Origin of the sequence: Sedimentitalea todarodis, from assembly GCF_032595355.1 — a bacterium.
Classification (GTDB): Bacteria; Pseudomonadota; Alphaproteobacteria; order Rhodobacterales; family Rhodobacteraceae; genus Sedimentitalea; species Sedimentitalea todarodis.
The window spans coordinates 57,672-115,342 of the sequence record NZ_JASMWN010000015.1; the positions used below are offsets into that span (position 1 = coordinate 57,672).

Genomic DNA, 57,671 nt, shown 5'->3' on the forward strand with positions numbered 1-57,671 from the left:
CAGGGCCGCGAATGTTCCGACTTTCAGGCATTCTCTCTGCGCGCGCTCGACAATGGGCTGGAGCGGGAAATAGATCCGACCACGACGCGTTCGCTGATGGGGTCGCTCTATCCGCAGCCGGGACTCTTCAGCAAGTATTTCTCCTCTGATCAGGAGCCTCTGGTCGAGATCGTACAGGATACGGTCGGGCGTCATGACACCTTTGGGCTGGCCTGTACCGCGCGCTACTACGAAGACCTTGGGTATCCCGGTCACGTGAACTGTTCCGACAACATCAACCGCGAACTGGGTGCGTTTGGTGTCCGGCCGCGCGGCGGTTGGCCAGCAATCAACTTCTTTTTCAATACGTTGCTGGACGATACTAATGCGATCGGCATGGACGATCCCTATTCCCGGCCCGGCGATTACGTGATGCTGCGCGCGTTGACCGATCTGGTCTGCGTCTCGACCGCCTGTCCCTGTGATGTGGATCCGGCGAATGGATGGAACCCGTCCGACATCCAGGTCCGGGTGTACGGCGAAACAGAAGATTTCAAGCGCTCGATAGGTTGGCGCAAGACCCCGGAGGCTGACGTGGAAGAAACCAAGAAGACCGGATTTTACGAGTGTTTTGCACGCCACACTCGCGAATTCGTCGAATACGCGGGCTACTGGCTGCCCAACCAGATGACCAATTACGGCGCGATCGCCGAGTATTGGGCGGCGCGCGAGAAAGCCGTGGTGATGGACCTGTCGCCCTTGCGCAAATACGAGGTCACCGGCCCGGACGCCGAAGAATTGATGCAGGTCTGCGTGACTCGCAACATCAAGAAGCTGGCCGTCGGCGGCATTGTCTATACGGCGATGTGTTACGACCACGGCGGCATGATCGACGATGGCACCGTCTATCGTCTTGGCGAAACCAACTTCCGCTGGATCGGTGGCAACGACCAATCCGGCCTTTGGCTGCGCAAGCAGGCGCAGGAACGCGGGTTGAATGCCTGGGTGCGGTCCTCGACCGATCATCACTGCAACATCGCCGTGCAGGGGCCGCTGTCGCGCGATATCCTGAAGCAGGTAATCTGGACACCGCCACAACAGGCCACGGTCGAGGAACTGCCATGGTTCCGCCTGTCCATTGCCCGGATCGGTGATTTCCACGGGCCTTCGGTCGTGGTCAGCCGCACCGGCTATTCAGGTGAGTTGGGTTATGAGGTGTTCTGCCATCCCAAGGACGCCGAAAAGGTGTTCGATGCGATCTGGGAGGTCGGCGCGCCGGTGGGGATGATCCCGCTCGGGCTTGCCGCGCTCGACATGTTGCGCATCGAGGCCGGGCTGATCTTTGCCGGCTCGGAGTTCGACGATCAGACCGACCCGATGGAGGCAGGGATCGGCTTTGCCGTGCCGCTGAAGTCCAAAGAGGATGACTTTATCGGTCGCAAGGCGTTGGAACAGCGCAAGGCAAACCCACAGAAGAAACTGGTGGGGCTCGACCTGGACGGCGGCATTGTCCCGACACCGGGAGATTGCGTGCATTTCGGCAAGCCGCAGGTGGGCATTGTGACATCTGCCGTGAAATCCCCGATTCTGGGCAAGGTCATTGCCTTGGCTCGGGTCGATGTGACCCATTCCGAGATTGGCACAGCACTCGAGATCGGTCGGCTCGACGGCGATCAGAAACGTCTCAAAGCGACGGTTGTCCGTTTCCCGCATTTTGATCCGACAAAGGAACGGGTGAAGGGCAACTACTGAACACCGGCGCGATCAACGAGGAACCTGAGCTTTGGGACGACGGCATATGTTGCCCTCCCGAGGCCGTGCGCCTGATTTCTGCGCCAGATAGAACCGGACCAAGAGCTTTCGCAATGGCACCGGGGTTTCTCATGCTTGTCGTAAAATTCAATCGGTCCTCAAAACCATATCTCCAAAACCTGAACGAAAACACGATACGCCCGGTCGAAAGTTGACGTAGGGTACGCCGTAGGCCACGATCAACCGGGTATCCTCGGCGACCGAGTATCGGACTTGATCGGCCGGATGATCGTATTGGAGGACAGGCCATGGCACTAGGCACGACGACCAAGGGTACGAAGGGTCGATTGGCTGACATGACCTCTGGTCAGATCGAGTTTCTCGAAAAGTTCATTCTCGGTGGCAAGAAAGTCGAAGACCTGACTGCCAAGACCGTCAAAAAAATCGACAAGGCCGAAAAGCAGAAAATCAAGGATTACGATGAGTACGCCAAAAAAGCCAAGAGCCTGAAGGACGACATCGAAGGCACAATCGACATTGATCAGGGCCGGCCGGACGTCCTTGTTGGCCTGAATGACGCGAGGGAACTTGCGGAGAAAGGCAATCTTGTCGAGGCGCTTGAACTTCTGAACGCTCTTGGTGAGTTTGCCAAGAGCGCCAAAGCCGCAAAAGCCAAGCGCGAGAAGGCGAGAAAGGAACTTGAACAAAAGCAGAAGAAGGCCCGCGAAACGAAGGCCAAGAACGAACAAAAGGTCTTCAAGGAACTCGGCAAGGAGGTCGCAAAGGAACATGACGACCAGATGTCCGAGCACGCCGAAGCGCTGAAAAAGCTGGAAAACAGCGAGGCCAAGAAACGCGTATACGAAACCATTGGAAAACTTGCCGACTCCAGATTCAAGGCCGTCTCGGACTTTAGGAGTTTGACGGAAAAGGCATTGATCAAGTTTGCCGACCTGCCGCCAAAGGCGGTGCAAGTGCCCGAGCAGGGACAATACGAGCGCGAATTCGATATCCTGAGCAAGCGTGCCCTGGGGCAAGTCAAGCCGGCAGAGGCAGTGGACTCTCTCGATGAAACCGACCCCGACTATGCCACGGGGCTGCAGGACATCAGAGACGAAATGAAAAAGATCGATGACGAGGCCGAAAACCTGTCACGACAGGCCGGCATCTTTTTCAAGGACCACAAGGACAAGATTGACGACATTGTAGAGAGCGTGCGTCAGGCGTTGATTGCCCAGCAAGACGAAGCCCAGGCCCAATTGGTTGCTGATGAAGTTGCAAACGCGAAGGCGCTGATCCAGTCGTTGATCAGCTGGGGCAATCCTGGCGCGAATGATCTGAAGGATGACCTGGCCGCAATCGAAAGTGAGGGCGATCCGAGAAAACGGCTCGTCCTGCTCATGGATTTCAAGGTCCTGCTCAATGCCGAATCCGCGAAACGCTATGGCGACTACGAAAAAGACTATCAGGTTGTGACCCGGCGCTACGCCAAGCTGAAACAGAGGTTCCAGGAGTCCTATCTCGATATGGCGTTGATGTCGGGTTTGGCCGAATTTGCGCAGCCTGCAATCGACCAGTTGCTCTTGGCCAGTAATGTTATGCAAAGTCGGCAGCCGAACAAGAAAAACATCGACATGGCCAACAAGGTCCTCGACGGGGCCCAGAAAATGATCGAGGAACTCGAAGACTTCTTTGCCTACGAGCAACGCATCCAGGCGCTCCGTTCCGAGATCAAGAAGGGGTTGGGGGTCAAGGATCACCGCAAGGCTTGTCCGGCCCTGCATGCCGAGTTGAAAGACGCTTTTTCCGAGTTGGACAAGCAATGGCCAAAGATCGGCATGTCGGCCGCCGAAAAGGCCTACAAGGCGCTCAGGGACAAGATTCTGACCGGACCAGACAGTTTTGCCCAGATTGCGGCCAAGATCGTCGCATGGCGGGCCGCGAAAAAGACTCAGTGTGCCGAGATCGAGAAGCTCCGCAAAAGCCTCGACAAGAAAGTTCAGGACCTGTCCTCGAACAAGAAAAAGAAGACCAGGTTCGCAGGCGATGCGCTTAGCACGTTTGAAACGATCAAACGCTCCATGGAAGACGAGAAATGCGATCGCGATCAGGTCGATAAGGACATCGAGAAGCTGCTGACCAAGCTGAAACTATGGACGGCCGTCGATACCAGCGAGACCAAGAAGTCCGGGGTGGTTTATGACGACAAGGGCGAACTCAGCGCCCAGAGTTCGGAGAGTTCCAAGGTGAAAATGGCCGATCAGGTCGTGATCCGCGAATTGATGGCCGATCAGGCCAAGGGCTTGTCGAAAGATGCGGCGCTGAAGGAACGCAGGGAGAAGGTCAAGGCGTTGATCAAGCAATGCCAAGAAGACCTCTCGGTTGCCAAGGGGATCGTCAAATCAAAGAAGGGGAAGTCTGATCTCAAGGATGTCCAAAAGCAGATCAGCCAGGCCAAGAAGCTCTACAAATCCGAAGTCATGGATGATGCACAGGCGATGCTCATGATTTGTCAGGAGGACATCTTGCGGGCCATGCAGGGGCTTGACCTGCGGTCGTTCAAGAAAATCCCGGAGACATGGGACAAGCAGTTTGGCGTGCTCAAGAAAGCGGTGGGCGACCTCGAAAACGCCATCGTGGGTGCGACCAAGAAAGAGGACGAAAAGAAACTGGCCGAAGATGTGACGAAGGCATTGGCCGAGGCCATGAAGAAGATCGATGGCGAAGTGTTCAGATCGGCACTGAAAACCTTTGACAAGGGCGACCATTTGCGGGCGCGTGAAGAGATGCTGCGCGGTGCCCGTCTGATCCGGGTAATTCTGGACAAGGATCCCCGGTTGCAAAACGCCGATGGGGCTACGCCGTTTGGCCCGGGGCTCAGTCTGGATGCCGCGCGTTCCATGCTTGATGACATCGAGCGCAAAGCAGTCGTGCAGACCTGATCAGACAGAAAGAGACCAAAGCCATGCCAAACGATGCCTTCAACATCAGTGAACGGAAATGGGTTGCAGATTTCGGTCTGGCCATCAGTGCGGCGAAAACAGCCGAGGTCAGCATTGAGAAACGCAAGACCGGACAAGACCTCGCGGCCAGTCTGATTGCGGGGAAGGGCGACACGATCCGCGAGGGCCTGACCTTCGAGATCGAGATGATTCCGGACGGCGTCGTCGGAAAGTTCAAGGCCGCCTTTGGCAAGGTCGACACGATGAAGTCGATCGACAAGAACAAAGGCCCGCTGGGAGAGATCGACACCTGGCATGATGTTCCGGGCTCCAAAGCCTTGAGCAAGGAGGAACTGGACGGAATCGGCGAAGCCTATGATCAGATCATCGATGTTCAGAACGAGATGAAGGAATTGACCGACGGTGATGGTTACCCGATCTACAAGGCCCTGAGCAAAGACGAGATTGAAGCGAAATTTGTCGCCGACAAGAAGAAACTGGAAGAAGACCTCGCCGGTGACGAAGAGGCGCTGAAAGAGGCCCTTGACGACCTCGAAGCCCGCAAGATCGACAAGCTGTTCGGCTATGACGAAGAAGCGGAAAAGCTCGAGGCGGAACGTCGCCTGTCAGAAGATCTCTGGGAGCCGATGAAGCGCGAGGGTATCGTTCCCGAGAACATGATCCCCACCGCCTATTCCGAAGCCGCGCGGATTGGGGCAGGGGCGATGGAGGCCTACAAGAAGCGTCTCGAAGAATACACCAGCAACCAGACAAAGATGGGCCAGCTTCTTGCCGATCTCGGTCCGGGTTTCCAGATCGGGCAGGATCTCCTGGGCGCGACGGCCAGTGCCGCGGGAGGGTTGGTCGGCATTGACGGTATCGGGGATACGCCAAAGCAAGTGGCGCAATTCGCCACAATGCTCAAGATCACCACCGCGTCGGTGCAGACCGGAGCCGAAAAGATCGTCAAGCACCAGGACATTCTGGGGGCCGCCGAAGCTGCAATTCCGGCCCTGACCTCGATCGTGTCGGCCGCCGCCGGCAAGGAAATGGGCGCGATGGTGACCGCCATAGTCTCCACATCGGTCAAGGGTGCGAAAGTCGGCGAAAAGCTGGCCAAGAAGGATTATGCCGGTGCCGCCGAAGCGCTCGGATCGGCAATCGGCTCCGGTATGGGTGCATCCGGAGATCCCGGGCTGACCGCTATCGGCGGGTACTTGTCCAAGGGTGTCTCTGGCATCGGTTCCTCCAAGCGGGTCATGGATGCCGTCAGAAAGGAACCGTTCGACCCGAAAAATGTCATCGGCGCATTCCAGGTCGAATTGACCGCCCAGTTCAATTCGGTCGAAAAGATCGTTGCGGCAGAGATCGAAAAGGGCATCGGAGAGGCCATTGACAAGAATGTCTCGGACCCCGGGGAACGGAAAAAGCTGCATGAGCTTCTGAACAAGAAGGGCGCAAAGATGGCTGGCGACGAGGCGGTCATCGCAAGCATGGGTGATATGGGTCGGATCATCGACAGTATCGTCAATGATCCGATCCGCAAGGCCGCCACCGAACAGATCAAGAAGAACGCCGAGGAAGAACGCAAGCGGCTCGAAGAGATGGCCGAACAGGATCCGGAAGGCTTTGCGGAACTGCTTCCGGTCGACGAGGAAAGCTACGAGCGCGCCCAAAAGCTCAAACAGGGATCGGTCAACAATATCGACAAGTTGATGGCCATGGTTCGTCGCGACCAGATGATTTTTGACATGGCCAAGAAGATCGCCACCGGAACAACCGGGATGATTGCGGCCTTTGTCCCGGCGGCGGGCATTGCACCGGTGGCCACGCAATTGATGTTCTCGATCACCGAAGCGGTGCAGCGGGCCCGGCATGTCGACAAATGGCGCCGCAATCTGCGTGATGCGAAAAACGCCCAGTCAATCTTGGCCGATGCTGCCTATTCCGAGTTCTATCAGCAGGTCAGCCAACAGGTGGAACTGGATATCAAGGTTGGTCTGCTGGCCGTTCAGTTGTTGGCAAAGGCGGTGGAAACGGCGGCACTTGCCTCGGGTATGGGGGCACCGGCCGCCGCCGCAGGAGCCGCCGTCGCGGGGGCTGCGGCGGCAGGTCAGGGGTTGCTGTCCGTTGCCGTCACGGTCAAGACGACAGCGGAGATGGCCCAGGCGTGGAGCCTTTACAAGAAGGCCAAACCAGAGGACCGCAAGTCTGTCAGAGAAGCAATCCGTGCCAATCCGACGCTGGCGAAATATGCGATGGCTTATGGTGCGGTGACCGACAAGAACAAGGTGGCGGTGATTTGCCTGAAACGGTGCGGGTTGAATGAGAAAACACTCGCCAACCCAACGACCAATGTCAGCAAAGTCGTAGAATATCTCGAAACGGTGTATCGTGACGATCCCACCATTCTGCGGGCAATCGCAACGCCGAAGAAATGGCACCCCGGCGAGGTCGAACTGACAGCGATCAGTTACTCCAAATTCTGTATGACCGCGTTCACCAAGGCCGATCCGCCGGTGCGCAGAGACGAAGACAATACGGTCATCAACGCAAAATTGATGGTGATCGATGCCTTGCCTGATGGCTTGATCAACGTATTTGGCGAGAATTACATGATCAAGGATACCGACAAAAAAGAGGATGTAGAAAAGGCACAGGATGCTGCCGGTGCCGTTGTCGAGGCAATCAAGAAATACCATCCGAAAGACCCTGACGGTGCCGACCACAAGGAAATGCTCGATTACCTCGAAGCCCTTTCTGCAAAGGCGGAACTCGCGGAGAAAGCGGCCAAATCCGTCGTGGAAGCAATTGGTGCAGATTAGGGGCCAGAGTTCATGACCAGAACATGACGACTGCAGCCAGAGCACATGCTGATACACACGGCATCGTCACCACGGCACCTCCAGGCCTGCCCAATCAAAGAACCCGCCGGTATGCTCAGGTCCGATACTGTCAATCACGCGTAACAGGTTCTCGGCGGCGACCTCTGGCCCGACCTTCTTGTGGGCGGGATAGTTGCCGGTAAAGGGAGTTGCGACCGTTCCGGGATGCAGGGCGACAACTGCCGCGTCCCGGTGGCTGCGGCCAATCTCGATCGCGGCGGTGCGCACGATCTGATTGGTTGCCGCCTTGGAGGCGCGATATGAGTACCAGCCGCCCAGCCTGTTGTCGCCGATCGATCCGACACGCGCTGTCAAAACCGCCACAATCGAGCGACCCTTTCGAGGCAGCAGCCGGGGAACATGCCGCAGGATGAGCGCCGGTCCGATGCTGTTCACGGCCAGCACCTCGGCCATCCGCGCGGCGTCGATCCGGTCAAGTGACTTCTCCGGGCCGGATCCCCGCGGCGCCAGAATGCCTGTCGCGATAAGGATCAGGTCAAACGGGCCGCTCACTGCACCAATAACACGATCAACCGAGGCCGGATCGGTCACATCCAGCCCATCTCCTCTTCGGGACAATCCCGTGACCTCGACACTGCGAACGCCCAGTATGCGGGCGATTGCGCCGCCGACCCCGCCCGACGCACCGATGACAAGCGCTCTTTGCATGAGATCGACCTCCCTGTGCCCGAGACGGAGATAGCGCGTGTCGCGCGAAAGGAAATGCCCGATGATCCGTGCGATTGGTTCAGACGGAGCACCTGTCCCTGACGCATCTGAACGCGCGAGGACGATACAACGCGAGTTGCGACCCAGGCACCAATCCATCTTTCCTCACATCCGTGAATTGGAGCACAGACCTCTGATCAGTCGTCCTATCTGCGTTCAGCATATCCTTGAGTGCGCGCCGTTCACGCAAATTCAGTTCCGTGTGGCCCAGGTTCGTTATCTCTACTACTCAGCAAGATAGGGGATTTGTCGCAACCCACAATAGAATGTGCCCGGCTACATCCTAAGATCCTGTAAGCAAAATTATGTTAAATAATGTTGAGACTCGGCTTGCATGGACCCAGATGCTCAAGCATTGATCAGAGCGCTCATACCGCGGCGGGTTTTCTTTGTTTTTTGGTATCCAGCCTGCCGAGTGCCACCCATGCATCGTGTTGGGATAGAAACACCTTACCGTTCAGATCATTGACCAGGTGGGCTCTTTTCAGGCGATCCATAACCGGACCTTTCACCTCGGACAGGTGCAGGCCGACACCCATATCTGTCAGGCGCTGATTGATAGCCTCGAGACTCTCCAGGGCGGAGAAATCGACATCATTGACGGCGGAGAACATGAGCACGACATTGCGGATATCACGACCCTCTGCAACGCGTCTCTGAATCAGGTCCTCAAGGAAACGGGCGTTCACAAAATACAGGCTTTCGTCGATCCGGAGTGTCACCAACGACGGATCGGTTTCGACCTCGTGACGGCGGATGTTGCGAAAATGCTCTGTCCCCGGCACGCGCCCGACCTCGGCCACATGAGGGCGTGACGTCTTGTGAAGATGCAAGAGTACGGAGACGACGACGCCGCTCGCCACGCCAACCTCGACCCCAAGCGCCAGCGTCAGCAGGATTGTGGCAACAACAGCAATGAAATCCGCGCGCGCATAGCCCCAAGTCTTCTTGAGGATGGACAAATCAATCAGGCTCAGGACGGCGACGATGATCGTCGCTGCAAGCGTCGCTTTTGGCAGGTAAAACACCAAGGGCGTCAACGCCACGGCTGCGATGGCCAGACCCACGGCGGTGTAGGCCCCTGCCGCTGGTGTCTCTGCACCTGCATCATAGTTCACGACAGATCGCGAGAAACCGCCGGTGACGGGATAACCGCCGGTGAAGGCCGCACCGACGTTGGCCGCGCCCAGCCCGATAAGCTCTTGATTTGGGTCGATGCGCTGGCGCTTCTTGGCCGCAAGCGTTTGTGCAACGGAGACCGATTCCACAAAGCCAATCACGGAGATCAGGATCGCCGGCACGAGCAGGGCCTGGACCAGCTCGCCCGAGAGACCGGGTACCGTCAGGGGGGGCAGGCTCTGAGGCACCGTGCCGACGATCTTGACCCCGAATGCGTTCAGCCCGAGCCCCCAGACCGCGAGTGTCGTTCCAACAACTGCCGCGACGGGGCCGGCCTTGGTGGCGATATCGGCCACCTTCGGCGACGCGCCCAACCGTTTCAAAAGGGGTTTCAATCCCTTGCGGACCCAGAAGAGAAAAGCCACGGTCAACGCTCCGATCGCCATCGTGATGATGTTGACCTCGTCCAGATGTGCAAGGATCGACACGATCATCTCGGGCAGCGTGTGGCCATCGGCGCCGACGCCCAGAACATGCTTGAGCTGGCTGGTCGCAATCAGGATGCCGGAGGCGGTGATGAATCCCGCGATGACCGAATGGCTCAGAAAGTTTGCCAGAAAGCCGAGGCGCAAGACACCCAAGAGCATGAGAAACCCACCTGACAGAAAAGCCAGAGTCAGGGCGGCTGCGGCATAGCCTGCTGTCCCCTGCTCTGCGATTTGACCAATGGCGGATGCCGTCAGCAGCGACACCACCGCAACCGGTCCGACCGCCAGCGCGCGGCTGGTGCCAAAGATCGCATAGAGCATGATCGGCGCGATCGAGGCGTAGATGCCCGCCTCCGGCGGCAAGCCCGCCAACAGCGCATAGGCAAGCGACTGTGGGATCAGCATGATCGTCACGATCACCGCCGCGATCAGATCGTTCGACAGGGCGGTTCTGTCGTAAGTGCGACCCCATTCAAGAACAGGCAGGTAGCGGCGAATGTCAGGCATGATCGGTCATTTCAATTGCGCGGAGAGACCAGTGCGGTTCCGTGCCGGAGTGGAATTAGTGGATTTGCAAGAAAGGCGGCGGCGCCTACTCGGCCGCAACCTTCAGTCTTTCGGGCTTGGCCATCCATTCCTTGCCGCGCAGCATCGCCAGCCAATAAATCGGCGGAAGCATCTTTTCCTTCAGGAACCATGCGGTGCGCGAAGGTTTGGTGCCGTCCAGCAAAAGAGGTGGGAAGCTTGGCTTCAGGACGCCTCCATAGCCGAATTCGGCCAATACGATCTTGCCGCGCTCGACCGTCAACGGGCAAGAGCCATAGCCATCATAGGCCGCTGTCGGGGACAGGCCCGCGATATCGGCCACGATGTTTTCGGCAACCGTCGGAGCCTGTTTGCGTGCAGCCGCTGCGGTCTTGGCGTTTGGCGCGTTCATCACGTCACCCAGAGACCAGATGTTGTCATGGCACTTGTGACGCAGGGTCGCCTGATCCACATCGACCCAGCCTGCGGCGTCTGCAAGCGGCGAAACCCGGATGAAATCCGGAGCGGACTGAGGCGGGCAGACATGCAACATGTCAAACTCGACCGTCACGTTTTCGGGCGTCGTGTCAGGCTGTGCGACCTTGAAGGTTGCCGTTCTGGACGGTCCATCGACAGCGATCAAGTTGTGAAAGAAATTCAGCGTAGCGTCGTATTTCTCGACATATTGCATCAGCGCCGGAACGTAATCCTTGACCCCGAAAAGGACACCGCCGGCATTCATGAACTGAATGTCGATATCCTCGAGAACAGCGCGCCGGAACCATGCATCGCCTGACAGGTACATCGCCTTTTGCGGAGCCCCTGCACATTTGATCGGCATCGGCGGCTGTGTGAACAGCGCACGGCCCGATTTCATGCCCTGAACCAACTGCCAGGTATAGGGCGCGAGATCATAGCGGTAGTTCGAGGTCACACCGTTGTGCCCCAGCGTCTCTTCGAGCCCTTCAACCGCCGCCCAGTCGAGCTTCAGGCCCGGTGTCACGACGAGGCGATCATATTTAACAACGCGGCACCCATCGAGGATGACGGCGTTGTTTCCCGGTTCAAAAGCGGCGACGGCGGCCTTGATCCACTTTACACCACGCGGAATGAGCGACCCCATGGTCTTTGCGGTATCACTGGCCTGGAAAATGCCGCCTCCGACCATGGTCCAACCCGGCTGGTAATAGTGAATGTCGGCCGGATCGATGATGGCAATGGAAAGGTCTGATGCGCGTGCTACCAGACTGGCCGCAACGGAAACCCCGCCCGCCCCCGCACCGACTATGACCACATCGTATTTGGCATCACCCGTGTCGGTCGGTGTCTTGCCCCCGTTTGCGATGCGTCGCGCAACACCGTTCATGTCATAGCCTACCGCCTTGGTGGCGGCGAGAATGTCGGCCATTGGCCGCTTTTTTGACTCGTGAAACGACCAAAGCGTCGCCGACCGTGTTCCGGTGCGGCAATAGGCCAGAACAGGCCGCGGCAGATCCTCCAGAGCAGTGCCGAATGCCTCGACATCCGTGTCCGCGACCATACCGCTTTGCACCGGCACATAGCGCGCTTCGATCCCTGCGGCCCTGGCGGCGGCTTCGATCTCGTCAAAAGTCGGCTGATCCGCCCCCTCGCCATCGGGTCGGTTGCAGATAATCGCGCTAATGCCCTCGGCCTTGATGGCGTTGATGTCATCCGGTTTAATCTGCGGGCTGACCGCGATCTTGGGTGAAATTCTCTTGAGGTCCATGTCTCTCTCCTTGGCGGCGATCAAAGTCCGTTGACCGGTACTTTGAGCATCGGATTGCCGTCCTCGTCGGTCGGCACCGTACCGGCCCGCATGTTGACCTGCAGCGACGGAATGATGAGCCTTGGCATGGCAAGCTGCGCGTCGCGTTCGGTGCGGAACTTGACGAACTCCTCCTTCGTCTTGCCGCCACCCACGTGGATATTGTGCGCCTTTTCATCGCCGACTGTGGTTTCCCACTGAATATCGCGTCCGTTGGGTCCGTAGTCATGGCACATGAACAGCCGCATTTCGTCCGGCAGGGTCAGGACCTTCTGGATGCTGTCATAGAGAACGCCCGCATCGCCTCCGGGAAAGTCCGCACGGGCAGAGCCGCCATCCGGCATAAACAGGGTGTCGCCGGCAAAGGCGGCATTGCCCATCACATGCACCATGCAGGCCGGCGTATGGCCGGGCGTATACATCGCAAAGGCCTGCATGTCGCCGACCTGATAGATATCGCCGTCCTCGAACAGCGCGTCAAACTGGCTGCCGTCACGCTGGAATTCGGTGCCTTCGTTGAATACCTTTCCGAAGGTGTCCTGCACCACCATGATCTTGGATCCGATGCCGATCTTGCCGCCCAATCTTTGCTGGATATAGGGCGCCGCACTCAGATGGTCGGCATGCACATGGGTTTCGATGATCCATTCCAGTTTGAGGCCCTGCGCCTCGATCTGACGGATTAACTCGTCTGCATGATCATAGGTGATACGCCCGGCGGCATAGTCGATATCCATGACGCTATCGACCACGGCACAGGCGTCAGAGGTCGGGTCCTTCACGATATAGCTGATCGTGTTGGTGGCCTCGTCAAAGAACGCCTGTACCTCCGGTTCGATGTCAATGTTCACGGGATAATCGGTCATGTTTTCCTCCAATAGAATGTCCAGTCGCGTCAGGTTGCGGCGTCTGCGCGTTTTGTCGGGGTCAAGAGGCGACGCAAGAAAAACCCGCCGACAACAGCTACAAGAAACAAGGCCACTTCCCAGCGTCCGGTTCCCAACGCCGGCAATGCGGCACCCGGGCAAAAGCCCGCGATGCCCCAGCCAATGCCGAAGAGTGCCGAGCCTCCAATGAGTTTGGAGTCAACCTCCGTGGACCCAGGCAATTGAAATCGCCTGCCGAATAAGGGCGCACTTCTGCGCCAGACAAGGCGGTATCCGATGAAGGTGACGATCACGGCACCGCCCATCACGAAGGCAAGGCTTGGGTCCCAGGTGCCCGCGACATCGAAGAAATTCAGCACCTTTGCGGGGTTCATCATGCCAGAGACAGCAATGCCGATGCCAAAGATCAGCCCGGTGAAGAGCGCGTAAACAAGTCTCATGAACTAGCCTCCGAAAACGTGGCGGATGAGGTAGACGGTAACTGCTGCGGTCGCCATGAACGTGGGCACAGCGACAATCGACCTGACCGACAGGCGCGACAATCCGCAGACGCCGTGACCGGAGGTGCAGCCCGATCCAAGGCTGGCACCCAATCCGACGATCAAACCGCCAATGACGATCATGGTCGGGCTTATCGGCACATCGACAGCGGGCATGGTGCCGGTAACCGCAAAGATCAGGCCGGGTGCCAGAATCATGCCAACGATCATCGCGCCGCGCCAAAGGGCCTCGTCCTTGTTTTCGGCAAACACGAGCCCCGACATGATGCCGGTGGCACCAAGGATACGGCCAAGGCCGAGCATCAACAGCACGGCACCCAGACCGATGGCCAGACCACCACCAAACGAGGTGAGGGGTGTGAAATCCGTTTCCATGGATCAGACCCGACAGGTCTTGAGGCCGAAGATCGAATAGATCGGACAGACGCGGGTGACAGCGACGACCAGCATCACGATACCGACGATGGCCGCACCGTATTTCAGGATCGCACCGTCGAACGCGGGCAGGCCACTGAGAAATGCGAGGTACAAGAGGCCCGCTCCGAGGGCCGCTCGCAGGACACGGTCAAGGGTTCCAACATTGATCGACATGATAACCTCCAGTCAATTAAGCTAGAGGTTAGATACAAGCTTGGCGCAGACCTTTCAGTGACATTGTCACCCAAGTCGCAGAAACCGGCAAAGTTTCTCAGTCGCTGCTGGCGAGGGCCGCCAGTGCGGGTTTGTCCAGCAACGCGATGCGACCGCGCGACTGCGCAATCATCTCGCGCTTCTGGAAATCCTGAAGAACCCGCGAGATGACTTCGCGCGCCGTCCCGAGTTCGCTGGCCAATTGCTGATGGGTCGCGGAGATTTCCTTGTGATCTCCGCCAAGACTCAACAGCCGCTCGGCAAGCCGCACATCAATCCGGCCAAACGCAACGTCGTCTACAACGCGAAGCAAGTCGATCAGACGCCGTGAATAGGCGGCAAAGACAAAATTGCGGAACTCGTCTTCTTCTGCGGCGAGCCGATCAAAGGCCGGTTTGGGCAGGACGACGGCCGTTACATCGGTCTCTGCGATGCCTTCTGCGTTGTAGGCCTCCTCGGCTAGCATACAGGCCGTGGTCAGCACACAGCTTTCACCGGCATCGACGCGGTACAGTACGATTTCGCGCCCATTTTCCGATGTCTGCGATACGCGAATCCGACCGTCGTATAGAAAGAGCAGGCTGTCAGGAATGTTATCTGGACCAAAGACTTGCTGGCCCTTCTTCAACTGGATCACGTGGGCGACCTGAATCAGCTGGTCCCGTACCCGGCGTGGCAACGCACGGGTGCCCTGAAACCGATCTGTCCAATCTCCGATCACGATCTCACCGTACAGTCTGAACTGGATATCAGCATCATTTGCCACCTCACGGTGAAGCATCTACCCGGACCAGGCCGATTTGCAATCGAAAATCCGGATGGTCGAACCGTATCTCGACCCGTCCCGGACCGTGTTCCCCATCTAGGTCGGCCCGATGTCGCTTCGTCGACTTCATACCACTTCATCCTCGACGGTGTTGCGTAGCCTGCCGATGCCGTTCACTTCGATTTCGACCACATCACCGGGTTGCAGATAGCGGGGCGGGTCGAACCGTGCCCCTGCCCCGGTCGGCGTGCCGGTCACGATGATATCGCCGGGTTGCAGTGTCATGAAGGTTGAGATGTACTCGATCTCCCGCCGGATCGGAAACATCATCCGGGACAACGCCTCGTCCTGACGGACCTCGCCGTTGACGCGGGTCATGATCCGGGCGTCGTCCAACTGGTTGGCATCCGTGAACGGCACAAGCCATGGCCCGATGGCACCTGACCGATCCCAGTTCTTGCCCTGCGTGACGTTGAATTTCGCATGGCGGACCCAATCACGGATGGTGCCTTCGTTACACAGCGTCAGGGCCGCGATGTGGTCATAGGCGTCGTCCTGTGCGATGCGCCGCCCCGCCTTGCCGATGACAATGGCGACCTCTCCCTCATAGTCGAGAGTGTGGTTTTCCGGCGGGCGGATCAACGGGCGGTCGTGACCGGTGAAGCCGCTGGCAAAACGCGGGAACAGCGACATGTATTTCGGTTGCGCGCTACCATCCTTGTATTCGGCATTGCGATCCGGGAAATTCACCCCCACGCAAAGGATACGGGGCGCGTTGGGCAGCACCATTTCATATTGAAAATCAGTATGGCTGAGCCCTTTGCCGATAGCGGCCTGAGCAAGCGCCGCCAGCCCATTGGCGCGCACAGCGTCAAGCAGTGTGGGCCACGCCGGAAAGTCGTCATTCAGCGCAATCATCCCGTCGTCAGTGACCGCGCCGTAGTGCGTTTTCCCATCGGCGGAATACGTTGCAAATTTCATTGTGCCTGCTCCTACAGCTTCTGGTCGCTCTCTGCCCGACACCGATCAGGGCGCGATAATCGGACTGGCAGCCAGATCCGAGTCTCGTGTTTCTGCGCCGACGAATCTGGTCCCATGTTCAAACCAGCTGCGCGGTGCCGGAGCGCCCCAGAGTGTCTGGCGTTGCGGATCTTTCAGATCCCACTTGATCGGTTCCAGATCGGGATCGACAGTTTGATAGTCAGAGCAGTAAATCTCGATCCGGTGACCGTCGGGGTCAAGGATATAGAGGAAAAAGGCGTTGGAAATGCCGTGCCTTCCGGGACCGCGTTCAATGCTTCCGACATGGCCGGTGGTGGCCATCAGGTCGAGCAAGTCAATAATGTTCAGCGGAGTCGGCACCCAGAAGGCCACATGATGCATCCGTGGACCGGTACCGTTGGTGAACGCCATGTCATGAACACCGCCCTTCCGGTGCATCCACGCGGCCCACAGCTTCTTGCTTTCTTCGTCCTCGGTGTATTCCGTCACGCGAAAGCCAAAGTCGCTATAGAACGCGACCGACGCATCCACATCTGGCGAAAAGCAGTTGAAATGGTCGATCCGCAGCGGTTTCACACCGCGATACAGCGCGTATTTCTGGTGGATGGGCTCCAACCTGTCCATCTTGTGATAGAATTCGAGCGGGATACCGATGTTGTCAGAGGTCAGCAAGGTGCGCCCCTGATAGGGACGGTCCACCCATTCCGTCGGGCGACCCCTGGCCTTGAAATAGCTTTCAGCCTTGTCCAGATCGGCCTCGTCAAAGGTCTTGAACCCCATCGCTTCGACCGTGCCGGGGATGTCGGATTCCTGCAGGATCACACAATGATGCCCGCGTTCTTCCATCGCACGCAGATAGACGTGGCTGTCGGCTTCGTCTGTCACCTGCAGGCCAAGGATATCGGTGTAAAACGCCTTGGACGCGGCAAGGTCCTTTACGTTCAGATACACATGAGACAGTCGGATGGTGTTGAAATCGGGGTAGAGATTGGGTGCGGGTACGGGCATTATTTTTCTCCTTACTGCGCGCCAAGGCGTGTGATCTTGTGTTGGCCGGTTGCAAAGCCGATGTGCTTTTGCTCCATGTAGAATTCAAACGACCAATCCCCGCCGTCGCGCCCGATGCCCGACGCCTTGACGCCGCCAAACGGGGTCGGCAGATGCCGCACGTTTTCGGAATTGACCCAGATCATCCCGGCTTCCAGCTTGTCTGTGAACCGCAGCGCGCGGGTCAGATCATTGGTCCAGACATAGCCGGTGAGGCCATAGTCGATGTCGTTGGCGATTTGCAGCGCTTCATCCTCGGTCGAGAACGGAATCGACGTCAGGACCGGGCCAAAAATCTCCTCTTGGGCGATGCGCATCTGGTTGTTGGCATTGGTGAAGAGCGTGGGGCGCACGAAATAGCCCTCATCGCCAACCTTTTCGCCAACCTTTTCACCACCCGCCGCCACTGTGGCGCCGTCTTCTATTGCGATGTCAAAGTAGCTGGTGACCTTGTTGTAGTGTTCCTCGGTCACTAGAGGACCGATCTCGGTTGCAGGGTCGAGCGGATGGCCAACCTTGATGTTGTTCACGCGCGCGACCAGCTTGGCCTCGAACTCCTCGCGAATTGTGTCCTGGACCAGCAATCGCGACGATGAGGTGCAGCGTTCGCCGTTGATTGAGTAGATCATGAAGATCACCGCATCGAGCGCCCGGTCCAGATCGGCATCGTCAAAGACGATCACAGGGTTTTTGCCGCCCAGTTCAAGGTGGTTGCGTTTGAGCGTATCCGCGCCTTGCCTGGTGATCAGCGATCCGGTGCGGCTCTCGCCGACAAAGGCGATAGCCTTTATCATGGGGTGTTCGCACAGCGCCTTGCCCGCGCCTTCTCCAAAGCCGTTGACGGTGTTGAGAACACCGGGCGGCAGCCCGGCCTCTTCGGCGATCTCGACAAGCAGTCGCGCTGTCAATGGCGAGGCTTCGGCAGGTTTGTGAACCACCGTGCAACCCGCAGCAAGCGCCGGCGCGATCTTCCATGTGGACAACATGAACGGTGTATTCCACGGCGTGATGACACCAACAGGGCCGATGGGTTTGCGGGTCGTGATGTTCAACAACGTCGGCGATTGCAGGTGCTGACCGTCACGCGCCTGCACCACTTGATCGGCGAAATAGCGAAAGTTCTCAGCCCCGCGCAGCGCTGCTTTAGACATGAATCTATAGGCCTGCCCGGTGTCCCAGCACTCGCACAACGCGATTTCTTCGGCGCGCGCTTCGATACCTTCGGCCACATTTATCAGGATTTTCCTCCGCTCGAGCGCAGGCATATCGCGCCAAGCTGCAAATGCTGCATGGGCGGCGTTGGCCGCCGTGTCGATATCTTCTGCCGTGCCATGCGCCACATCGCAGATGACGCTCTTGTCGACCGGTGATGTTGATTGAAACACTCCGGCGCTCCCGGCTTTGTCCTGTCCTGCGATGCGGTTGGGAATCCCGGTCTCACGAAAGCGAGCAAGGTAGCCATCAAGTTTGCTGATGTTGTCGTCAAGCGCGGTCATGCGATATCCTCTAGATGTTTTCGGACGGTTCCATATCGTCGGGAAAGCCTGTCGCCTATTTTATTAATATGTTAATTATTGCTAAGTTAAATAATAACTGACTTGCATTGTCAAGGCTCGCTTGGCAGCAGATACCCAATCAGCCCGCCGAAATTGAGCACCAGAATGAACAAAAAACTCCCATCGACTTCTCGATCCCTGCCGATCGCCCTGATTCGTGCGCGCGAAGGAGCGATGGCACCGATCCGGGACATGCTTGCAAACACGGGTATCACCGAACAGCAATGGCGGATTCTGCGCGTGCTGTCGGAACATGGTTCGCTGGACTCTACGACGCTGGCCGATCGCGCAAGCCTGCTGTTTCCCAGCCTGACCCGCATCGCCGCCAAGATGCGGGAAAAGGGGTTGATCACTCAGACCCGCGACGAAGCTGATCGGCGGCGGCAGTTGATCGAAATCACCGCCAAGGGTCAGAAATTCATCGACGATCACGCAGAGCGGGCGGCGCTAGTTGTCGTCGGCTTTCGCACGCGGTTGGGTGACGACAACTACGAGAAACTGCTGGATTTGCTCGCGCTTCTTGATCCGGGGCCCCGCGACTAGCCGGCAACCAGGCCATCCGCCCGCCAGGCATCGAAGATCTCAAGCGCCGTCTCGGCAAAAATCGCATCGTTGATATGACCGTCGATCCGATGCACGTCGACAGTACCGGGAAGTGCCTCGCCCAATGTTTGCAGGAATTGCCTCAGTCCCGCCTTGTCGTGCAGTTCGGCACCTTTCCTGTCCCACTCTCCCAACCCGTGTTGTGGCAAGAGCACGGCGGTCGGGCCTGTTGCAAACGCGAGTTGCTCGGCATGGGCCAATGCAACCATTTTTCGCTCTTCAGCGTTCAGGGTGATGCTGGTGAGAAGGCGATTATGCGCGCGCGGCTGGTGATCTTTCCATTTTTCCGGCACTGGTAGCCAGCCCACGATATCAACAAGATCATAACACCCCGGCGCAACCAGTTGTGGTGTTCCAACGCGCCCTGCGTTGGTCAGGCGGTCGGGACCTGCCGAGATGTTGGAACCGTGGACGTGGTTCCCCAGTTCTTGCGTGCAGAAATCAAAGACGCATGCAAAGGCCCCCTGCCCTGCAAGGCTCTCGAATGCCCGCCCTCCCATGCCGGTCGCGTGGAACACGGCGACCTCATAGCCGCGCGCTTCCAATGCCGGTTTCATCGGAATCACATACTTCAGGGCAGACGTGCCAAGAGACATCATCCCGATCAACGGTCTATCCGCATCGGGCTTTTGCGCCGCCCGCGCAGCTCCAAGCACCGCACCGGCAGCTTGGCTCAGCGATGCCTTGCAGACAGAGTTCAGGCCATAAAGACCGCCGGCCCAGAGGATCATCTGCACATCCGCGGCGACGCGGGCGGCGGGAATGAGTGGAGAGAACGCCACGGTCGACACAATGTATTTCGGCACGCCCAACGGCAGGCTTGCACAGACATCCAGCGCCAGATCAGTGCCCATCGTACCGCCCAGCACGATCATGCCGTCAAACGTGCCCTCCAGATACAGCCGCGAGGCCAGAAGCGAGGCCCCCTTGGCCATGATCTGCATCGCTTCGTTCTCTTCGCCCGAAGCGATCGCGGCGGCGATGCTGCTGCCGCCTTCCGCCGCGACATCGTGTTTGGAATAGTCGGTCGGCTCGCCAGGGTCGCCCAGGACAGAGACATCCATCGTGACGACCCGCCCGCCCTGGGCGCGGATCACACTGGCCAGAAAATCCAGTTCGTCATTTTTGGTATCGTATGTACCGATTACCAGAATGGTCTTGTCCGTCATGGTCACTCCTCCCGCTCCGCTCGCCTACAGCTTGATCCACGCTGTCTTGAGGTTGATGTATTTCTCCAATGCGTGCAGCGACTTGTCATGCCCGTTGCCCGATTGACCGACACCGCCAAGCGGTACGGTTCCGTCCGCGCCGCCATAGGTGTTCACATGCATCACCCCGGTTCGAACGCCCCGCACCATCCGGTGCGCCCGCGACAGGTTCGACGTCCAGACCGCCCCCGCCAACCCGTAGACCGTGGAATTGGCGATGCGGATGGCATCGTCGTCGGTGTCGAAAGCCGACACCCCCAAGACCGGGCCGAATACCTCTTTCTGGGCAATCGTGGCCTCCGGTGTGACCCCGGTGATAATTGTTGGCTCCATGAAATAGCCGCCGGTTTCCTGCAATATCCGGCTGCCACCCATCCTCACTTGCCCGCCTTCGTTGGTCGCAGTGTCCACAAAGCCAAGGTTCTGACGCAGCTGTGTTTCCGAATTTACCGCGCCAATGGCGGTTTTCAGGCTGAGCGGATCGCCCACACGCATCCCCTGGGCAACTTTGGCGACCTGCGCCACAAAATCATCGTGGATGCTGGCCTCGACCAGCAATCGTGATCCGGCAACACAGACTTGCCCGGCATTGCGGAAAATGCCGTGTGCAGCCACTTTGGCGGCTTCGTCCAAATCGGGCGCATCTGCAAAGATGATGTTCGGAGACTTGCCGCCGAGTTCGAGGTAAACCCGCTTCATGTTGGATCGTGCCGCATACTCCATCAATCGCCGACCGGTGCCGCCCGACCCGGTAAAGACCAGAACATCCACATCCATCGACAGGCCCATCGCCTCGCCCACGACCGCGCCTTCGCCGGTGACCGCGTTTAGCGCCCCGGGCGGCAACCCGGCCTCCTGCGCGAGCTCCACCATGCGCATTAGCGACAAAGAGGCTGTTTCCGCCGGTTTCAGGACCACCGAATTGCCCATCGCAAGCGCGGGTCCGAGCTTCCATGCGCCGATCATCAGCGGGAAATTCCAGGGAATGATCGCACCGACCACGCCGACCGGCTCCTTGTGGATCAGTCCGAGTACGTCACCCTGTGTCGGGGCAATCTCGCCGTAAACCTTGTCCAGCGCTTCGGCATAGTAGCGGATCGTGCCAGCGGCAGACCCCGGTTCGGCCTTGATGGCCATCCCGATCTCGGTCCCGTTGTCACGCACACCCAGAACGGCGAGCTCAAGAGCATTGGCTTCGATCAGGTCGGCCCATTTCATCAGGATTTTCTTGCGCGCCGCAGGGGGCTGGCCCGCCCAACGCCTGTCGTCAAAGGCAGCGCGGGCCGAGGCGATGGCGGCCTCCATGTCTGCCACCGTCCCCTTGGCAACGGTCGTCAGCATGCGCCCGTCAAGCGGCGACAAAACGTCCATCGCGGCGCCGTCCGATGCAGGCACATGCTTGCCATCGATCAGGTGGGATTGGGGGAAAACGGACTGGTCCCGGAGCGCGTCAATCTTGCTTTGATCCATTGATCCAGCCCTCTTCTCAAATTGCCGGAAACCTGTCGCATCCCGCACCTGGTGCCCGATTTCGCAGTAACAGGCGCATCGCCCCTACATCACGATCCCGCATTGGTTCATATTGTGAACCGATAGTATAATAAAACACTTGCCTTATTAAATTAAACATGTCAAATTCTTTTTGAGAATCTCTAGGAGCCAAAAAGCCTCGTGTCGTCCGCCGTCAAAACCATCGCACTGCTGTCGCATTTTTCACCCGCGCGACCCGAGATTGGATTGTCAGAGCTGTGCCGACTTGCCGGCCGCGACAAGGCGTCGACACACCGATATCTGCAGGCGCTCGAAGTGACCGGGTTTGTCGAGCAAAATCCGCTGACGAAATGCTATCGGCTCGGCCCTGTTGTGCTGCAACTGGCGCAAACCCGTGAATTGACCGTCCCGCGCAAGGCCGCCGCTGATGCCGTCATATCGCGGCTTGCCGAAGTGACGGGTGAGACGACTCATGTCTCGGTGTTGTCAGGCGCAACTGTCTATCCGCTCGCGTCGTGCGAATCCTACAAACACAGCACGCGGGTCATCATCGACGTGCAGACATTTCCCCTGCACGCCACCGCGTCGGGGATATGCGCGCTGGCCTTTGGTCCGAAGGAGTTGCTGGCATCGGCCAGTGAAAACATGCAGGCATTCACGGCAGACACTCCAACCACAATCATGGCGCTCGAACGCGCAGTGCAATCTGCGCGCGAAACGGGTTTCGGTCGCTCCGATCGCTGGTACGAGGACGATGTGTGCAGCCTTTCGGCGCCGATTTTCGATCAGACGGGACAATTTGCCGGAGCCGTTTCCGTCGCCAGTGTCGCCACCCGATTCACCGCCGAACTGGATCGCAGCATCCAGTGGCATCTGGCAGAGGCAAGTCGAGAAATCTCTCGCAATTGGGGAGGTGAAATTCCCGAAACCGTAAATTACTTGTGGGATAAATCCACTCAAAAACAAAATATTATGGAACATTCTTCATGAAAGACTCGAACTTTTTGAAAGAAAACAATGCGCGCATGATGTGGCATCCGATGACTTCGCCACAGGACAGCATTGATAATCCGCCAAAGATCATCACCGGCTCCAGCGGTGTTCGAGTCACCGACATCGACGGGCATACCGTTGTCGATGCCGTGGGTGGCCTCTGGAACGTGAACCTCGGCTATTCCTGTCAGCCCGTCAAAGACGCCATTGCGGATCAGCTTGCCAGGCTGCCGTATTACTCGACGTTCCGGGGCACATCCAACGATGCCGCGATCGAACTGTCCTATGAGTTGAACGATTTCTTTGCCCCCGACGGCATGCAGCGTGCGTTCTTTACCTCGGGTGGATCAGATTCTGTTGAATCCGCACTGCGCCTTGCGCGGCAGTATCACAAACTTCGCGGAGAGGCCGGGCGCACCAAGTTTCTGAGCCTCAAGAAAGGCTATCACGGCACCCATATCGGCGCGGCGAGTGTCAACGGCAATGCCAATTTCCGCAATGCCTATGAACCGCTGTTGTCCGGCTGTTTTCACATTCCGGCCCCTTACACCTATCGCAATCCGTTCAATGAAACCGATCCCGAGAAGCTGGCGCATCTATGTGCGGCTGCGCTTGAAGACGAGATCGCATTTCAGGGTGCCAACACCATTGCCGCGATGATCATGGAGCCCATTCTGGGCGCCGGCGGCGTCATCCCACCGCATAAATCCTTCGCGCCGATGGTTCAGGAGATCTGCAACCGAAACGGTATCCTGCTGATCACGGACGAGGTCATTACCGCCTATGGCCGCACCGGTGCATGGTCGGGTGCGCGGCTCTGGGGCATCCAGCCCGACATGATGTGCACGGCCAAAGCCATCACCAACGGATTCTTCCCGTTTGGTGCAGTCATGATCGGTGAGCGTCTTGTCGACGTGTTCGAAGGCAACTCCGAGGCCAAGATCGCACATGGCTATACCTATTCGGGCCATCCGGTCGGGGCTGCGGCTGCACTCGCCTGTCTGGCCGAAACCAAGCGGCTGAACGTGGTCGACAACGCGGCAGCGCGCGGCACGCAATTGTTTGAGGGCTGCACGGCGCTGCAAGAGAAATTCGACATCATCGGCGATGTCCGGGGTGGCCATGGCCTGATGACGGCCATCGAAATGGTCAGCGACCGTGCCACCAAAAAGCCCATCGACGGAGCGAGCGCGGCAACCGTACAGGAGGTCGCCTATCAATCGGGTGCCATGATCCGCGTCTCGGGGCCCAATATCATCCTGTCGCCGTCACTGGTCCTGACAGAGCAGGACGCCGCCGCCATTCTGTCGGCGCTAGACGCTGGTTTTGCCGCGCTGTGAGGAACGCGATGTCTGTAAACCACATCGCCCGGCTGCGCACCAAGAGTCGGCCCGAAATTCGTCCGGTATCATCCATGCCGACATCGAACCTCGATGTTCCGAACGGCCAACAGATCGTCGTGGATTGAGGATCGACCTGCGAAAAAAATACGGAAAAGCGCGCCTGACGCCAACTATCGCCGCGTTTCACCAACGACCGGGGAATACGAGGCAAGAAAGAAGATAGAACACCGTTCCAAACCAATCCAACACCACAGGGAGAACTGAACCAATGAAAAAAACACTTCTTTCAGCTGTTTGCGCAGCAGTTGCATTTGCCAGTGCGGCGATTGCCGAATACCCGGAGAAACCGGTCTCGTTTATCGTGCCATGGCCACCGGGTGATCTTGAGGACGTCCTTACACGGATCATCGCCAGCGAGTTTCAGGAAATGTACGGGGTTCCGACCGCTGTCGTGAACAAACCCGGCGGTGGCGGTGGCCCCTTCCCCGGCGCGGTCGAAGTTGCAACCGCACCTGCCGATGGCTATACCATCGGATCGTTCGTGACCGATGTTCCGATCGGCGGACCGACAATCGGCATTCCCGAACTCACACCGAACCCGTTTGAACCTGTCGGAATCTTCCTGACCTATCCGTTCGTGATCGCAGCGAGCAAGGATGCCCCGTTTGCAAATTGGGAAGAGCTGACTGCATATGCAGCGGAAAATGACGTGGCTTTGGGCCATTTCGGCTCGTTCCTTCCCCCGACACAGGTGACATTTGCCGCCGCCGTGGAGTCGGGCTTTGACTTTGCCTCCGAAGCCGCGTTCGATGCGCTGGATTGCAACACGCTGGCATCGGGTGACGTTGATGTCATCAATACGACACTGCAACTCATTCTACCGTGTCTCGATGACGTGAATGTCCTTCTGAGCATTGGCAGCCAACGCATATCCCTGACCCCGGACTCGCCGACCGTCAGCGAAGTTCACCCTGATTTGGGCCTGTCCCTCTGGAACGGCCTGTTTGTCCACAAGGATGTGCCGGCAGAGGCTCGCGAAAAGATCGCCGCAGCCGCGCAAAAGGCACTTCAGTCGGACAAGGCACAGGCCATGATCGAAGAGACCGGCGCATTGATCTACTGGCTGAACGCCGAAGAGTCGCTTGCCCAGATCGAAACCGACTCGGCGACCATTGCCCGGATTGAAAGCCTGCTGGGCGAATAGACACCCTCGGCCGCGCCAGGGATGTATCTGGCGCGGCCGTCTCAACAGGTGGCGAGACCAATGATTACACGCACGCTTCAAGACATGTTCAAGCGGTACCGGCAGCCCGGTGATGTCGTATTTGCCGTTCTTTTCCTTGCGCTCTCAATCTTTCTGATCTCGCAACTCGGCGAACAAACAGAAGTCACCAAACGCACCAAATGGTATGCGCAGCCGGCTCTTTGGCCAAAGATATCCCTCTATGCGATGTGCGCCTTTGCCTTCCTGCACTGGCTGAGTTCTGCCATGTCTCCACGCATTCCGGGCCGCTGGATAGAGGTCGCATTTTGGGTTCGGGGGTTTGAGTACATCGCGTATTTTCTGATCTATGTGCTTATCGTGCCAAAGTTCGGATACCTGCCCTCGACCATTCTGTTCTGCGTCTTCCTCGCGTTTCGCACCGGCTTTCGGGATGCGCGCACCCTCCTGATCGCAGCGGCCTTTGGCGTTGGTGTCGTTGTCGTCTTTCGCGGGTTGCTGGCGGTCAAGATTCCGGCAGGCGCCGCATATGACTATCTTCCCGATGCGATCCGTTCTTTTGCACTCATCTATCTGTGAGGGGTCATGGCTGATCTGATTTCCGGTCTCGGAATCCTGCTTCAGTGGCAGGTCGTCATCGCGCTTCTCGTCGGCTCCATCGGCGGAGTGATCATCGGTGCGCTTCCCGGCGTGGGGGCCGCTGTTGCAATCGCGATCCTGCTGCCCGCGACGTTTTCGTTCCCGCCCATCGTCGGTTTGACGCTCCTGCTCGGCATTTATGGATCGTCGATGTACGGCGGCGCAATTCCGGCCATTCTGATCAACACGCCGGGCACGGCGGTCAACGCCCTGACCACCTATGACGGCTATCCCATGACCAAACGCGGTCAGGGCCACCGGGCGTTGTCCCTGGCTTATTCCGCGTCGTTCTTTGGCGGCATCTTTTCGATCATCTGCCTGATCATATTGTCGCCGGTCCTGGCGTGGGTCGCGCCGCAGTTCGGCAGCCGCGAGATTTTCCTCGCAGCGCTTCTTGGCATCGTACTGGTTGTGCTGGCCCACAGGGGTCAGGTTTTTGCCGCCGGCATGTTGGCCGCATTCGGCATATTTCTGAACACCATCGGGCTTGAGCCCGCAAAATACACCAACCGTTTCACCTTTGAACAAAGCTGGCTGACATCCGGCATAGACCTGATCGTCGTTGTCCTGGGCCTCTTCGCCATCGCGCAGGCGTTTCTCCTGTTGCTCGAAAAGAACCACGTCCCGCAAAGCGCCCGCGTCGAGGGTAATATCTTTACGGGCCTGAAAGAGCTCTTCGGAATCAAGCGCGTTGCCACCGTGTCGTCGGGTATCGGCGTCATCATGGGCATGCTGCCGGGAACGGGCGAATTCACGTCCCAGTTCATGTCCTACACCTATGCGCAAAAGACATCCAAAGAGCCTGACACATTCGGCGATGGCTCACCCGAAGGTCTGGTCGCCTCCGAGGCTGCCAATAACGCGGTGCCGGGTGCGGCGATGATCCCGTTGCTGGCGCTCGGCATCCCGGGCGAGGCGCTGACGGCGATGATGTTGTCGGTGTTCTATGTCCACAACGTGATCCCCGGTCCGCAGTTGTTTCAGAACCAGATGGATTTCGTGATGGCGATCTACATGTCGCTTTTGCTCCTGAACGTGATCGTTCTGGTTTTCCTGCTGTTCTCGACCAACCTGCTGCTGAAGATCGTCCAGGTTCCGACCAGGTTCATTGGCATCGTCATTCTGACCCTTGCCTTTGTCGGAGTTTACAGCCTGCGCAACTCGATCACCGATTGCGCCATTGCGGCCGGGTTCGGGGTGTTCGGATTGGTCTTGAAGAGGCTGGATCTGCCGATTGTCCCGATCATCCTGGGAATGGTTCTCGGAGGCATCATGGAGGTCAAGTTGCGCAGCGCGATGGCGCGGGTCAAGGAGCCACTTGATTTCATCGACAGGCCTATTGCAGCAATCCTGTTCGCGCTGATCGTTCTGGTCGTGCTCCTGCATTTCAGAACGCTGTACTTCGAGTTCCGCCACAAGCTGAGACCGGAACCGAACGCGAACAAATTGGATGCCGAGCACCCGAACCAGCAAAGCTAGAACACGCTCGTTGGCATCAATCCCGCCAATACCGATACTACAGATGGCAGTCTGCGCTTCAAACGCCGGGTCGGCGCGCCCAGCGAAGCTTTGCGAAATTGGTTCGATCATGATCCAGACAGGTGGAAAGAGCATCGCCACCGCTACCTGCACGAATTGTCACGGAATGACGCTCGCGTCGGGGAGAGCCTCGCGTGGTGCCGAAAGAGGGCTGTGATCCTGCTTTTCGCTGCCAAGGACCGCGACAGGAATGAGGCAGATGTCTTGCAGGCGTATCCGACTTGCCGCCAGAAGGAGGAAACCGAATGCTCCGGCCCGCTGACCCCCGTGTGTTGCGATTGTTGCACGGCACGACCAATGCATCCGGCGGTCCACGCGTCGATTTCAGCGCAAAGGTACCCCGGTGCAAGTCAGCTGTCTGGCGTGATCTGGATCCCTTGTTCGGTCAGGATCACGTCAAGAGCGATATCATGGGGTTGCGGATAGATCGTGGCAAGCTTGGCCGCGTGAAACCCGATACCCACGGCAAAGGGTTTGTTCGGCAGCGACGCCAAGGTGCGGTCGAAATATCCACCACCATAGCCGAGTCGATATCCCTCGCTATCCCAACCGACCAGCGGGGCCAGAACCAGTTCAGGTATCACGATCTGTGCATCGCCCGGCGGTACAGGAATGTTCCAGTGCCCGCGCACCATCCTCGTGTCCGGCGTCCAGCGCCGAAACACCAGCGGGGCTGCCTTGGTCTCGACCAGTGGCAGGGCAATATCGACGCCGGTTGTAGAGAGTTCGGTCATCAGGGGCCGCAGGTCCGGCTCGTTCTGTATCGGCCAATAAAACGAAACCGTCCGGAGATTTGATCCTTGCAGACGGTCATCCAGAACCGGGCGCAGCCCAGTTATCAACGCATCCGCGATCTCTCTGCGCTCGCCCGATCTGAGCGCCTTTCGAATATCTCGCAACCGGGCGCGTTCCGATTTTCGCCATCGTGCCACGTCCCGCGCCTGACCGGGGTCCACGCCAAGCGGATCAAAGTAGTCCGGAGCAATCTCCGCAGCCAGACAGGGTGGTGAGGAAAATCCGCTGCGGCGCCCAAAGCTGTCCGGATCGTTCGCCATCCAAATTCCCCCAACGGAAATACCGACAAAGCCGAAGGCGTGGAGGATCCAATGGCATTCGAACTTCAAAACCATGTCTAGGCCTGCTAATCAGTACTGTAAATACGAGTTTATGGAAATGGCATATGCGACTAACCTCCTTCACCGACTATGGACTGCGGATGCTGATGCGGCTTGGAAGTGATCCGGAACGGGTCTTTTCAACTGCGGAACTGGCCGAGGAATTTGGTCTGTCGCGCCATCACCTGACCAAGATCATACAGAAACTGGCCAAGGTCGGGATCGTCGAAACCCGTCGTGGCGGCGGCGGCGGGGCTATCTTGAAACGGCCACCCGAGGACATCAAGCTGGGCGAAATCGTTCGCATCCTTGAAGAAGGCAAAGTGCTTGTGGAGTGTTTCCAGTCAGGAGGAGACTGTAGTCTTGATGGCCATTGCGGGCTGAAAGGCCGGTTGCGCATTGCCGAAACCGCCTTCCTAGCGTCGCTCGACCGATCGACTCTGGCAGATGTGGTCCTGGCGCCGTCGCGCGGCGTACCCGCCGGTTTGCGCTAGCCTTCAGGGCACTGCGCAACATGACGCGTCCACGGCCACACGGGGCATTGTCCACTCTGTCTGGCGTATCTACTGGCCTCGAACGACCGTGACCGAGCAAGTGGCGTGGCGCACGATGCGGGCCGCGTTGGTGCCAAGCAGAAAATCGGTGGATCTCGGTCGGTGCGCACCAAGGACGATCTGATCGACATCCAGGTCCTTTGCAACCTCCAGCACTTCTTCATAGACGCTGCCATGCCGCGCAAGGGTTTTGAAGGTGACACCATCCGGGATCTGTTCCGCCGCCACGTCGTTCAACCGCGCCACGGTCGCCTTCAGCGCTTTTTTCACATCCCACTCTTCGGAACCACCGGTTTCGCCCCGGATCGCATAGCGCCAGTCCAGACCCGCGACCATTTCGGGCACCACGGTCATCAGGATGAGTTCGGGGTCTTTCATGGTGTTCCACTGCTTGACCGCACCGGCAAGCACTGCAGCGGTATTCTCCGGGTCTCTCAGGTCGATCGGGACCAGAATCCTGTTTGGCATGTTTGCTTCTCCTCAGCGATATTCCGGCCGGACCAGCAGCCAGCCCAACCAGATGAAGAACACGACGAGAACCAGACTCAGGATCGACGTGCCGGGGGACGGGTTGAGCGCAGCCGGCGGTTGCGGCAATTCCGGCGCAAGCGAGGCCGCAAGCGGCAAGGCCGGGTCGACCGCGAGATTGCCGGGAATCGACGCGTTCAGCAATTTCACCGCAGAGGCCGTGATCGGTTTCAGTTCAACCGCCACCGCTGCCGGTCCTTGATCGCCAACCACATCGCCTTTTTCGGGCGCGGGTCCGGCAAGCACCAATTGGGTGCGCAGCGTCTCGACCGGCGTCAATTGCCCGGTATAGGTGTTCGCAGCGATCCGTGCTTCGCGCAGGAACGGATAGCGCACGAGGTTGGCGCCGTCGCTCCAGCCATCAAGCGAGAACAAGCGCTTGCTACGATCGGCCATCGCCTCGGCCACTGCCGGATCGCCGTCGACGGTCATGACCAAAGCGGCGTCTGCCGTACCGTTCGTGACCGCCGCAAGCACTTCGGCGGTGCCACCCTCGACCGGAACTGCTTGCGCAGTCATTCCGAGGCCACCAATCACCAACTCGGCAATCCGCGACGACGAGCTGCCTTCGCCACCGACGGCAATGGTCTTGATCTCTGCCAGAGAAGACACCGCGTCGCGCTGGCCAATCAGATGTACGACGCTCTGCCCCACGGCGGCCACGGCCTCATAACCCGACGACCGCTTTGGAGCGGGACTTGACAGATCATAAAAGGCCTCCGCCCCCACCAGCGCCAGACGCGCATCGCCGGCACCAACCGTCGCCAGCGGGTTGTCGTCGTCCTGATATTGCGCATCACGCCCGGTAAAGGCTTTTTGCACCGCGCGCAAAACCAGCGCCCCCTGTGGGCTGTCGGCAAAGTTTGCCTCGGTCGCGATCACCAGCGGATCCTGCGTCTGCACTGCCCCCGCATCAATCAAATCCATCCGCGCCAGCGCATCTCGGGCCACCGCACGAGGTGAACGCCCTTCCAGATCGACGCGCCCGTTCAGCGATTGCATCAGGTCAGGCGTGATCTTTCCGGCCAATACCGATATTGCCGGGCCGAGTTGCGGATAGCGTGACAGGACCTCTGCCCGTGCAAACGGCAATGCGTCGTAGATCGGGAAGAAATTCAGATCGTCCTCGAGCAGCACCAGCCCGTATTCCGAAATCTGGCCATCGGTGGTATAGACCTCTGCTATGTCCACATCGCCATTCAAGAGCTTGTCATAGACCAGTTCGCGATCATCCAGTGGGACAATATCGACATTCCCAAAGTTCATGCCATAGCGTTGGGTCAAGGGTTCCAACCCGTCCAATGGGCGCACGGTGAAATCATCCTCGACCGCAATCGCGAGGCTGCCTGCGGAAGGAACCAGATCGGATATCGACTTTAGCCCACGTTCAGCAGCGAGATCGGCGCGCATCGCAATACCGTAATTGTTGGCGAACCCGAAACCGTCCAGCCAGGTCAGCCCAAGCGGGCCGTAGAGCTCTTTGACCCGCGCGGTTGCCTCGGACCCGTTACTGATGGGGTTCTGACCCAGCATTACGAGTCCGGTGCCATTGTATTCCGGATAGATATCGACCGAGCCCTCCTTGATCGCCGCCATGATCGCCGGCGTTGTGGGATAGTCCACGATCCCGGAGGTGGGCACGCCCTGTTCTTCGGCGAGAGCCAGGATCATCTCGGCCAGAATACGGCTTTCCGAGAAGTTCTTGGCCCCGATCCGAAGATCGGGAGTTCCGTCGTCGCACGCTGCCAGGAAGAACGTCAGGGAAAAGATCATCGCAAGAAAACGTCTCATGGTTGTCCCTCCCTCATTCAGCCGGCGGCGCAGCGCGGCCACGTCCGACCCCTTCGCCCCGGGCTTCAATTGGTTTCGGCGGTTTGACCTCGTGCTTGATCTCTCGAAAGAAGCCGACGAGTTGCAGCAATACGATCGCCGTGAACGGGATCGCACCGGTCACCGCCATCGCCTTGGCCACGGCAACCGATTCCGAAATCAATGTGCCTACGGTCAGCGCCGCGATCAGCGTGCCCCAGACCATCTTTTGGAGGACCGGCGGGTTGAGGTTGCCGTCGGTGGTCATCATCGACAGCACGAAAGTGCCTGAATCAGCCGAGGTGACGAGGAAGATGAACATCAGCGCCACTGCCAGCGTTTGCAGGATTTGCGCCGCAGGGAAGTATTCGAGGAAGGCGAACAGCGCCTTGGTTGCATCCTCGAAGATGATTTCCTTCAGCCCGCCGCCACCGAACATCTCGACATAGAACCCGGCACCGCCGAACACGGCGAACCAGAGCATCGAGAACACGGTTGGCACAAAGATGACGCCCATGCAGAATTCACGGATCGTGCGGCCCCGAGAGATCCGGGCCACGAAAATGCCGATGAACGGCCCCCACGCAATCCACCAGATCAGGTAGGTCAGCGTCCATCCCGCCGACCAGCCGCCGAGGTCCTCGAACGGGAACAATCGGAAACTCATGGTGATCAGGCCGGAAAAATAGTTGCCGACTGAGTCGATGAACACCTCGAAAAGGAACCGGGTCGGCCCGGCGAAGAGCACCATCAGCATGATCGCGATGGCGATGACCATGTTGATGTTGGACAGGATCTTGATGCCCTTGTCGACACCGGTCGTAGCCGACAGCATGTAACAGACAAAGAGCACCCCTAGGATGATCATCGAGGTGGTTACGGTTTCGTCAAAGCCGAATGCATAAAAGGTGCCCGAGCGCACCGCGAGTGTCCCCATCGCCAGTGATCCGGCCAATCCGAAAACCACTGACAGCACCGCCAGAATGTCAGCGGTCTTGCCCATGCCGTCTCCAAATGCGCCGCCGAAAACAGCCTTGATCGGCGTCGAGATCATTGAGGGTTGGCCTTTGCGAAAGGTGAAATAGGCAATCACCAGCGCGCAGACTGCGTAAATCGACCAGGCGTGAAAGCCCCAGTGCAGGTTGGTAATGACCAGCGCCTGTCGCGCCGCCTCCATCGTCTCGCCTTCCATGCCGGGAGGTGACACGAAGTGATACATGGGCTCCGCCGGACCCCAGAGCAATAGCCCGGAGCCCATGCCGCCCGCGAACAGCATGGCAATCCAGGACACGGTCGAGAATTCTGGTTCTTCGTCATCCGCACCAAGACGGATATGGCCATAGGGGCCAAAGGCGAGATAGAGCGACAGGAACAGGAACATCGAGCAGATAGCGAGCCAGGCCCAACTGACCCCGGTCAGCATGTAGTTCACGAAACCCAGCATCGATCCGGTCATGCTGTCGGGGTCAACGATACCCCAGATGCCAATCCCGGCACAGATGGCCATCGAAACGATAAACACGAAGTTAACATTCAAACCCCGCTGGTTCGGATCATCTGACATCGCGCCCTCCACGGCTTACCCTGTTGACCCAGAGTAAAGCCGAAATGAAAGTGTTAATCTACCCCGGCGAGATCGGATCATTCCGAAATACAGCAATAAGAGGCATCCGGGATCCGGTCCGCAGTGGTTTGATTTCGCTGCCTGATCGCCACATCCGGTAGGTTTTGAAGGTGTTTCCGTCCATTCTATGACGTCGTCGGATGCCGCCTAACCGGGCATCTTGGCGACAGCTAAGGGAATGCGATGGCACAGCATTTTCTCGACGCGCTCCCGATGCAACGGCGTCGAATCGTGATGGTAAAACCGACAAATCCTTCACACCGACACGCCTTTCACATTGCAAGGTCACCGGCGCCAAGATCAGCGGGCGCGATCAGAAACTGGCGTCTGCCGCAGGCCGGTTTCCCGACGGGCAAGGGCTTCTGTGAGAAGCATCGCGATCGCAGCGGTTCGGATCGTTTTGGTTGTGGACGGCATCGACGGCGTCCACCGGTTTCGAGCCGAATTGGTCGCGCAGTTTCTGGGCGGCCCGGACAATACCGCCGGGGGCCGTTTTCGATGCCAGGATCGAACCGATTGGCTGCCATTCTGGGATTGACGCGCGAACAACCGCATTGACATCAGTCTATTCGATGACGGTCCGCAAGGCTTTCGAAGGTTTCGATCAACTCGTTGCATTCGCTGCTCAATTGGGCGCCAATCGCCTTGATGATGGAATATTCAAACCGCTCCCCCGACAGGAACGGGCGCGAAATGCCTCCCATCTGTTCATGCGTTTCTGCGGTGAACGGATCCACCAGAGCGATCCCTAGACCGCGCAACACCATGACTGACACAATATGCGACAGGTAACTGCGAAAACGCACCAGCGGCGGATTTGCCATTCCGGCAAAGAGCCGGTCCAGATTGCGCCCCGTCTGGGTGGAATCCTCGAACCCGACAAGGTCTTGTCCTTCGAGATCCGCGACCCGTATCGACGGTTTTTCCGCCAAGGGATGATCGGACGGCGCGATGAACCGATAGGGCAATGCGCCGGCGCAGACCAAATCCGTCTCGAACTTGTGGTGGGTTCGCATGCCAAACCCGACCTGGCATTGACCGAGCGCAACCTGACGCACCACGGGCAAGGTTGTCATCGACAAGGAGCTGGTCGTCATCCGCGGTTGCTGGCGATGCAGGACCGCAACCGCTTCTGGCAGGGCAGTCAAGGCGAACACCGGTGCGGCCGCCACAGTTATTGTCGAGCGCTGGCCGCGCTTGATCTGCTCGGCCGCGCGTTCGATCTGTTTCAACCCGACCAGATTTCGTTCGACTTCCGTCCAGAATTCATGCGCCTCGGGCGTTGCCGTGACTCGTCCGCCATGACGGGTGAACAGGCACAGGCCCAGCCGGTCCTCGAGGTCACGGATTTGCCGGCTGATGGCGGGCTGCGAAACCCGCATTTCTTCTGCGGCACCCGAAATCGTGCCACAGCGCATGACTTCTCGAAAGGCCTCCAGGGCGCGTTGGCTGAGCATTTTCACCATAAGGTTTTGTTATAGCGGTCAAACGAACATCTAATTGACTTATATGGGTTCTGTTTCGTCAATGTAAGCGTGACATTGCAGGAGCGGTCTTTGTGACCTTGGCATCATCCGGAACCGGCAGCGCGAACCCCTTGCCAAAGACCGCCGACGTGGTTGTGATCGGCGGCGGCGTGGCAGGTGTGTCCACTGCGTTGTTCCTGGCCTTGCGCGGCGTATCCGTGGTGTTGTGCGAAAAGGGACGGATCGCAGGCGAGCAATCGTCGCGCAACTGGGGATGGATCCGCAAGATGGGGCGCGACCATCGTGAATTGCCCTTGATGATCGAAAGTGCGCGCCTGTGGGCGAAACTCGCCAGTGAGATGGCCGAGGACATAGGCTATCGCAAATGCGGAGCGACCTATCTTGCCCGTTCGCCCGCCGAGTTGCAGAGGCACTCCGACTGGCTCGAACGCAACGCACATTTCGGGCTGGATTCGATGCTTCTGACCGAGAATGAAACCGACAGGTTCCTAGGCCGAAATGATCAACAGTTCCTCGGAGCGTTACACACGGCGTCGGATGCGGTGGCCGAACCTGCCCTTGCGGTCCCTGCCCTCGCCCGCCATGCCGGGGCGCAGGGCGTTCGCATTTTTGAAGACTGCGCAGTGCGCACGATCGAACACAGCGCCGGGCGGGTCAGTGGCGTTGCTACCGAGCATGGCCTCATTGCCAGCACGAATGTTGTGTTGGCCGGTGGGGTCTGGTCGCGTGGATTCTTGGAGAATATCGGCGTCTCCTTTCCCCAACTCGCCATCAAGTCCTCGGTCTTGCGAACTGCCCCGGCGACGGTGCCCTGCACCGGGGCCATTGGATCAGAACGCGTATCGATCCGGCCTCGCAACGACGGGGGCTTTACCGTCGCCCGCAGCGGTGCGGCGGAATTTCAGCTGATCCCGGCCGCGTTTCACTATCTGCCGCAGTATCTGCCAATGCTGCGGGATCGGTGGCAGATCATGAAAATTCGCGCAGGACGACAGTTTTTCGGCCCCTTGGGCACGGCACGGTGGGAGGCGGATGCCATCAGCCCGTTTGAACGTGTCCGGGTGCTTGACCCGTCTCCCGACAAGGCCCTGCTGGCCGACGTCATGAAGAGCGCGCGATCCCTGTTTCCGCAATTCTCGGGGGTGGCACCCGTCGAAAGCTGGGCGGGCATGATCGACGTGGTGCCGGATGAAATTCCGGCCATTGGTCCGGTCGCGGGCCATGACGGGCTAACGGTCGTGACAGGTCTGTCCGGCCACGGCTTCGGCATTGGCCCAGGAGCCGGCCTGCTGGCGGCGCAGATGGTCACTGGCGAGAGCCCCATCGTCGATCCGGACGCTTTTTCGCCCATGCGATTCAGCCGAAAGGCCGCAGCATGAGCAACCCGGACGTCCTTGTCATCGGCGCGGGTATTACCGGGGCAACTGCTGCGCTTGCCTTGGCCGAGGCCGGTGTGTCGGTAGAGGTGGTTGACCGCTATGGTCCGGCGGCGATGGCCTCGGGCTGGACGCTGGCAGGCGTGCGCCAATCCGGGCGCGATCCCGCGGAGCTGCCATTGGCGCAGGCCGCCGTCGCGCTGTGGCGCGACCTGGACGCGCGGCTTGGGGCACCGACCGGATACCGTCAGACCGGCAACCTGCGGCTGGCGCGCACCCCTGCGGAAGTGGAGACCATTCGCGCGCTTGTGGCGGATCAGACGGCTGCGGGCCTGCCGCTGGAGTTGCTGTCCGATATTGGAGATATCAGAGCGATCGCCCCCGGCCTTTCCGACATGGTCAAAGCGGCGTCCTGGTGCGCCACGGATGGGCAGGCCGATCCGGTTGCGACGGTGAATGCCTATCTGAACAAGGCGCAGAAGCTGGGCGCCAAGATCTCCATCGGCGAGGCCGTTCAGGAGCTGACGATAGACAACAGACGCGTTTCGCGCGTGGTAACCAACAGGCGCAGCATCTCTCCCGGTGTGGTCATCCTGGCGGCCGGGACCCAAGTCAATTCATTGCTTGAACCCCTTGGACAGACGATACCATTGCGCCTCCCTGTCGTGACCGTTTTACGCTCGGCGCGATGTGAGGCAACACTGGCCCCGGTGCTGGGCGTAGCGAATGCCAACATGGCGGCACGGCAGGAGCCGTCGGGGCATTTCCGCGTAACAAGCGGCGCAGAAGACGCGTCCACCCAACTGTGCGAGCGCGATGGCAAACCCGCCATTCGGCCCGTAGCACAGCGCGTGATGGAAACGATTGCAACTGTAAGTGCTGTCTTGCCCGCCTTCGCAGACGCCGAAATCGACAGTATCTGGGCGGGGGCGTTGGACCTGACACCGGACGGGTTGCCGGTCATCGACCGCGTTCCGGGGGCGCAAAATCTGATTGTCGCGGCAGGCTTCTCCGGACACGGTTTTGGCATCGGACCCGTCACCGGGCCTTTGGCCGCCGATCTGGCGCAGGACCAGACACCGCAGTTCTCCCTGGATGCCTTCGGGTTTGAGCGGTTCGCGAAATCCAGCGGGTCAGCGCCACTGACATTGCATGGATAAAGAGGAAAACAACATGATCGAACCAACCGACCGCGTCGTCATGGTTTCCGGTGGCAGCCGCGGCATCGGGCTGGCAATTGCGCAGCTTCTCCATGCCAAAGGCTATTCGGTCAGCGTCGGAGCCCGCAATGTCGCTGCATTGGAACACGCCTTGCGCGATCAGCCTGGTGCGCGGCTGCTGTGCGCAAGGTACGAGGCCGATGACCGTACAAGCCACGACATCTGGCTTGCAGCGACTCTTGAAAAATTCGGGCGACTGGATGCGTTGGTCAACAACGCAGGCACCAGCAATACCTTTTCAATTGAAGCCGGTGACGAGGCCGATCTGGATGCGTTGTGGACGATCAACGTCAAGGGGCCGCTGTTTCTCACACGGATCTGCCTGCCACATCTGAAGGCGGCAGGATCCGGGCGCATCGTCAACGTGGCATCGCTGTCCGGGAAACGCGTGCGCAACGACAACATTGCCTATAACATGACCAAACACGCGGTTCTGGCGCTGACGCACGGCACACGGCGCATCGGCTGGGATCACGGCGTCCGCGCCACTGCCATATGCCCCAGCTTTGTGGCAACGGATCTGACGGTGAACGTCACCGAGGTCAGCCAGGCCGAAATGATCGATCCTCGCGATCTGGCCGAACTCGCGGCAACCGCGATTGCTTTGCCGAATACCGCCGCGATGGCTGAAATGCTGGTAAACTGCCGCCTGGAGGATACGCTCTAAACTCTACGAACAAGAAACAAGAAACGACCCCCAACAGAAAGGACACACTAATGAATAGACTGATAGGACTGGCCTGTGCCGGAATGGTTTCGGCCAGCGGCGCCTTTGCCGCCGGGACCACGCTGAACGTTGGCATGGGGAGCGCCGATGCCGGAAAACTGGACCCGCACGTGGCGACATCAACGCCCGACAAGGGCCTGCTGCACTGGATGTTCAACGGGCTGGTGCGGATCAAGCCGGGTGAATCCAGCCCGGAATTCATCGAACCCGACATTGCCGAAAGCTGGACCGCGTCCGAGGACGGTCTGACCTGGGTCTTCACCCTGCGCCAGGACGTTGAGTGCCACGGCGATTATGGCGGGATCGACGCGGCCGATGTGGTGTATTCGCTGAGCCGCTCGGCCAACCCCGAACAATCGTCCTTTGCCAAGGATTTTGCCGCCTTTGACAGTGTCGAGGCCACCGGCGACTACGAGGTGACGATCAAGCTGAAGAACCCGGTACCCAGCCTTCTGGGGATGTTGGTGCCCTATCACGGCGGCAATATCGTCTGTCAGGATGCGGTCGAGGCCCTGGGCGAAGATTATCAACGCACGCCGATCGGCACCGGCCCGTTCATGTTCGATGAATACCAGCCGCAGCAATATGTGAAACTGGTGGCCAATCCCGAGTATTTCCGGGGCGAGCCGAAGATCAAGGAAATCTTCTATCGCTATATCCCGTCGGATGCCTCGCGCGATCTGGCGTTCCAGTCTGGCGAAATCGACATGATCTATGGAAAGCAGGACCAGACCTGGTCCGAGCGGATCAGCAAGCTGCCGGGCACCAAGGTTTCGGTGATGAAACCGGGCGAAATGTCAGTCCTGCACCTGAACATGACCATGCCGCCGCTGGATGACGTGCGGGTGCGCAAGGCCTTTGCCCATGCGATCAACCGTGACGCGATGGTTCAGTTCAAAGGCCCTGACGTGACGCTGGCGGCGATCTCGCCGGTGCCCGAGGGCAACATGGGCTACACCGATCAGGTGCCGACCTACAAGTACTCGATCGACAAGGCCAAGGCGTTATTGACCGAGGCCGGATTTCCGGACGGGGTGACGATCAAGGCGATTCACACGACCTTGCCGGGTATGCTGTCGACGATGGAGGCGGTGCAGTCGATGCTGCGCGATGCGGGCATCAACATGGAGATCGAAACCGTCGAACACGCCACGTTCCACGAACAGATCCGCAAGGACATGAGCCAGGTCGTGCACTACGCCGCCGCCCGCTTCCCCGTCGCGGATGTGTATCTGTCGCAGTTCTTCCATTCCGATGCCACGGTGAACACCCCGACCGCGGTTGCGAACTTCTCGCATTGCGCGGTGGCAGACGATGATATCGCAGGCGCGCGGGTGGCCACGGATCCGGCCAAGCAGACCGAGTTGTGGGCCAGCGCACAGGCCAAAATCATGGAAGAGGTCTGTGCCGTTCCGGTGGTGCAGAGTTTGCAGCTCTGGGCCTGGAACGACAATCTGGACCTGGGAACCGAGGTCAACGGGTCGCTGAATCTCAGCCCACCGGTGACCGAAGCAGCGGCCTTCAAAGACTGACGGAAACCGTAACAGGCATCGGGCCGCATGGCCCGGTGCCACAAAGGCGGATGACATGACTGCATTTGTTCTGAAACGGCTTGGCTTTGCCGTGATCACGCTGTTTGCGGTGCTGACCATCGTGTTCTTCATCGTGCGCATACTGCCCGGCGATCCGGCGATGGCGATCCTGGGTGATCAGGCCAGCCAGGAGGCGCTGATCGCGCTGCGTCAGCGTCTGGGGCTGGACCAGCCGCTGATCCTGCAATATTTTGACTTCCTGCGTGGAGTCATGGTCGGGGATTGGGGCGTTTCGCTGGTCTCGGGGCGCCCGGTGATCCAGGAGATTGCCAAGGTGCTGCCCGCGACACTGGAATTGACTCTCGCCTCGCTCGTGCTGGGTGCGGTGGTCGGGATCCCCCTGGGGGTCTGGTCGGCGGTCAAACGTAACAAGCTGCCCGATTACATCACGCGGATGGCCTCGTTGCTGGGGCTGTCTTTTCCGGCCTTCGTCTCGGCCGTTTTGCTGCTGTTGGTCTTCGCAATTCACCTTCGCTGGTTCCCGGTGATCAGTTCGGGTCAGGGCGGCAGCCTCGGTGAGCGACTGCAAAACCTGGCGCTGCCGGCGATCAACTTGGGCCTGATCATGGCTGCGTATATCACGCGGGTCACCCGCTCGGCGATGCTGGAGGTTCTCAATCAGGATTATGTCCGCACCGCCCATGCCAAGGGGCTGGCCTTTGCCGTCATCATCCGCCGCCATTGCATGCGAAACGCGATGATCCCGGTGGTCACGGTGGTGGGGCTGTATCTGGGCATCTTGATCGGCAACTCGGTGCTGACCGAGATCGTGTTCAACCGCCCCGGATTGGGCAAGCTGATCATCGGGGCGCTGAATCAGCGCGACTATACCATGCTGCAAGGCATGATGGTGATCTACACGCTGATCGTGGTTCTGGTGAACCTGCTGACCGATCTCACCTATGGGCTGATTGACCCGAGGATCAAATACTGATGGCACATCCAAATTCTCCTCCGACCCTGTCGCGCGGTGCCTACATGCGCCGGTCACTTGCTGTTGCGACTGACGGGATGCTGCGCGCATTCAACACCAACAAGACCTCGTGGGTGGGGTTGGGTCTCTTCCTGCTGATCGCATTGATCGCGCTGCTGGCACCGTGGATCGCACCCTATGACCCGCTGGATCAGAATGTGCTGAACCGGCTGAAACCACCATCGGCGGAACATTGGTTCGGAACTGATTACTATGGCCGTGATACCCTGTCGCGGATAATGTGGGGCGCGCGGATTTCGCTGACCATCGGCATCATGGCCATCGGCGCCGCTCTGGTCATCGGATCGGTGATCGGGCTGGTGGCCGGATATGTCGGCGGGCGCACCGATATCATCATCATGCAGACGATGGATGTGCTGTTGGCCTTTCCCTCGCTGATCCTCGGTCTGATCGTGGTGGCCATGCTGGGGCCGTCGGTGGCGAATCTGGTGATCGCCATCGCGCTGACCTCGATCCCACCCTTTGCCCGCATCGCCCGTGCCCCCACCATCGCGGTCAAGAACCGCGAGTTCATCGAGGCGGGGCGCGCATTAGGATATTCCGATACCAGATTGATGTTTGGTCATATTCTTCCAAATATCGCTCCGGAGATTCTTGTCATGGGATCCTTGTGGCTGGCCACCGCTATCCGGGTCGAGGCCTCGCTGGCCTTTGTCGGGCTGGGCGTCAGCCCGCCCACCGCCACATGGGGCGGCATGATCCGCGAAGGGTTCGAGAACATTCTCGACAGCTTCTGGCTGGCGCTGTTCCCGTCGATCGTGATCCTGGTCGTGGTTTTTGCTCTGAACCTGCTGGGTGACGGGCTGCGCGATGCGCTCGATCCCAGACTGCGGGGTGAAGGATGAGTGCCCCGCTTCTGTCCGTTGACGGGCTGACCACATCGTTCCGGGTTGATCGTACGTGGGTGCCGGTGATCCGAGATATCAGTTTCGACATTGATCGTCGCGAGACAGTTGCCGTGGTCGGTGAATCCGGGTCCGGGAAATCCGTCACCGCCCTGTCAATCATGCAGTTGATTCAGAAAGACATGGGCCGGATTACGGGCGCGATCCGGCTGGACGGGGCCGACCTGCTGCAGCTGGACGACACGGCCATGCGCAAGGTGCGCGGAAATGACATCGGTATGATCTTTCAGGAACCGATGACCAGCCTGAACCCGGTGCTGAAGGTGGGGTTTCAGATCGCCGAAGTGCTGCGAGAACATCGCGACATGAGCATGGCAGAAGCCAATGCCGAAACCCTGCGCCTGTTCGATCTGGTGCGCATTCCTGATGCCAAACGTCGCGCCAACGAACATCCGCACAGCTATTCGGGCGGAATGCGACAGCGCGCGATGATCGCGATGGCACTCGCCTGTCAGCCCAAGCTGTTGATCGCGGACGAGCCGACGACAGCGCTGGACGTCACGATCCAGGCGCAGATTCTGGAATTGATCCGCGATTTGCAGGCCGAGACCGGCACTGCGGTGATGTTCATCACCCATGACATGGGTGTGGTGGCCGAAATCGCGGACCGTGTGGTCGTGATGCTCAAGGGTGACAAGGTCGAAGAGGCCCCGGTCGCCGAACTCTTCGCGGCGCCAAAACAGGGCTATTCCAAGATGTTGCTGGGCGCGGTGCCACGTTTGGGAAGCCTTGGAGATAGCGCCACGCCACGGCGGTTCCCCAAGATGGACCTTACCGGAGCGGGCGCGGAACCTGCAAACGAACCGGACGCCCGGGGCGACGTGATCCTTGACGTCAAGGGTCTGACAACGCGGTTCCCGATGCGCGGCGGACTGTTGGGTCGGATCAACGGCAACGTCCACGCGGTCGAGGATGTGTCATTCAACGTGCGCGCCGGAGAGACGCTGGCACTGGTCGGAGAATCCGGATGTGGCAAGTCGACCACCGGGCGCTCGATCCTGAGGCTGGTCGAGCCAGCGGCGGGCGAAATCCATTTCGAGGGACAGTCGCTGATGCAGGCCAACCCCGAGGCCATGCGCCAGGTCCGGCAACGGATGCAGATGATCTTTCAGGATCCCTACGGCTCGCTCAACCCGCGCAAGTCGATCGGGGCCGCCATCGCCGAGCCGCTGCGCGTGCACGGGATCGCGCAGGGGGCAGAGATCGACGTTCGGATAGCCGAGTTGCTCGACCTTGTCGGACTACCGCCCGAACATGCACTGCGGTTTCCGCACGAGTTTTCCGGTGGGCAGCGGCAACGGATATGTATTGCCCGCGGGCTGGCGCTGAATCCCCGGCTAATCGTGGCGGACGAATCGGTTTCGGCGCTGGACGCGACGATCAAGGCACAGGTGGTGAACCTGATGCTGGAGTTGCAGCAGAAGCTGGGTGTCGGATACCTGTTCATCAGCCATGACATCGCCGTGGTGGAACGGATCAGCCACCGGATCGCGGTCATGCTGCTGGGCGAGATCGTCGAGATCGGACCGCGCGCCGAGGTGTTGGCCAACCCGCGCCATCCCTATACGCGCAAGCTGATCGAAGCGGTGCCGGTGCCGGACCCCTCCAGCAGGGGCCATCGCCGCAACCTGATCACAGACGAGTTGAAGAGCCCGGTGCGCCCTCTGGACTGGACCCCGCCCCTGCGAGCAATGGAACAGGTCGGGCCGGATCACTTTGTCGCCGACCATTGAGCAATTCACAGTAGACCTGAATCATCTAACGCCGCCTGAAATCATAGATTTCAACGCGTTAGGTGATACCAGATGACCCAAATTGAACGCGAAACACTCTAAGCGAGCGAAACTTGATATCCCGCTGGCACAGCGCGCCAATCTAGTTGAATGCGGACGGCGCAACGGCCTACAGTGCGCCCGAGGCAGAGTATCAGGAGAGAACCATGCGCAGAGCCGTCTTTGCCGTGCTTGCGGCGACCGTTCTGGGAACGGTCATGGCCACCAAACCGGCAGAAGCCGGGCCTTTTGGGTTGCATGAAGTCATCGGCGTCGAGGATGATGACATGTTGAAATTGCGCGCGGGGCCGGGAATTGGCTACAAGATCCTGCTCGGACTTCCAAATGGCACCGTCGTGCGGCTTCACGGCTGCGATCAGACCGGTGGCACGCGCTGGTGCAAGGTCTCTCTCAAGCAATCGCGCGCGGTCAAGGGATATGTCTCCTGGGCCTATCTGCAGAAGATTTGAACCAAATCGGGGCAAGTCGCCAGTTGAATGCAGGGGTCTCAGATCGTTGAGGCCGCTTCAAGCTTGGCATCTGTAAACTCGGCCAGAAACGCCTCAATTTCCGGGCGGCTCTGGAAGAGGCAAGAGGCGGTCGATAGCGCGTCGGCAAGCGCGGCGGACCTTGCGGAAACCGTGATCTCGCGCCAGTTGCTTTGCGTGGGCAGACCCGTGCGGGGATCAAGGATGTGCCCCACAGTTTCGCCCTCGTCAAACGTGGTGCCAAGTGGCGCTGACGTTGCAAGCGCACGGGTGGATATGGAAACCTCGCCGCCTGCCGCAAGCTGCACGCGCCAGGCACCGCCACCGGGCCGTCCACCGAGGGCACGGATCTCGCCGGTATCGATCAGTATGTTCGTCAGCCCTTCGGCGGTCAACATGCTGGCAACACGGTCCGCGACATATCCCTGCGCGATGCCGTTCAGGGTCAGCGCCATGCCCGGTCGCATGGAAATCCTGTCGGGCTCCAACGAGACGTGGGCCCAACCCGTCAGTGTACGTGCCCTTGCAAGCGCACGATCTTCGGGCAATTTGCCAAGGGCCGAAGCCTCGGCATAGCTCGCCCAGAGTGGTTGGATGGTCGGATCAAACCGCCGTCCGCTCGCGGCATGAACCGCACCGGCCAGTGACAGGCATTCCAACAGTTCGAACGGCGGGCCTTGCAATGTACCGCTCCGGTTGAGCTCTGACAGCGCGCTGTGGGGGCGAAAAAGGCTGAAGATATCTTCCAGCCGGGAGATCTCGCTGGCGACGCGGGCACAGATCGCCTGGGCGTCGGGATGAGCCAGATGCAGCGAGGCGCGGGCACCAAGGGCGGTGCCCTGCCAGACATGCACCGGCTGTGCGAACGCCCCACCTGGCAAGGCGATGGAGGCGGCGCTGATGGCAAGGAAACGGCGGCGATTGGTCATGGTCTACTCTCCGGGTTTGCGCGTCAGGGCGCGCAGGCGGGCCTGAAAATCGGCATCCTCGGCGGCCACACCAAGATCAACAGGGGCCAGAACGGCGCTGTCCGGGATTTCATCCAGCCGCATGGCCTGCCCTCCATTGGCAGCCGCGAAACGGGTGGCGCTGTCCGGATCTGAAAAGGGAACGATTTCGGGCGCGCCCATGCCGCCAACAGCCGTCCCTCCTACCACATAGATTGCGTCGTTGGCAGCAATCCAGTTGGTCGCGCCGGGCGCGTCCCAGCGAGCCCCCGGAGCCGCCATGTCACTGACCCAGACGGCCAGAATGTCGTGGCTCTGTTCGGGCATCCGCATATAGGCCACGGCATCCCGGACCTGGCTGAAAAACAGCGGCGCACCGGGCAGCCCGCCCAGATGTGCTTGCGCCTTGGGACCGTCATGTTCCAGCAGGTTCATCTGGCAATAATGTCCGACAGCATCTTCGGTGAGCGGCAGGGCGGCAATGTCCTGCGCCGCCTCTTCCTTGCAGGCCGTCAGCGCCAGCAGCCCCAATGCAAACAGCGCGATCCTCATGGTTCAACCCTTCGAAACGACAAGGCGGCCAGGCCCAGTGCGACCGGCGGCCAGAGCAATACGGATAACAGGGATTGCCATTGCGGGATTGCATTTGCCGCGCCGCCGACACCCGATGACGCTGCCATGGCCTGTGCAGCGCTCAGGTTGAAGAGGCGGAACGCGTCGGCCGGATTGGCGAGCAATGCGACAGGAAAGATATCGGTCGTGAAGGTGCCGCCTTCGTCGGCCACCACCGCCGCCAGCAAACCCAGATCATAAAGCACCACGAGGCCCAGCCACAACCCGATTGCCAGCCCCGCAGCGCCGGAAACCCGGCGTGCCATGGAGGACAGGGCGTAACCAACCCCCAGAAAGGTGGCGCCGAGCAAGACAGATGTCCAGGTCAGCCGCCAGAGCGCTCCCAGCCCGGCGACGGCGTCGGGGTCTGATGAAAATGTGATTGCCGCCGCGACACCATATCCTGCAAGGATCGCCACGATCATGATCGTCGTATGGGCCAACAGTTTTCCCGCCAGCACCTCCCACCGGGCAATCGGGTAGGTCAACAGCAACGGCAATGTCCCGCGTTCGATTTCACCTGCCACGGCGTCGAATGACATCAGCAGCGCCACCAGGGGCACCAGATAGACCGACAGGGACGTCAGCGAGGCCACGACAACAGACAGGCGGTCCGCCCCGAGTGCCCCGGTCGGCGCGGACCCGGCAGCCGACAGAACCAGTGAAAAGACCACCATCAGCAATATCGCGATCAACACCCAGCGATTGCGTCGTGCGATATGCATTTCGGTCAGGGCGGTCGAGAGGATGCGCCGGATCATTGGCCGTCCCTCCGGCTGAAGTGGCTGTAGATGTCTTCAAGACTAGGCGGGACCACGTCGAAATCCGCGACCTTGGATTGCAGCGCGGAAATGCGCGCCAGCGTTTCGAGTTTGCTGTCCTGCGTGCAGGTCAGTTGCAGCCCACCATCCACCCGGATCGCGCCGGGCAATGCCGCCAGAATGTCCGGTTCGTACCCATTGAGCGCGGTGACATGCATCGCAACCGGCAGCGCGGCCTCGCGCCGCAATTGCGGCAGGGTGCCCTCTGCTACCATTTGACCGCCGGACAGGATCAGCAGACGATCAGTCCGCGCTTCGACCTCGGTCAGGGCGTGGCTCGACAGAAGGATCGCGGCACCATCAGCGGCCAGTGCGTCGAGCAATTCGTAGAAATCGCGCCGCGACACGGGATCAAGACCGCTGGTGGGTTCGTCCAGCACCAGCAGGCGGGGATGTCCGATCAAGGCCTGGGCCAACCCGACGCGCTGGCGCATACCCTTTGAATAGGTGCCAATCCGGCGTTTGGCGGCAATCGCCAGCCCGACGCGGTCAAGCACGGCCATTGCGCCCGAAGGGTTCAGATTGCGCAACCGCATGAAATGACTGACCTGTTCCACGCCGGTCAGCGCGGGATGAAAGGTCGCGTTTTCCGGCAGATATGCAACCTGCGCACGTGCAGCGGCCCGCCCGGGAACCGCGCCGCAGACCGATACGTCGCCGCTGTCCGGTGTGATCAGGCCAAGGATGATCTTCATCAGGGTGGATTTGCCGGCACCATTGTGGCCAAGCAGCGCCACACGCTCTCCAGGCGCCACGCGCAGCGAGACATCGGACAGGGCCGCGACCCCGTCAAACGTCTTAGTGAGATGCGAGATCGTCAACGTCGAAGTCATCAAGGTCACTTTCATTTCGTCTGGCTGCCGCCTCGGCTTCCATCGCCGCGTACTCGGGTGGCACAGGGATGCCGGGTGCCGTCATCAGCGGCGCGCTGTCGACCACGCCGCCGGGCAATGTCGCGGGAAAACTGGATTGCGCCCATCGGATCAACTGCACCACGGGCGCCCCGGTCAGGAGCGAGGCCGCGGGTTGCGACCACAGGATGTGGTCCATCAGGTCATTGGGGCGAAAGGCGCTGTCGGCGATCCCGTCCCCGCCAAGGTCGAATCCGGGGTTGTCCGACCAGTAGTTGCCGCGCCCGTCATAGCTCCATTCGATATCGCGGGTCCCGACGTATTTCACCTGAGTCCGGCTGCCGATGAAAGCATTTTCTGTCAACACGTTACGCTCTGATCCTGCAGTGAAATGGATGCCGATATTACAGCCCTCGAACCGATTGCCATAGATCAGGTTCTTGTGGGCATTGTAGATGAAGGTGCAGCGGTTGGCCCCGCCGCGCACGAGGTTCCCGGATACATCGGCATTGTTGGCATAGTTCAGCATGACGCCGTGGCTGATGTCGGACAGGCTGAGATTGTCCTTCACCACCACCTTGTTGGAGAACATGATAGCATAGCCCAGATGGTTCCCGATCGACACGTTCCCCGACACTTCGGAGTCGTTGGTGTACATGTAGTGCACGGCAAATCGGAGATCGCGGAACAGGTTGTTGCGGTAGATGCCGGTGCGGGATGCGTTCGAAAAGATCCCGTCGCGGCCCCACCGGACCGCGTTGCCCTCGACCAGCGTTCCCGGAGAATTCCAGACATAGATGCCGTTGCCGCGATCGTTCATCCGTGGGTTGCGTGTCCCCTCGATGACGTTGTTCCGCACCTGCGCATCCCGTCCACCATGCACGTCGACCCCGTGCAGGTTGCCCAGCAGGCGGTTGTTTTCGATCACCGCGCGGTCGGCTTTCTTGAGGATCTTGATCCCGGCATCCAATGCCTGGCTGTCCTGCCCGGATCCGGTCACGGTCAGATCCCGGATCGTGACATCGGCGGCGTCTATGGTCAAGACGGTGCCCTGCCCCGATGCGTCGATGACCGCCCCGTCCCGTCCGGTCAGAGTCAGCGGCCGGTCGATCACAACCGGGGCTTGGTGGTGACCCGGCTCAAGGATCAGCACATCGCCGGGTTCTGCCCCGGCGATGGCATTTGCAAGGTTCCCCGATCCCGGCAGCACGCTGGTCTCTGCGGCCCAGAGGGGCAGAGCGATCAGCAATGACAGCACGAGGATCAGAGGACGCAACATGGCTCAGCTTGCCTTTGGTTCGACGAACATCCGGCCGCGCATCTCCATGTGGAGCGCGTGACAGAACCATTGGCAGTAGTACCAGTAAACCCCGGGCTGGCTGGCGACAAACGTCACCGATGAAGTCGCCAGTGGCCCGATCTCCATCGCGAGACCGTGATTGCCCAAGGTGAACCCGTGGGTCAAGTCGTCGATGTCGTCGAGGTTGGTCACATAGACCGTCACCTCGTTGCCTTGCTCGACTGTGAAGGTTTCAAGCGAGAATGCCGGCGCGTTGCTGGACATATAGACGCGCACCTTGTTTCCGTCGCGGATAATGGTGTCTTGCCAGTCATCCAGATCGACGCCGTCCGCCTCGGCCTGTTTGCGGGCATCGGCCCACATCGGGTCGTTGCGGTCCCAGACAGACCGCGGGTTGACCTTGGAAGGATCGACAAGGATCGAGTCGTGCGGTTCGGCAAAGGTCGGCCCGTCGTGGATCAGGGTCATCTTGTCGCCGTCGATCGCGAACAGCTGTTCGTTCTCCGGCTTCAGCGGGCCGACATTGAGGAACCGGTCCTTGGAGAACTTGTTCATCGTCAGGTAGTATTTGCCGCTGGCGTCAAGTGTTTCGCCCATGACAGTCGAGTTGTGGCCGGGCTGGTAATGCACGTCCTGTTTGGTGATGATCGGATTCACGTCTTCGCCATTGAAGAGCTGGATCGCCTTTTCGAGGTTCCACTTGACCACCTGGCTGTCCAGGAACAGCGTGGTGAAACAATTGCCCTGCCCGTCGAAACAGGTGTGAAGCGGCCCGAGCCCCAGTTCCGGTTCCGCAACCACGACACTGCGCGGATCGGCATCCTCGTTGAACACCGCATCCAGCTTGCGCACGTCGATCACCGACACCGTGGGCGACAGTTTGCCCGCGATGCACAGGTGAATCTTGTCCGGCGCCATGTTGCAGCCATGCGGGTTGTTCGGGATCGGGATATAGCGGGTATACTTGTTGTTCTGCCCCTTGCGCCCGTCCAGAACCTTGACACCGTTCAGCTCCTGAAAGTCGCCGTTTGCGATGCCTTTCTCGATTTCCGCAATGTTGAAGACAACAACATGGTCCATGTCGGCCTCTGTCATCTCGGCCAAGGTCATGCCCATTTCCGAATTGTAGGAGGTCGAGAAGGCATATTTGCCGTCATAGTCACAATCGGTGTTGTCGAGGTTTCCGGTCACCATCACCTGCCATGCCACGGTCATTTCGTCGGCGTTGATGGCCGTGTAGAAATTCACATATTTTTCCGGCTCATCCAGGATCTGGCCGTCATTGACCATCGGCACTTCGTCTTCGCCATTGCAGAAGACATAGTTGGTGCGCGGCCACTTCTGCGGGCGCAGGCCATGGATCGCCTTGGCGTTGGGAATCTCGATGATCTTGTCGCATTTCATCACGTCGCACCGCACCCGCGCGACGCGGGTGTTGGCCTTGTCGTTCATGAACAGAAAGCGGCCGTCATATGTGCCCTCTGTAAAGGACATGTGCGGATGGTGCAGATCGCCATTGGGTGGGAACTCGAGACCGTTTGCGGCGAGGTATTCCTTGGTCTTGGGCAGCAGCCCTTCGGTCAGGATCTTCTTTGATTCATTGGTGATGCCCCACCCTGTCGCCGAGCAGGTGTTGAACACCGGCACGCGCATCAGTTCGCGCATCGACGGGATCCCGAGAATCCGCATTTCGCCGCATTGGCCCGACGACCAGAACCCATAGAATTCGTCGAGCTGCCCCGGACCGACCTCGGCACCGGCAGCGGCGCGCGCGCTTGTGGCGCCCGCCAGCGTGGCGGCGCCTGCAACGGCCGTTCCGGTCAGCATCGCACGCGAACCGAATGCCCCGGCAATCGCGGCACCTCCGGCAGTCGCGCCCAGCAGGTTCCGTCGTGAGATCGGCAGTTTCTTTCCCTCGGACATTGGTTTTCCTTTCAGTTTTGGGTTTTGGGTTGGTTCGGGTGCCCTGCGAGGTTCCGTGAAAGATCAGGTGCCGCGCCGACCTTGGCGCGCCGCCTGATCTTCTTGATGACAACCGGGCAGGTGGTGGTGGATTGATAGAGCACCTGGCAATGCAGGCAGTTGATGCATTCGTTCGGGTTGATTTCCCCGGTCGGATGTATCGCCTGTACCGGACACTGATGCGCGCAGGTCTGACAGGGGTTGCCGCATTCATGATAGCGCTTCAGCCAGTCGAACATCCGAAGTCGCGCCGGAATGGCCAGCGCTGCGCCAAGCGGGCAGAGATAGCGGCAGAAAAAGCGTTCCACGAACAACCCGGCGACCAGCAGCGCAACGGCATAGGCCACGAATGGCCAGGCACGGACAAAGTTCAGAATGATCGCGGTCTTGAACGGCTCGACCTCGGCCAACCGCTCGGCCTGTTCGATACTGGTCAGCGAAACGCCGAAAAGACCGAGGAAGATCATGTATTTCAACGGCCAAAGGCGTTCGTGCAACCCCCATGGCAATGTCCATTGCGGAATGTGCAGCGCCCTGGCCACTCGGTTGAGAAGTTCCTGCAGCGCGCCGAACGGGCACAGCCAGCCGCAATAGGCCCCGCGCCCCCAGAACAGCAGCGCCGCCGCTATGGAAAACCACAGGATGAAAGTCAGCGGGTCAAGCAGGAAGGCCTGCCAGCTGAACCCGGACACAAGCGAGCCAAACAGCGCCATCAGATTGACGACAGACAGTTGCGCATTGGCATACCAGCCGAGATAAACCAGAGTGACCGTCAGGAACCCGATGCGGAACCAGAAAAAGACACGTTCATTGCGGGTCGCGTAGGTCTGAAAGAAGAACGCGCCAGTCAGCGCGGTAAGCATGAGGCCCAGCACCGCGATCTCGACCTTCTTGCCAGCCCAGATGCGTTTCCACAGCGCCTGCTGTGCGGCGCTTTCGGTTTGCGATGACACTTCCTGCACCTGGGCCGGAACCTCTGCCGGAGGCGGTGGCGCGACAAGGCGCAGGTATTTGTCCGGTAGCTGATAGCCCAGATCGAAGGTGGTAAAGACCTTTTCGATCGCGCCCACTTCGCGCTGTACCAAAAGCTGGATCCGGAATGGCTCGGTCGGGTCAAAGCCGCTGTCTGTCGGAATCTTGAAGAGATCCATCTCGTTGAATGCCGGTGCACCATCGGCGGCGGTGGAATTGATGCGCTTGTGCATGCGGTCACGGAACCGCACGGAAACATCATGCTGGATCAGCACGATCCGGTCGAAAATACCGCCGCGCACATAGCCGGAACCCTTGAAGGAATAGAGCCCTCGCCCGAACACGGCGATGGCGTGTTCACCCTCTTTTAGCCAATCCTCCAGATTCTCGGCCGGTGCGTCGCCCAGCAGGGCACGCGCAATCGTCGGGGGCGACACAAGTGCCACCTGCATGCCGATGAACGTGGTTTCCGGCGCTTCGGTCAGGGCCCGCTTGGCCGCGCGCGGATCGTCCATCGCGGCAAACGCAGCGTTGACCTGCCCGACATCCAGCGACAGACGCCGCAGGGTCCCGTCGCCTTCCAGCGTCATCCAGTCAGCTGCGGCCTCGGCATCCGGGTCGATCTCGAAACGCGGGCCGGTGTCGGGCTCCTCCACCGCGAGCCCGCCCAGCCCCAGTTGACGCACCACCTTGAGCCCGGCACGAATAATGGAATCGTCGATCACCATGATGGTGACAGTCGCGCCCGAGATGATGTCGAGTTCATGCGCGGTGCCGCCGGATTCAGCCTCGGCCACAAGGTCGAGACCCCGGTATCCGGCCACCAATGCCTTTACCTTGGAATCCGGAATGCCGATCAGGACAATCGGCTCGGAGTGTTTGAGCAGTTCAACCCCGATCACCTGGGCGTCATCGTCGACGGCGACCATCGTGTGAATGGGTTTCCCCGAATAGCCGGTGGTCGAAACGAAATCAGAGGTGACGAAGGCCCACCCGATGCGTTCTCCGTCCCGGAGCACCTGCACCGCCGCGATATCCGGATGGATGGTTCCGAAGGCGTCGGCCACTTCCACAAGGTCGCTGGCCTGCACCTTGGGCAGCAGTTTTGAAAGAACCGATTGCGCCGACGCCGGCAATGCGCAAACGAGCATCACCGCGAACAGGGCCATGGTCGTCATGAAGAATCGATGGATCGTCATGCAGTGGCGTCCTTGAAATTGGATCGCCCTCTGCCGAGTTCAGGATTGCCGATCGCCACCTGATCAATCCCGATCAGGTCAGGTGCGGTCGGCTTGGAATGGCGCGCAACCGGGGGGCCGCGCGGCATGGGGCGGGTCATGTGTTTTTGGATGAGGAAAACGTGTGCAAGACCAGGTTTATCCGGCGCGTCGATCAGCACCTGACTCAGCGTCGCGCCGCATGGCGGGCCAGCGAAGGACACGGAGATGTGGCAGCAGACCTGGCAATCCAGACATCCGCCATGTGGCTCGACAGGCGTTCCGTCGGCATCGACATAGAGCACTTCAACAACACCGTTGGCACAGATTTCGGAGGAAAAGACCGCACCCTCGGCGCGGTCCCCAGCCATGGCCAATGGACCGTATAGGGCAAGGCCCAGTACCAACAGAGCCCGGAACATCTGGAGCATTGCGAATTTCATGCCCCCGATCTAGCAAACTGCTGGACGTCGATATTTGTGCAAGCGCAAACAGCGCAGAACAAAGTTCCACGAAATGAGCGGTGCAGGGCTAAGTCCCGGTGCCGCCTGTTCAGCGTGTTGGTTTTGCCTGATTTCGAAGAACGTCGGAGTGCTACCTTGGCCAGAGGTGCAACCCTGCGCGCTCGTTCAGTCACAGGATCAAAACACGCGTCCAGCGTTTGTAATGGAGTCGTTCATCTTCATGACTAATTTTGATATGATATCTATATTTATTATACTTACATCACCAAACTAAAGCTCTACATGAACGCAACAAACGATGAATATTCTCGAAAACTGCCATTAAACCGATGCCAGGTTTCTCAACAGGATGTCCGCGCCTGTGTAGGTGCTGCAGGCGCACGGATTGCCCCTGCAAATCGCTGTCATGATCTGCAAGTGCCCTTGCGCCCAAACCTGGTACCGGCCACATTCCCCTAGACAAGGGGACCGAACCACTTGCGACCCCACCAGCATCGGCGTCCTGCCAATCTGGCCCGCAAGTGCCCCCTTGAACCCGAAAGGATTCCCCTAAAGATGATCGACCTTTATTCGTGGACAACGCCAAATGGACGCAAGGTTTCCATCCTGCTTGAAGAACTAGGCGTGCCCTACTCCGCCCATGCGATCGACATCACCAAGGACGAGCAATTCGCACCGGAGTTCCTGAAGATCGCGCCCAACAATCGGATTCCGGCCATTGTTGACCATGAGACCGGGCAGACCCTGATGGAAAGCGGCGTGATCATGCTATATCTTGCTGACAAATATGGTAAATTTCTGTGCCAGGGCGCTGAATACTGGCGCATGATGGAGTGGTTGATGTGGCAGATGGGTGGCTTTGGCCCGATGCTCGGCCAGGTTCATCACTTTGTGAAGTACAACAAGGGTAAATCCGAATACAGCGAACACCGGTATTTGGCGGAGGCCAGTCGGCTCTACCGCGTGCTGAACAGCCGATTGGACGGGCGTGACTACATCGCCGGCGAGGGTCGGGGCGAGTATTCCATCGCCGACATGGCCTGCTGGCCTTGGGCCGCACGCTTCGAGTTTCACGAAACGGACCTGAACGCCTATCCCAATGTACGTGACTGGTATGTGCGTATCGCCGGACGCCCAGCGGTCCAACGAGGCTTTCAGGTGCCCAAATATGTGTCTGAGGTGCCCTTGCCGTGAAAGGCTGTCGTGTCTCGCTCATGCTGTGCATGGCATCATGCCAATACCGCCGCCAGTGCGCGTCAGCCAATGCTGATCCCAGCCGCTCGCAGGCCCACCTTGGTCGGGGCTAGACAACCCGGACACTGCCAGACATCCGCTATCGCGGCTTGCTACATGGCACCAGAGGGATACAATCGCATGACATCCGATGCAGAATCCAACCTTTGGGGTATCAACAATGTCCATTGTGCTCGATCGCCGCAGCTTTCTTGCCGGCACCGCAGGCTTTATCGCGCTGCATCCGTTCTCGGCAAATGCCGCACCCAATCAGGCACATTTGCGGATCATGGAGACGACAGACCTCCACGTACATGTTTTTCCGTATGATTACTACGCAGACAAGCCGCGCGATACCATCGGGTTGGCCCGGACCGCATCGTTGATCCAGGCCATCCGCGATGAAGCCTCTAATTCCCTGCTGATCGATAATGGCGACTTTCTGCAAGGCAATCCCATGGGAGATTACATTGCCTACGAACGAGGCATGAAGGACGGCGACACGCATCCGGTGATCCAGGCCATGAACACGCTTGGGTTTGATGCCTCGACCCTTGGCAACCATGAATTCAACTACGGTCTCGACTTTCTTATGAAATCGTTGGCCGGTGCGAATTTCCCTGTCGTCAATGCCAACGTCGCCCTGGAAATGGGAGCAGGTCCGACTCAGGACAAAACGCTGATCCCGCCCTATGTCATTCTCGACCGAATGGTGACGGATGGATCGGGGGCAGAGCATCCGATCAGGGTGGGTCTTATAGGGTTTGTGCCACCGCAGATCATGAACTGGGACCGCCGCCATCTGGAAGGCAAGGTGCAAGCGCGGGATATTCTGGAGACCGCCAAGGCGTATGTCCCGCAGATGAAGGAACAGGGCGCAGATATCATTGTCGTTCTGTCCCATTCGGGCATCGGCGCGGCCAACGCCTCAGACGGCATGGAAAACGCCTCGGTCCCGTTGGCCGGACTCGACGGCGTTGACGCAATCCTGACAGGACACAGCCATCTGGTCTTTCCATCCCCGGACTATGCGGATTTCGCCGGGGCAGATGTAGATGCCGGCACGTTGATGGGCACACCGGCCACAATGGGCGGCTTTTGGGGGAGCCATATGGGCCTGATCGACCTGCTGGTCGAGAAGGACGGCACCGACTGGCGCATCGTTTCCGCCGAAACCGAGGCGCGCCCGATAGCCGAGCGCAACGAAGACCGCTCTGTCACGCCGCTGGTTGAAAGCGATCCCGAGGTGTTGGCATCAGTGCAGGCCGAGCATGACGAGACGCTGACCTATGTCCGTCGCGCCGTCGGCAAGACAGATGCGCCCTTGCACAGCTACTTTGCGTTGGTCGCAGATGATCCCTCGGTCCAGATCGTTTCCATCGCGCAGCTTTGGTATATTGAGCAGATGATGAAGGGCACACCGCACGAAGGTTTGCCGATCCTGTCCGCGGCGGCCCCCTTCAAGGCGGGTGGCCGGGGTGGCCCGGATTACTTTACCGACGTGCCGAAAGGCGACGTTGCGATCAAGAACGTCTCTGATCTCTATCTCTATCCCAACACGGCCCGCGCAGTGCGGGTCACCGGGCAGCAGGTCAAGGATTGGCTGGAACGGTCTGCCGGCATCTTCAATCAGGTCACACCCGGCGCGCAGGATGTCGTGCTGCTGAACCCCGCGTTCCCCAGCTACAACTTTGATGTGATTGATGGAGTCACCTACCAGATCGATCTGTCGCAGCCGTCGAAATATGACCTCAAAGGCGAGCTGCTGGATGCAACCGCAAATCGGATCGTCAACCTGCGCTACAACGGCGCGCCGCTGGACATGGCGGCAGAGTTCATCATCGCGACGAACAACTACCGTGCAAGCGGTGGTGGCAGCTTTCCGGGGGCGACACCGGACACCACCATATTCGAAGGCCCCGACACCAACCGCGATGTCATCGTGCGCTATATCGTCGAAAAGGGCACGATCAGCCCGCGCGCCGAAGGCAACTGGTCCTTTGCCCCGATGGAAGGCACAACGGTCCTGTTTGACACCGGCCCGGCAGCCAAGGCCTATCTCGATCAGGTGGACGCAAAGATCGAAGAAGCCGGAGATGGCCCCAACGGTTTTGCGCGCTTTCGAATCTCACTCTGACGGCTCTGGTGTTCGACCACTGACGGCGAACCCGAAAGACCGTCCTGAAAGCCGCGTTGCCGGTCGTCTATCGGCAATGAAGGCGGATGTGACACGCCCCGGTCACATGGAAATCCGTCAAGCGGCTACGCGTTCGCCGCACCGCTCTTGCAGGTAGTATCCACATAATACCCGTTCCAATTCCTGTTGCGCTAAGGTTCCGCACAACACAGACGTAACGCGGAGGATGTCTTGGCAAAACTTGTTCACTCAATGATACGGGTCCTTGATGAAACCCGGTCACTGGATTTCTACGCGCGCGCTTTCGGATTGGAAGTTGCGGACCGGCTCGATTTCGAGGGGTTTACTCTGGTGTACCTGTCGAACCCTGAAAACACGTTCGAACTCGAACTGACGATCAACAAGGACCAGACCGACCCTTACGATCTCGGCAACGGGTACGGGCATATCGCCTTTGTCGTCGACGATCTCGACGCTGAACACACCCGGTTCGAGGCGGCCGGATTTTCACTGCGCAAGATCGTCGATTTCCAGCAGGAGGGCAAACGGCTTGCCCGTTTTTTCTTTGTGCAGGATCCGGACGGGTACGAGATCGAGGTCATGCAGCGTCATGGACGCTTCCAATAACACCAAAAACAGTCAGCCAAGGGAGGAAATCTTGACTATGCACATACCAGCAAGAGACTTGAACCGACGCCAGCTATTGCAACGCGCCATCGCCGCAGGCGGGGTTGCGGTTGTCGGCACAGGCTTTATCGCAGCGCCGAACGCAGCATGGGCGCTCGAAGTGACAACAATCACCGAGCATCAGATGGCGACACTCATCCAGATGGCGCGCGATATCTACCCGCACGACAAGGTCGGTGACGAGTATTACGTGATCGCCGTCAAGGGCTATGACAGCGAGGACAGCAAAGAGGTTGTCGCGCAAGGCGTGGCCAAGCTTGATGAACTGGCGCAGGCTGCGGGTGCCGACAGTTATCTTGTCACCAAATGGGAAGACAACCGCGTCGCCCTGCTCAAGCAAATCGAAGATGACGCCTTTTTCCAGACGGTACGCGGCGGGCTTGTGACAGGGCTCTACAACCAGAAAGCGGTTTGGTCGATCTTTGGCTACGAAGGCGAGTCATATAGCCTGGGCGGCTATATCGACCGTGGTTTCAACGACATCAACTGGCTGTAGGGAGACAGATCATGGTTGCTAAATTTGACATGACTGATGACAGCGTGGTCGTTGTGATCGGCACCGGTGCCGGCGGCGGCGTATTGGCCAATGAACTGGCACAAAAGGGCGTGAAAGTTGTCGCGCTGGAGGCTGGCGGTCGGTACCTGC

At 59.3% G+C, this 57,671-nt stretch carries 50 protein-coding genes and 1 pseudogene (2 of these 51 cut by a window edge); 25 read left to right on the forward strand and 26 right to left on the reverse strand.

What is annotated here, in order from left to right; all coding sequences use genetic code 11:
- The 3 genes from QO231_RS17135 to QO231_RS17145 form a co-directional block, all read left to right on the forward strand.
- Window positions 1-1,731 carry the 3' portion of a DUF1989 domain-containing protein gene (locus QO231_RS17135; protein WP_316779142.1) on the forward strand. The gene continues 636 nt to the left of window position 1, outside the view, so 1,731 of the gene's 2,367 nt are visible here — the last part of the coding sequence; the start codon falls outside the window, past its left edge; it ends in the stop codon at window positions 1,729-1,731.
- 308 nt (window positions 1,732-2,039) lie between these two features.
- Window positions 2,040-4,673 (forward strand): hypothetical protein, encoded by a 2,634-nt coding sequence (locus QO231_RS17140; RefSeq protein WP_316779145.1) that lies wholly within the window; start codon window positions 2,040-2,042, stop codon window positions 4,671-4,673.
- 23 nt (window positions 4,674-4,696) lie between these two features.
- The gene (locus QO231_RS17145) at window positions 4,697-7,498 is read left to right on the forward strand and encodes a hypothetical protein (RefSeq protein WP_316779147.1); all 2,802 of its coding nucleotides are present in this window, start codon (window positions 4,697-4,699) and stop codon (window positions 7,496-7,498) included.
- A gap of 66 nt (window positions 7,499-7,564) precedes the next feature.
- Here QO231_RS17145 and QO231_RS17150 read toward each other — a convergent pair whose 3' ends face one another.
- The 11 genes from QO231_RS17150 to hpaE all read right to left on the reverse strand — a co-directional run bounded on the left by QO231_RS17150 (window position 7,565) and on the right by hpaE (window position 18,533).
- Window positions 7,565-8,227, reverse strand: coding sequence for an SDR family NAD(P)-dependent oxidoreductase (locus QO231_RS17150; protein WP_316779149.1), 663 nt, complete (start codon window positions 8,225-8,227; stop codon window positions 7,565-7,567).
- Between the two features lie 428 nt (window positions 8,228-8,655).
- Window positions 8,656-10,401 carry a SulP family inorganic anion transporter gene (locus QO231_RS17155; RefSeq protein WP_316779152.1) on the reverse strand — a complete coding sequence of 582 codons (1,746 nt, stop codon included), beginning with the start codon at window positions 10,399-10,401 and terminating at the stop codon, window positions 8,656-8,658.
- An 85-nt stretch (window positions 10,402-10,486) separates the two neighbouring features.
- A complete protein-coding gene (locus QO231_RS17160) occupies window positions 10,487-12,166 on the reverse strand; it encodes a TIGR01244 family sulfur transferase (protein ID WP_316779154.1) in 1,680 nt (559 codons plus the stop codon).
- A gap of 20 nt (window positions 12,167-12,186) precedes the next feature.
- Window positions 12,187-13,071 (reverse strand): MBL fold metallo-hydrolase, encoded by an 885-nt coding sequence (locus QO231_RS17165; protein ID WP_316779156.1) that lies wholly within the window; start codon window positions 13,069-13,071, stop codon window positions 12,187-12,189.
- Between the two features lie 29 nt (window positions 13,072-13,100).
- Complete coding sequence (locus tag QO231_RS17170) at window positions 13,101-13,532, reverse strand: DUF6691 family protein (protein ID WP_316779159.1); 432 nt, start codon at window positions 13,530-13,532, stop codon at window positions 13,101-13,103.
- 3 nt (window positions 13,533-13,535) lie between these two features.
- Window positions 13,536-13,967, reverse strand: a complete 432-nt coding sequence (locus tag QO231_RS17175) for a YeeE/YedE family protein (RefSeq protein WP_316779162.1) — start codon at window positions 13,965-13,967, stop codon at window positions 13,536-13,538.
- 3 nt (window positions 13,968-13,970) lie between these two features.
- A complete protein-coding gene (locus QO231_RS17180; protein WP_316779164.1) occupies window positions 13,971-14,183 on the reverse strand; it encodes a YgaP family membrane protein in 213 nt (70 codons plus the stop codon).
- A 97-nt stretch (window positions 14,184-14,280) separates the two neighbouring features.
- Window positions 14,281-14,946 (reverse strand): Crp/Fnr family transcriptional regulator, encoded by a 666-nt coding sequence (locus QO231_RS17185; RefSeq protein WP_316779341.1) that lies wholly within the window; start codon window positions 14,944-14,946, stop codon window positions 14,281-14,283.
- Between the two features lie 168 nt (window positions 14,947-15,114).
- A complete protein-coding gene (locus QO231_RS17190; RefSeq protein ID WP_316779167.1) occupies window positions 15,115-15,969 on the reverse strand; it encodes a fumarylacetoacetate hydrolase family protein in 855 nt (284 codons plus the stop codon).
- Window positions 15,970-16,014: 45 nt separating this feature from the next.
- A complete protein-coding gene (hpaD, locus tag QO231_RS17195) occupies window positions 16,015-16,998 on the reverse strand; it encodes a 3,4-dihydroxyphenylacetate 2,3-dioxygenase (protein WP_316779169.1) in 984 nt (327 codons plus the stop codon).
- An 11-nt stretch (window positions 16,999-17,009) separates the two neighbouring features.
- On the reverse strand, window positions 17,010-18,533 hold the full coding sequence (gene hpaE / locus QO231_RS17200; protein ID WP_316779172.1) for a 5-carboxymethyl-2-hydroxymuconate semialdehyde dehydrogenase: 1,524 nt from the start codon (window positions 18,531-18,533) through the stop codon (window positions 17,010-17,012).
- Between the two features lie 165 nt (window positions 18,534-18,698).
- Here hpaE and hpaR point away from each other — a divergent pair, with 165 nt between their 5' ends.
- Entirely contained in the window at window positions 18,699-19,136 is a 438-nt protein-coding gene (gene hpaR, locus QO231_RS17205; RefSeq protein ID WP_316779175.1) for a homoprotocatechuate degradation operon regulator HpaR, read from the forward strand.
- On the opposite strand, the gene QO231_RS17210 is transcribed toward hpaR, so the two are convergent.
- Window positions 19,133-20,365 carry a Tm-1-like ATP-binding domain-containing protein gene (locus QO231_RS17210; RefSeq protein WP_316779176.1) on the reverse strand — a complete coding sequence of 411 codons (1,233 nt, stop codon included), beginning with the start codon at window positions 20,363-20,365 and terminating at the stop codon, window positions 19,133-19,135. The two genes, hpaR and QO231_RS17210, sit on opposite strands and share 4 nt — an antisense overlap.
- Before the next feature lie 24 nt (window positions 20,366-20,389).
- Window positions 20,390-21,874 carry an aldehyde dehydrogenase family protein gene (locus QO231_RS17215; protein ID WP_316779179.1) on the reverse strand — a complete coding sequence of 495 codons (1,485 nt, stop codon included), beginning with the start codon at window positions 21,872-21,874 and terminating at the stop codon, window positions 20,390-20,392.
- Between the two features lie 201 nt (window positions 21,875-22,075).
- Here QO231_RS17215 and QO231_RS17220 point away from each other — a divergent pair.
- From QO231_RS17220 to QO231_RS26165, 7 genes and pseudogenes are all read left to right on the forward strand, one after another.
- Window positions 22,076-22,225: pseudogene (locus QO231_RS17220) on the forward strand (helix-turn-helix domain-containing protein); the annotation flags it as partial.
- Between the two features lie 42 nt (window positions 22,226-22,267).
- Window positions 22,268-22,885 carry an IclR family transcriptional regulator gene (locus QO231_RS17225; protein ID WP_316779343.1) on the forward strand — a complete coding sequence of 206 codons (618 nt, stop codon included), beginning with the start codon at window positions 22,268-22,270 and terminating at the stop codon, window positions 22,883-22,885.
- The gene (locus tag QO231_RS17230) at window positions 22,882-24,228 is read left to right on the forward strand and encodes an aminotransferase class III-fold pyridoxal phosphate-dependent enzyme (RefSeq protein ID WP_316779181.1); all 1,347 of its coding nucleotides are present in this window, start codon (window positions 22,882-22,884) and stop codon (window positions 24,226-24,228) included. Before QO231_RS17225 ends, QO231_RS17230 begins: the two co-directional genes overlap by 4 nt.
- Window positions 24,229-24,499: 271 nt before the next feature.
- The gene (locus tag QO231_RS17235) at window positions 24,500-25,435 is read left to right on the forward strand and encodes a tripartite tricarboxylate transporter substrate binding protein (RefSeq protein ID WP_316779184.1); all 936 of its coding nucleotides are present in this window, start codon (window positions 24,500-24,502) and stop codon (window positions 25,433-25,435) included.
- Window positions 25,436-25,495: 60 nt separating this feature from the next.
- A complete protein-coding gene (locus tag QO231_RS17240; protein WP_316779186.1) occupies window positions 25,496-26,032 on the forward strand; it encodes a tripartite tricarboxylate transporter TctB family protein in 537 nt (178 codons plus the stop codon).
- 6 nt (window positions 26,033-26,038) lie between these two features.
- Window positions 26,039-27,571 (forward strand): tripartite tricarboxylate transporter permease, encoded by a 1,533-nt coding sequence (locus QO231_RS17245; RefSeq protein ID WP_316779189.1) that lies wholly within the window; start codon window positions 26,039-26,041, stop codon window positions 27,569-27,571.
- Between the two features lie 51 nt (window positions 27,572-27,622).
- The gene (locus QO231_RS26165; RefSeq protein ID WP_394356622.1) at window positions 27,623-28,057 is read left to right on the forward strand and encodes a DUF488 domain-containing protein; all 435 of its coding nucleotides are present in this window, start codon (window positions 27,623-27,625) and stop codon (window positions 28,055-28,057) included.
- Here QO231_RS26165 and QO231_RS17250 read toward each other — a convergent pair.
- On the reverse strand, window positions 27,982-28,686 hold the full coding sequence (locus QO231_RS17250; protein ID WP_316779192.1) for a 5-formyltetrahydrofolate cyclo-ligase: 705 nt from the start codon (window positions 28,684-28,686) through the stop codon (window positions 27,982-27,984). The genes QO231_RS26165 and QO231_RS17250 overlap by 76 nt on opposite strands.
- Before the next feature lie 125 nt (window positions 28,687-28,811).
- Here QO231_RS17250 and QO231_RS17255 point away from each other — a divergent pair, with 125 nt between their 5' ends.
- Complete coding sequence (locus tag QO231_RS17255; RefSeq protein WP_316779195.1) at window positions 28,812-29,240, forward strand: RrF2 family transcriptional regulator; 429 nt, start codon at window positions 28,812-28,814, stop codon at window positions 29,238-29,240.
- Window positions 29,241-29,309: 69 nt separating this feature from the next.
- On the opposite strand, the gene QO231_RS17260 is transcribed toward QO231_RS17255, so the two are convergent.
- From QO231_RS17260 to QO231_RS17275, 4 genes are all read right to left on the reverse strand, one after another.
- Window positions 29,310-29,768, reverse strand: coding sequence for a universal stress protein (locus QO231_RS17260; protein WP_316779198.1), 459 nt, complete (start codon window positions 29,766-29,768; stop codon window positions 29,310-29,312).
- 12 nt (window positions 29,769-29,780) lie between these two features.
- On the reverse strand, window positions 29,781-31,619 hold the full coding sequence (locus tag QO231_RS17265) for a glycine betaine ABC transporter substrate-binding protein (protein ID WP_316779200.1): 1,839 nt from the start codon (window positions 31,617-31,619) through the stop codon (window positions 29,781-29,783).
- 13 nt (window positions 31,620-31,632) lie between these two features.
- Window positions 31,633-33,201 (reverse strand): BCCT family transporter, encoded by a 1,569-nt coding sequence (locus QO231_RS17270; protein ID WP_316779203.1) that lies wholly within the window; start codon window positions 33,199-33,201, stop codon window positions 31,633-31,635.
- Window positions 33,202-33,821: 620 nt separating this feature from the next.
- Window positions 33,822-34,727, reverse strand: a complete 906-nt coding sequence (locus QO231_RS17275; protein WP_316779206.1) for a LysR family transcriptional regulator — start codon at window positions 34,725-34,727, stop codon at window positions 33,822-33,824.
- A gap of 92 nt (window positions 34,728-34,819) precedes the next feature.
- On the opposite strand from QO231_RS17275, the gene QO231_RS17280 reads away from it, so the two are divergent.
- The 8 genes from QO231_RS17280 to QO231_RS17315 all read left to right on the forward strand — a co-directional run bounded on the left by QO231_RS17280 (window position 34,820) and on the right by QO231_RS17315 (window position 43,804).
- A complete protein-coding gene (locus QO231_RS17280) occupies window positions 34,820-36,127 on the forward strand; it encodes an NAD(P)/FAD-dependent oxidoreductase (protein WP_316779210.1) in 1,308 nt (435 codons plus the stop codon).
- The gene (locus tag QO231_RS17285) at window positions 36,124-37,284 is read left to right on the forward strand and encodes an NAD(P)/FAD-dependent oxidoreductase (protein WP_316779213.1); all 1,161 of its coding nucleotides are present in this window, start codon (window positions 36,124-36,126) and stop codon (window positions 37,282-37,284) included. The genes QO231_RS17280 and QO231_RS17285 overlap by 4 nt, the downstream gene beginning before the upstream one ends.
- Before the next feature lie 13 nt (window positions 37,285-37,297).
- Window positions 37,298-38,011 carry an SDR family NAD(P)-dependent oxidoreductase gene (locus QO231_RS17290; RefSeq protein WP_316779215.1) on the forward strand — a complete coding sequence of 238 codons (714 nt, stop codon included), beginning with the start codon at window positions 37,298-37,300 and terminating at the stop codon, window positions 38,009-38,011.
- Window positions 38,012-38,061: 50 nt separating this feature from the next.
- A complete protein-coding gene (locus QO231_RS17295) occupies window positions 38,062-39,603 on the forward strand; it encodes an ABC transporter substrate-binding protein (RefSeq protein ID WP_316779217.1) in 1,542 nt (513 codons plus the stop codon).
- 55 nt (window positions 39,604-39,658) lie between these two features.
- Entirely contained in the window at window positions 39,659-40,597 is a 939-nt protein-coding gene (locus tag QO231_RS17300; protein WP_316779219.1) for an ABC transporter permease, read from the forward strand.
- The gene (locus QO231_RS17305) at window positions 40,597-41,502 is read left to right on the forward strand and encodes an ABC transporter permease (RefSeq protein WP_316779223.1); all 906 of its coding nucleotides are present in this window, start codon (window positions 40,597-40,599) and stop codon (window positions 41,500-41,502) included. Before QO231_RS17300 ends, QO231_RS17305 begins: the two co-directional genes overlap by 1 nt.
- Window positions 41,499-43,295, forward strand: a complete 1,797-nt coding sequence (locus QO231_RS17310; protein WP_316779226.1) for an ABC transporter ATP-binding protein — start codon at window positions 41,499-41,501, stop codon at window positions 43,293-43,295. The genes QO231_RS17305 and QO231_RS17310 overlap by 4 nt, the downstream gene beginning before the upstream one ends.
- Before the next feature lie 206 nt (window positions 43,296-43,501).
- On the forward strand, window positions 43,502-43,804 hold the full coding sequence (locus QO231_RS17315) for an SH3 domain-containing protein (protein WP_316779229.1): 303 nt from the start codon (window positions 43,502-43,504) through the stop codon (window positions 43,802-43,804).
- 38 nt (window positions 43,805-43,842) lie between these two features.
- Here QO231_RS17315 and QO231_RS17320 read toward each other — a convergent pair whose 3' ends face one another.
- The 8 genes from QO231_RS17320 to QO231_RS17355 are packed head-to-tail and all read right to left on the reverse strand — an operon-like array spanning window position 43,843 to window position 52,947.
- Entirely contained in the window at window positions 43,843-44,751 is a 909-nt protein-coding gene (locus QO231_RS17320) for an FAD:protein FMN transferase (protein WP_316779232.1), read from the reverse strand.
- Window positions 44,752-44,754: 3 nt separating this feature from the next.
- The gene (locus QO231_RS17325) at window positions 44,755-45,321 is read right to left on the reverse strand and encodes a nitrous oxide reductase accessory protein NosL (protein ID WP_316779235.1); all 567 of its coding nucleotides are present in this window, start codon (window positions 45,319-45,321) and stop codon (window positions 44,755-44,757) included.
- A complete protein-coding gene (locus QO231_RS17330; protein WP_316779239.1) occupies window positions 45,318-46,142 on the reverse strand; it encodes an ABC transporter permease in 825 nt (274 codons plus the stop codon). The genes QO231_RS17325 and QO231_RS17330 overlap by 4 nt, the downstream gene beginning before the upstream one ends.
- The gene (locus QO231_RS17335) at window positions 46,139-47,035 is read right to left on the reverse strand and encodes an ABC transporter ATP-binding protein (protein ID WP_316779241.1); all 897 of its coding nucleotides are present in this window, start codon (window positions 47,033-47,035) and stop codon (window positions 46,139-46,141) included. The genes QO231_RS17330 and QO231_RS17335 overlap by 4 nt, the downstream gene beginning before the upstream one ends.
- Window positions 47,001-48,332: a nitrous oxide reductase family maturation protein NosD gene (locus QO231_RS17340; protein ID WP_316779243.1), complete on the reverse strand. Its 1,332-nt coding sequence runs from the start codon at window positions 48,330-48,332 to the stop codon at window positions 47,001-47,003. The genes QO231_RS17335 and QO231_RS17340 overlap by 35 nt, the downstream gene beginning before the upstream one ends.
- A gap of 3 nt (window positions 48,333-48,335) precedes the next feature.
- Window positions 48,336-50,276: a TAT-dependent nitrous-oxide reductase gene (nosZ, locus tag QO231_RS17345; RefSeq protein ID WP_316779245.1), complete on the reverse strand. Its 1,941-nt coding sequence runs from the start codon at window positions 50,274-50,276 to the stop codon at window positions 48,336-48,338.
- Window positions 50,277-50,287: 11 nt separating this feature from the next.
- Window positions 50,288-52,486, reverse strand: coding sequence for a 4Fe-4S binding protein (locus tag QO231_RS17350; RefSeq protein WP_394356617.1), 2,199 nt, complete (start codon window positions 52,484-52,486; stop codon window positions 50,288-50,290).
- Window positions 52,483-52,947, reverse strand: a complete 465-nt coding sequence (locus QO231_RS17355) for a hypothetical protein (RefSeq protein WP_316779247.1) — start codon at window positions 52,945-52,947, stop codon at window positions 52,483-52,485. Before QO231_RS17355 ends, QO231_RS17350 begins: the two co-directional genes overlap by 4 nt.
- 576 nt (window positions 52,948-53,523) lie before the next feature.
- Between QO231_RS17355 and QO231_RS17360 the strand changes: the two genes are divergently transcribed.
- From QO231_RS17360 to QO231_RS17380, 5 genes are all read left to right on the forward strand, one after another.
- On the forward strand, window positions 53,524-54,162 hold the full coding sequence (locus QO231_RS17360) for a glutathione S-transferase family protein (RefSeq protein ID WP_316779250.1): 639 nt from the start codon (window positions 53,524-53,526) through the stop codon (window positions 54,160-54,162).
- Between the two features lie 220 nt (window positions 54,163-54,382).
- On the forward strand, window positions 54,383-56,338 hold the full coding sequence (locus QO231_RS17365) for a bifunctional 2',3'-cyclic-nucleotide 2'-phosphodiesterase/3'-nucleotidase (protein ID WP_316779252.1): 1,956 nt from the start codon (window positions 54,383-54,385) through the stop codon (window positions 56,336-56,338).
- 231 nt (window positions 56,339-56,569) lie between these two features.
- Window positions 56,570-56,965 carry a VOC family protein gene (locus QO231_RS17370; RefSeq protein WP_316779254.1) on the forward strand — a complete coding sequence of 132 codons (396 nt, stop codon included), beginning with the start codon at window positions 56,570-56,572 and terminating at the stop codon, window positions 56,963-56,965.
- 37 nt (window positions 56,966-57,002) lie between these two features.
- The gene (locus tag QO231_RS17375; RefSeq protein ID WP_316779257.1) at window positions 57,003-57,521 is read left to right on the forward strand and encodes a twin-arginine translocation signal domain-containing protein; all 519 of its coding nucleotides are present in this window, start codon (window positions 57,003-57,005) and stop codon (window positions 57,519-57,521) included.
- A gap of 11 nt (window positions 57,522-57,532) precedes the next feature.
- On the forward strand, window positions 57,533-57,671 hold the 5' end (the start) of the coding sequence (locus QO231_RS17380; RefSeq protein WP_316779259.1) for a GMC family oxidoreductase. The gene runs 1,433 nt beyond the window's last position; 139 of the gene's 1,572 nt are visible here — the first part of the coding sequence; it begins with the start codon at window positions 57,533-57,535; the stop codon falls past the right edge of the window.

Bases quoted from the DNA above. Each gene is read 5' to 3' on its own strand.
- QO231_RS17140 (WP_316779145.1), top strand. From the start codon at position 2,040: ATGGCACTAGGCACGACGACCAAGGGTACGAAGGGTCGATTGGCTGAC.
- QO231_RS17145 (WP_316779147.1), top strand. From the start codon at position 4,697: ATGCCAAACGATGCCTTCAACATCAGTGAACGGAAATGGGTTGCAGAT.
- QO231_RS17150 (WP_316779149.1), bottom strand. From the start codon at position 8,227: ATGCAAAGAGCGCTTGTCATCGGTGCGTCGGGCGGGGTCGGCGGCGCA.
- QO231_RS17155 (WP_316779152.1), bottom strand. From the start codon at position 10,401: ATGCCTGACATTCGCCGCTACCTGCCTGTTCTTGAATGGGGTCGCACT.
- QO231_RS17160 (WP_316779154.1), bottom strand. From the start codon at position 12,166: ATGGACCTCAAGAGAATTTCACCCAAGATCGCGGTCAGCCCGCAGATT.
- QO231_RS17165 (WP_316779156.1), bottom strand. From the start codon at position 13,071: ATGACCGATTATCCCGTGAACATTGACATCGAACCGGAGGTACAGGCG.
- QO231_RS17170 (WP_316779159.1), bottom strand. From the start codon at position 13,532: ATGAGACTTGTTTACGCGCTCTTCACCGGGCTGATCTTTGGCATCGGC.
- QO231_RS17175 (WP_316779162.1), bottom strand. From the start codon at position 13,967: ATGGAAACGGATTTCACACCCCTCACCTCGTTTGGTGGTGGTCTGGCC.
- QO231_RS17180 (WP_316779164.1), bottom strand. From the start codon at position 14,183: ATGTCGATCAATGTTGGAACCCTTGACCGTGTCCTGCGAGCGGCCCTC.
- QO231_RS17190 (WP_316779167.1), bottom strand. From the start codon at position 15,969: ATGAAATTTGCAACGTATTCCGCCGATGGGAAAACGCACTACGGCGCG.
- hpaD (WP_316779169.1), bottom strand. From the start codon at position 16,998: ATGCCCGTACCCGCACCCAATCTCTACCCCGATTTCAACACCATCCGA.
- hpaE (WP_316779172.1), bottom strand. From the start codon at position 18,533: ATGACCGCGCTTGACGACAACATCAGCAAACTTGATGGCTACCTTGCT.
- hpaR (WP_316779175.1), top strand. From the start codon at position 18,699: ATGAACAAAAAACTCCCATCGACTTCTCGATCCCTGCCGATCGCCCTG.
- QO231_RS17210 (WP_316779176.1), bottom strand. From the start codon at position 20,365: ATGACGGACAAGACCATTCTGGTAATCGGTACATACGATACCAAAAAT.
- QO231_RS17215 (WP_316779179.1), bottom strand. From the start codon at position 21,874: ATGGATCAAAGCAAGATTGACGCGCTCCGGGACCAGTCCGTTTTCCCC.
- QO231_RS17230 (WP_316779181.1), top strand. From the start codon at position 22,882: ATGAAAGACTCGAACTTTTTGAAAGAAAACAATGCGCGCATGATGTGG.
- QO231_RS17235 (WP_316779184.1), top strand. From the start codon at position 24,500: ATGAAAAAAACACTTCTTTCAGCTGTTTGCGCAGCAGTTGCATTTGCC.
- QO231_RS17240 (WP_316779186.1), top strand. From the start codon at position 25,496: ATGATTACACGCACGCTTCAAGACATGTTCAAGCGGTACCGGCAGCCC.
- QO231_RS17245 (WP_316779189.1), top strand. From the start codon at position 26,039: ATGGCTGATCTGATTTCCGGTCTCGGAATCCTGCTTCAGTGGCAGGTC.
- QO231_RS17250 (WP_316779192.1), bottom strand. From the start codon at position 28,686: ATGGCGAACGATCCGGACAGCTTTGGGCGCCGCAGCGGATTTTCCTCA.
- QO231_RS17255 (WP_316779195.1), top strand. From the start codon at position 28,812: ATGCGACTAACCTCCTTCACCGACTATGGACTGCGGATGCTGATGCGG.
- QO231_RS17260 (WP_316779198.1), bottom strand. From the start codon at position 29,768: ATGCCAAACAGGATTCTGGTCCCGATCGACCTGAGAGACCCGGAGAAT.
- QO231_RS17265 (WP_316779200.1), bottom strand. From the start codon at position 31,619: ATGAGACGTTTTCTTGCGATGATCTTTTCCCTGACGTTCTTCCTGGCA.
- QO231_RS17270 (WP_316779203.1), bottom strand. From the start codon at position 33,201: ATGTCAGATGATCCGAACCAGCGGGGTTTGAATGTTAACTTCGTGTTT.
- QO231_RS17275 (WP_316779206.1), bottom strand. From the start codon at position 34,727: ATGGTGAAAATGCTCAGCCAACGCGCCCTGGAGGCCTTTCGAGAAGTC.
- QO231_RS17285 (WP_316779213.1), top strand. From the start codon at position 36,124: ATGAGCAACCCGGACGTCCTTGTCATCGGCGCGGGTATTACCGGGGCA.
- QO231_RS17290 (WP_316779215.1), top strand. From the start codon at position 37,298: ATGATCGAACCAACCGACCGCGTCGTCATGGTTTCCGGTGGCAGCCGC.
- QO231_RS17295 (WP_316779217.1), top strand. From the start codon at position 38,062: ATGAATAGACTGATAGGACTGGCCTGTGCCGGAATGGTTTCGGCCAGC.
- QO231_RS17300 (WP_316779219.1), top strand. From the start codon at position 39,659: ATGACTGCATTTGTTCTGAAACGGCTTGGCTTTGCCGTGATCACGCTG.
- QO231_RS17305 (WP_316779223.1), top strand. From the start codon at position 40,597: ATGGCACATCCAAATTCTCCTCCGACCCTGTCGCGCGGTGCCTACATG.
- QO231_RS17310 (WP_316779226.1), top strand. From the start codon at position 41,499: ATGAGTGCCCCGCTTCTGTCCGTTGACGGGCTGACCACATCGTTCCGG.
- QO231_RS17315 (WP_316779229.1), top strand. From the start codon at position 43,502: ATGCGCAGAGCCGTCTTTGCCGTGCTTGCGGCGACCGTTCTGGGAACG.
- QO231_RS17320 (WP_316779232.1), bottom strand. From the start codon at position 44,751: ATGACCAATCGCCGCCGTTTCCTTGCCATCAGCGCCGCCTCCATCGCC.
- QO231_RS17325 (WP_316779235.1), bottom strand. From the start codon at position 45,321: ATGAGGATCGCGCTGTTTGCATTGGGGCTGCTGGCGCTGACGGCCTGC.
- QO231_RS17330 (WP_316779239.1), bottom strand. From the start codon at position 46,142: ATGATCCGGCGCATCCTCTCGACCGCCCTGACCGAAATGCATATCGCA.
- QO231_RS17335 (WP_316779241.1), bottom strand. From the start codon at position 47,035: ATGACTTCGACGTTGACGATCTCGCATCTCACTAAGACGTTTGACGGG.
- QO231_RS17340 (WP_316779243.1), bottom strand. From the start codon at position 48,332: ATGTTGCGTCCTCTGATCCTCGTGCTGTCATTGCTGATCGCTCTGCCC.
- nosZ (WP_316779245.1), bottom strand. From the start codon at position 50,276: ATGTCCGAGGGAAAGAAACTGCCGATCTCACGACGGAACCTGCTGGGC.
- QO231_RS17350 (WP_394356617.1), bottom strand. From the start codon at position 52,486: ATGACGATCCATCGATTCTTCATGACGACCATGGCCCTGTTCGCGGTG.
- QO231_RS17355 (WP_316779247.1), bottom strand. From the start codon at position 52,947: ATGAAATTCGCAATGCTCCAGATGTTCCGGGCTCTGTTGGTACTGGGC.
- QO231_RS17360 (WP_316779250.1), top strand. From the start codon at position 53,524: ATGATCGACCTTTATTCGTGGACAACGCCAAATGGACGCAAGGTTTCC.
- QO231_RS17365 (WP_316779252.1), top strand. From the start codon at position 54,383: ATGTCCATTGTGCTCGATCGCCGCAGCTTTCTTGCCGGCACCGCAGGC.
- QO231_RS17375 (WP_316779257.1), top strand. From the start codon at position 57,003: ATGCACATACCAGCAAGAGACTTGAACCGACGCCAGCTATTGCAACGC.